The sequence below is a fragment of the Halomonas litopenaei genome (genome assembly GCF_017303055.1).
Lineage (GTDB): Bacteria > Pseudomonadota > Gammaproteobacteria > Pseudomonadales > Halomonadaceae > Halomonas > Halomonas litopenaei_A.
In genome coordinates, this window is record NZ_JAEKJT010000007.1 from 115,344 (window position 1) to 173,014 (window position 57,671).

At 61.7% G+C, this 57,671-nt stretch carries 49 protein-coding genes and 1 tRNA gene (1 of these 50 only partly in view); 23 read left to right on the forward strand and 27 right to left on the reverse strand.

Features of this window, described 5'->3' with window-relative positions:
* Positions 1-138: 138 nt before the first annotated feature.
* The 7 genes from tldD to JF545_RS14885 form a co-directional block, all read right to left on the reverse strand.
* The gene (gene tldD / locus JF545_RS14855) at positions 139-1,590 is read right to left on the reverse strand and encodes a metalloprotease TldD (protein ID WP_206943349.1); all 1,452 of its coding nucleotides are present in this window, start codon (positions 1,588-1,590) and stop codon (positions 139-141) included.
* Positions 1,587-5,516, reverse strand: coding sequence for a YhdP family phospholipid transporter (locus JF545_RS14860; RefSeq protein ID WP_206943350.1), 3,930 nt, complete (start codon positions 5,514-5,516; stop codon positions 1,587-1,589). Before JF545_RS14860 ends, tldD begins: the two co-directional genes overlap by 4 nt.
* A gap of 4 nt (positions 5,517-5,520) precedes the next feature.
* On the reverse strand, positions 5,521-6,984 hold the full coding sequence (gene rng, locus JF545_RS14865; protein ID WP_206943351.1) for a ribonuclease G: 1,464 nt from the start codon (positions 6,982-6,984) through the stop codon (positions 5,521-5,523).
* Between the two features lie 236 nt (positions 6,985-7,220).
* Positions 7,221-7,856, reverse strand: coding sequence for a Maf family protein (locus tag JF545_RS14870; RefSeq protein ID WP_206943352.1), 636 nt, complete (start codon positions 7,854-7,856; stop codon positions 7,221-7,223).
* A 19-nt stretch (positions 7,857-7,875) separates the two neighbouring features.
* Positions 7,876-8,364, reverse strand: a complete 489-nt coding sequence (mreD, locus tag JF545_RS14875) for a rod shape-determining protein MreD (protein ID WP_206943353.1) — start codon at positions 8,362-8,364, stop codon at positions 7,876-7,878.
* Complete coding sequence (gene mreC / locus JF545_RS14880; RefSeq protein WP_206943355.1) at positions 8,364-9,263, reverse strand: rod shape-determining protein MreC; 900 nt, start codon at positions 9,261-9,263, stop codon at positions 8,364-8,366. Before mreC ends, mreD begins: the two co-directional genes overlap by 1 nt.
* Positions 9,264-9,340: 77 nt before the next feature.
* A complete protein-coding gene (locus tag JF545_RS14885; protein ID WP_206943356.1) occupies positions 9,341-10,378 on the reverse strand; it encodes a rod shape-determining protein in 1,038 nt (345 codons plus the stop codon).
* 175 nt (positions 10,379-10,553) lie between these two features.
* Between JF545_RS14885 and gatC the strand changes: the two genes are divergently transcribed.
* The 4 genes from gatC (at position 10,554) to JF545_RS14905 (ending at position 14,437) form a co-directional block, all read left to right on the forward strand.
* A complete protein-coding gene (gatC, locus tag JF545_RS14890) occupies positions 10,554-10,841 on the forward strand; it encodes an Asp-tRNA(Asn)/Glu-tRNA(Gln) amidotransferase subunit GatC (protein WP_206943358.1) in 288 nt (95 codons plus the stop codon).
* A gap of 54 nt (positions 10,842-10,895) precedes the next feature.
* Positions 10,896-12,356 (forward strand): Asp-tRNA(Asn)/Glu-tRNA(Gln) amidotransferase subunit GatA, encoded by a 1,461-nt coding sequence (gatA, locus tag JF545_RS14895; RefSeq protein ID WP_206943360.1) that lies wholly within the window; start codon positions 10,896-10,898, stop codon positions 12,354-12,356.
* Positions 12,356-13,810, forward strand: coding sequence for an Asp-tRNA(Asn)/Glu-tRNA(Gln) amidotransferase subunit GatB (gatB, locus tag JF545_RS14900; protein WP_206943362.1), 1,455 nt, complete (start codon positions 12,356-12,358; stop codon positions 13,808-13,810). The genes gatA and gatB overlap by 1 nt, the downstream gene beginning before the upstream one ends.
* A 75-nt stretch (positions 13,811-13,885) precedes the next feature.
* The gene (locus tag JF545_RS14905; RefSeq protein WP_206943364.1) at positions 13,886-14,437 is read left to right on the forward strand and encodes a cupin domain-containing protein; all 552 of its coding nucleotides are present in this window, start codon (positions 13,886-13,888) and stop codon (positions 14,435-14,437) included.
* Between the two features lie 137 nt (positions 14,438-14,574).
* Here the strand turns inward: JF545_RS14905 and JF545_RS14910 are convergent, their stop codons facing one another.
* On the reverse strand, positions 14,575-15,990 hold the full coding sequence (locus tag JF545_RS14910; protein ID WP_206943366.1) for an aspartate aminotransferase family protein: 1,416 nt from the start codon (positions 15,988-15,990) through the stop codon (positions 14,575-14,577).
* 264 nt (positions 15,991-16,254) lie between these two features.
* Between JF545_RS14910 and JF545_RS14915 the strand changes: the two genes are divergently transcribed.
* Positions 16,255-18,234, forward strand: a complete 1,980-nt coding sequence (locus JF545_RS14915; protein ID WP_206943368.1) for a Na+/H+ antiporter NhaC family protein — start codon at positions 16,255-16,257, stop codon at positions 18,232-18,234.
* Between the two features lie 154 nt (positions 18,235-18,388).
* Here JF545_RS14915 and JF545_RS14920 read toward each other — a convergent pair whose 3' ends face one another.
* Both JF545_RS14920 and JF545_RS14925 read right to left on the reverse strand, forming a co-directional pair.
* The gene (locus tag JF545_RS14920; protein WP_206943369.1) at positions 18,389-18,751 is read right to left on the reverse strand and encodes a hypothetical protein; all 363 of its coding nucleotides are present in this window, start codon (positions 18,749-18,751) and stop codon (positions 18,389-18,391) included.
* A gap of 261 nt (positions 18,752-19,012) precedes the next feature.
* Complete coding sequence (locus tag JF545_RS14925; protein ID WP_206943370.1) at positions 19,013-19,756, reverse strand: gamma-glutamyl-gamma-aminobutyrate hydrolase family protein; 744 nt, start codon at positions 19,754-19,756, stop codon at positions 19,013-19,015.
* A gap of 246 nt (positions 19,757-20,002) precedes the next feature.
* Here JF545_RS14925 and JF545_RS14930 point away from each other — a divergent pair, with 246 nt between their 5' ends.
* From JF545_RS14930 to JF545_RS14970, 9 genes are all read left to right on the forward strand, one after another.
* A complete protein-coding gene (locus tag JF545_RS14930) occupies positions 20,003-21,379 on the forward strand; it encodes a glutamine synthetase family protein (protein ID WP_206943371.1) in 1,377 nt (458 codons plus the stop codon).
* A gap of 218 nt (positions 21,380-21,597) precedes the next feature.
* On the forward strand, positions 21,598-23,091 hold the full coding sequence (locus tag JF545_RS14935) for a Na+/H+ antiporter NhaC family protein (protein ID WP_206943372.1): 1,494 nt from the start codon (positions 21,598-21,600) through the stop codon (positions 23,089-23,091).
* 607 nt (positions 23,092-23,698) lie between these two features.
* The gene (locus JF545_RS14940; RefSeq protein ID WP_206943373.1) at positions 23,699-24,100 is read left to right on the forward strand and encodes a DUF2170 family protein; all 402 of its coding nucleotides are present in this window, start codon (positions 23,699-23,701) and stop codon (positions 24,098-24,100) included.
* The gene (locus tag JF545_RS14945) at positions 24,097-24,780 is read left to right on the forward strand and encodes a PspA/IM30 family protein (RefSeq protein ID WP_206943374.1); all 684 of its coding nucleotides are present in this window, start codon (positions 24,097-24,099) and stop codon (positions 24,778-24,780) included. Before JF545_RS14940 ends, JF545_RS14945 begins: the two co-directional genes overlap by 4 nt.
* A gap of 46 nt (positions 24,781-24,826) precedes the next feature.
* Positions 24,827-25,840: an ion channel gene (locus tag JF545_RS14950; protein ID WP_206943375.1), complete on the forward strand. Its 1,014-nt coding sequence runs from the start codon at positions 24,827-24,829 to the stop codon at positions 25,838-25,840.
* The gene (locus JF545_RS14955; protein WP_206943376.1) at positions 25,833-26,480 is read left to right on the forward strand and encodes a YjfK family protein; all 648 of its coding nucleotides are present in this window, start codon (positions 25,833-25,835) and stop codon (positions 26,478-26,480) included. Before JF545_RS14950 ends, JF545_RS14955 begins: the two co-directional genes overlap by 8 nt.
* 11 nt (positions 26,481-26,491) lie before the next feature.
* A complete protein-coding gene (locus tag JF545_RS14960; RefSeq protein WP_206943378.1) occupies positions 26,492-26,896 on the forward strand; it encodes a DUF350 domain-containing protein in 405 nt (134 codons plus the stop codon).
* A gap of 108 nt (positions 26,897-27,004) precedes the next feature.
* A complete protein-coding gene (locus tag JF545_RS14965) occupies positions 27,005-27,526 on the forward strand; it encodes a DUF1190 domain-containing protein (protein ID WP_206943379.1) in 522 nt (173 codons plus the stop codon).
* A 98-nt stretch (positions 27,527-27,624) separates the two neighbouring features.
* Positions 27,625-28,791 (forward strand): glutathionylspermidine synthase family protein, encoded by a 1,167-nt coding sequence (locus JF545_RS14970; protein WP_206943380.1) that lies wholly within the window; start codon positions 27,625-27,627, stop codon positions 28,789-28,791.
* 162 nt (positions 28,792-28,953) lie between these two features.
* Here JF545_RS14970 and nhaB read toward each other — a convergent pair whose 3' ends face one another.
* Entirely contained in the window at positions 28,954-30,495 is a 1,542-nt protein-coding gene (gene nhaB / locus JF545_RS14975; RefSeq protein WP_206943381.1) for a sodium/proton antiporter NhaB, read from the reverse strand.
* Positions 30,496-30,660: 165 nt separating this feature from the next.
* On the opposite strand from nhaB, the gene JF545_RS14980 reads away from it, so the two are divergent.
* Positions 30,661-31,131: a phosphate-starvation-inducible protein PsiE gene (locus JF545_RS14980; RefSeq protein WP_222486148.1), complete on the forward strand. Its 471-nt coding sequence runs from the start codon at positions 30,661-30,663 to the stop codon at positions 31,129-31,131.
* 174 nt (positions 31,132-31,305) lie between these two features.
* Here JF545_RS14980 and JF545_RS14985 read toward each other — a convergent pair whose 3' ends face one another.
* From JF545_RS14985 to hemA, 14 genes are all read right to left on the reverse strand, one after another.
* On the reverse strand, positions 31,306-31,866 hold the full coding sequence (locus tag JF545_RS14985) for a glycine zipper 2TM domain-containing protein (protein WP_206943382.1): 561 nt from the start codon (positions 31,864-31,866) through the stop codon (positions 31,306-31,308).
* A gap of 202 nt (positions 31,867-32,068) precedes the next feature.
* Positions 32,069-33,391: an NAD(P)/FAD-dependent oxidoreductase gene (locus tag JF545_RS14990; protein WP_206943383.1), complete on the reverse strand. Its 1,323-nt coding sequence runs from the start codon at positions 33,389-33,391 to the stop codon at positions 32,069-32,071.
* Positions 33,392-33,560: 169 nt separating this feature from the next.
* Positions 33,561-34,928: a glutamine synthetase family protein gene (locus JF545_RS14995; RefSeq protein WP_206943384.1), complete on the reverse strand. Its 1,368-nt coding sequence runs from the start codon at positions 34,926-34,928 to the stop codon at positions 33,561-33,563.
* Between the two features lie 105 nt (positions 34,929-35,033).
* Positions 35,034-36,101 (reverse strand): ABC transporter substrate-binding protein, encoded by a 1,068-nt coding sequence (locus JF545_RS15000; protein ID WP_206943385.1) that lies wholly within the window; start codon positions 36,099-36,101, stop codon positions 35,034-35,036.
* A 55-nt stretch (positions 36,102-36,156) separates the two neighbouring features.
* Complete coding sequence (locus JF545_RS15005) at positions 36,157-36,951, reverse strand: ABC transporter permease (protein WP_206943386.1); 795 nt, start codon at positions 36,949-36,951, stop codon at positions 36,157-36,159.
* The gene (locus tag JF545_RS15010; RefSeq protein WP_206943388.1) at positions 36,948-37,865 is read right to left on the reverse strand and encodes an ABC transporter permease; all 918 of its coding nucleotides are present in this window, start codon (positions 37,863-37,865) and stop codon (positions 36,948-36,950) included. Before JF545_RS15010 ends, JF545_RS15005 begins: the two co-directional genes overlap by 4 nt.
* 11 nt (positions 37,866-37,876) lie before the next feature.
* Positions 37,877-39,103: an ABC transporter ATP-binding protein gene (locus JF545_RS15015; protein ID WP_206943389.1), complete on the reverse strand. Its 1,227-nt coding sequence runs from the start codon at positions 39,101-39,103 to the stop codon at positions 37,877-37,879.
* A gap of 68 nt (positions 39,104-39,171) precedes the next feature.
* Positions 39,172-40,461 (reverse strand): NAD(P)/FAD-dependent oxidoreductase, encoded by a 1,290-nt coding sequence (locus tag JF545_RS15020; RefSeq protein WP_206943391.1) that lies wholly within the window; start codon positions 40,459-40,461, stop codon positions 39,172-39,174.
* A gap of 416 nt (positions 40,462-40,877) precedes the next feature.
* On the reverse strand, positions 40,878-41,795 hold the full coding sequence (locus JF545_RS15025) for a LysR family transcriptional regulator (protein ID WP_315901005.1): 918 nt from the start codon (positions 41,793-41,795) through the stop codon (positions 40,878-40,880).
* Positions 41,792-42,574 (reverse strand): HesA/MoeB/ThiF family protein, encoded by a 783-nt coding sequence (locus JF545_RS15030; protein ID WP_206943395.1) that lies wholly within the window; start codon positions 42,572-42,574, stop codon positions 41,792-41,794. The genes JF545_RS15025 and JF545_RS15030 overlap by 4 nt, the downstream gene beginning before the upstream one ends.
* A 7-nt stretch (positions 42,575-42,581) precedes the next feature.
* On the reverse strand, positions 42,582-43,082 hold the full coding sequence (locus JF545_RS15035) for an Lrp/AsnC ligand binding domain-containing protein (protein ID WP_206943397.1): 501 nt from the start codon (positions 43,080-43,082) through the stop codon (positions 42,582-42,584).
* Between the two features lie 259 nt (positions 43,083-43,341).
* Positions 43,342-44,178, reverse strand: coding sequence for a peptide chain release factor N(5)-glutamine methyltransferase (gene prmC, locus JF545_RS15040; protein ID WP_206943399.1), 837 nt, complete (start codon positions 44,176-44,178; stop codon positions 43,342-43,344).
* Positions 44,178-45,269, reverse strand: a complete 1,092-nt coding sequence (gene prfA, locus JF545_RS15045; RefSeq protein ID WP_206943402.1) for a peptide chain release factor 1 — start codon at positions 45,267-45,269, stop codon at positions 44,178-44,180. The genes prmC and prfA overlap by 1 nt, the downstream gene beginning before the upstream one ends.
* Positions 45,270-45,336: 67 nt before the next feature.
* Entirely contained in the window at positions 45,337-46,602 is a 1,266-nt protein-coding gene (gene hemA / locus JF545_RS15050) for a glutamyl-tRNA reductase (RefSeq protein WP_206943404.1), read from the reverse strand.
* A gap of 181 nt (positions 46,603-46,783) precedes the next feature.
* Between hemA and JF545_RS15055 the strand changes: the two genes are divergently transcribed.
* The 8 genes from JF545_RS15055 (at position 46,784) to ychF (ending at position 54,136) form a co-directional block, all read left to right on the forward strand.
* Positions 46,784-48,541, forward strand: coding sequence for a tetratricopeptide repeat protein (locus JF545_RS15055; protein ID WP_242520890.1), 1,758 nt, complete (start codon positions 46,784-46,786; stop codon positions 48,539-48,541).
* A gap of 98 nt (positions 48,542-48,639) precedes the next feature.
* Positions 48,640-49,254, forward strand: coding sequence for a lipoprotein insertase outer membrane protein LolB (gene lolB / locus JF545_RS15060; protein ID WP_242520891.1), 615 nt, complete (start codon positions 48,640-48,642; stop codon positions 49,252-49,254).
* Positions 49,255-49,413: 159 nt separating this feature from the next.
* On the forward strand, positions 49,414-50,295 hold the full coding sequence (ispE, locus tag JF545_RS15065) for a 4-(cytidine 5'-diphospho)-2-C-methyl-D-erythritol kinase (RefSeq protein WP_206943408.1): 882 nt from the start codon (positions 49,414-49,416) through the stop codon (positions 50,293-50,295).
* 16 nt (positions 50,296-50,311) lie between these two features.
* Positions 50,312-50,386 (forward strand) — tRNA-Gln (locus tag JF545_RS15070).
* Between the two features lie 72 nt (positions 50,387-50,458).
* Entirely contained in the window at positions 50,459-51,400 is a 942-nt protein-coding gene (locus tag JF545_RS15075; RefSeq protein WP_206943411.1) for a ribose-phosphate pyrophosphokinase, read from the forward strand.
* 119 nt (positions 51,401-51,519) lie between these two features.
* Positions 51,520-52,209: a 50S ribosomal protein L25/general stress protein Ctc gene (locus JF545_RS15080; protein WP_206943413.1), complete on the forward strand. Its 690-nt coding sequence runs from the start codon at positions 51,520-51,522 to the stop codon at positions 52,207-52,209.
* A 127-nt stretch (positions 52,210-52,336) separates the two neighbouring features.
* On the forward strand, positions 52,337-52,921 hold the full coding sequence (gene pth / locus JF545_RS15085; RefSeq protein WP_206943628.1) for an aminoacyl-tRNA hydrolase: 585 nt from the start codon (positions 52,337-52,339) through the stop codon (positions 52,919-52,921).
* 123 nt (positions 52,922-53,044) lie between these two features.
* Positions 53,045-54,136, forward strand: coding sequence for a redox-regulated ATPase YchF (ychF, locus tag JF545_RS15090; RefSeq protein WP_206943415.1), 1,092 nt, complete (start codon positions 53,045-53,047; stop codon positions 54,134-54,136).
* A gap of 174 nt (positions 54,137-54,310) precedes the next feature.
* Here the strand turns inward: ychF and JF545_RS15095 are convergent, their stop codons facing one another.
* Complete coding sequence (locus tag JF545_RS15095) at positions 54,311-57,658, reverse strand: error-prone DNA polymerase (protein WP_206943417.1); 3,348 nt, start codon at positions 57,656-57,658, stop codon at positions 54,311-54,313.
* Positions 57,642-57,671 carry the 3' portion of a Y-family DNA polymerase gene (locus tag JF545_RS15100; RefSeq protein WP_206943419.1) on the reverse strand. The gene runs 1,500 nt beyond the window's last position, so 30 of the gene's 1,530 nt are visible here — the last part of the coding sequence; its start codon lies off the right edge, out of view; it ends in the stop codon at positions 57,642-57,644. Before JF545_RS15100 ends, JF545_RS15095 begins: the two co-directional genes overlap by 17 nt.

Genomic DNA, 57,671 nt, shown 5'->3' on the forward strand with positions numbered 1-57,671 from the left:
TTCGGGTCGGCTTACACAGCACGACCTGAAAACTCAGTCCTGAAAACTCAGAACTGAAAAAACCGCGACCTGAGACATCCATACCTGCACCACCCAAGGCGCTGAACCTCGCGCCCATGGGTAGGTGTCAGGCGGCGCTCACGACTGGGTGCCGCCAACCGTCAGCTCATCCAGCTTCAAGGTGGGCTGACCCACGCCGACAGGAACGCCTTGCCCCTCCTTGCCGCAGACGCCAATACCGGTGTCCAGCGCCATGTCGTGTCCAATCATCGACACTCGGCCCATGGCTTCGGGCCCGTTACCGATCAGGGTAGCCCCCTTCACCGGCGCGGTAATGCGCCCGTCCTCGATCAGATACGCCTCGCTGGCAGAGAACACAAACTTGCCGGACGTGATATCGACCTGACCGCCACCGAAACTCACCGCGTAAAGACCGCGAGAGACGCTCTTGATGATGTCTTCCGGGTCGTCCTGACCGGCCCGCATGTAGGTGTTGGTCATGCGAGGCATCGGCATGTGCGCGAACGACTCGCGGCGAGCATTGCCAGTCGGTGCCATGCCCATCAGGCGGGCATTCAACTTGTCCTGCATGTAGCCCTTGAGGATGCCGTCCTCGATCAGAGTGGTGCACTGACTCGGCGTTCCTTCATCGTCCACCGACAGCGAACCACGCCGATCGATCAGCGTCCCGTCATCGACCACGGTGACCCCTGGCGCCGCCACCCGTTCACCGATACGGCCGGCGAACGCGGAACTGCCCTTGCGATTGAAGTCACCTTCAAGCCCGTGTCCCACCGCTTCATGAAGCAGAATTCCAGGCCACCCGGCCCCCAGCACGACGGGCATCTGCCCGGCCGGCGCATCCGCGGCTTCCAGGTTGACCAGCGCCTGGCGCACGGCCTCCTTGGCATAAGTTTCGGCGACACCCTCGTCACGCAGGCGCGCCATCGGGTAACGACCACCGCCTCCCGCGCTGCCCCGCTCCCGACGCCCATTGCGAGACGCAATCACGCTCACGTTGAAGCGCACCAGCGGACGCACATCGGTCGCCAGAGTGCCGTCACTGGCCGTGACCAGGACCACTTCATAGACGCCGGACAGCGAGGCACTGACCTGGGTAACGCTGGGGTCGGCTGCTCTGGCCACCCGGTCGGCCAGCTTCAGCATCGCGACCTTGTCCTCGGCCGACAGCCCCGACAAGGGGTCGATGCCCGCATAGCGGGGCTCCGCACTGACCACGATGCGGGGCGCCTGGTTGAGGCTGGCGCCGCTTCGCACGATGCCCGAGGCAGTTCGTCCGGTCTCCGCCAGCGCATCCGCAGTAATCTGGTTGGAATAGGCAAAGCCGGTCTTTTCACCGGCCATCGCACGCACCCCGACACCACCGTCGATGTTGTAGCTGGCTTCCTTGACCTCGCCATCCTCCAGCACCCAGCCTTCGTGCCAGGCGCGCTGGAAATACAGGTCGGCATAGTCGATGCCCGGCCCGAGGGCATGCCGCAGACCGGCATCAAGTCCGCCAAGGTCAAGCCCGCCGGGGGTCAACAGAGTGGCAACCGCCTCTTCGAGGCTCGCAGGATGTGATGTCATTGGGCACTTTCCAGAGTGATCTGGGGCGACGTCCATGGACCTTGCACCAGATAGTGAATTCGCGTCACCCGATCGATGACGTCACCGAACAGCTTGTCGGCCACGAACAGCGCCCCACCGACGATGGGAGCGCCCGCGACCACAGCGGCCAGTGGCAGGTTGTTGCTGACGGGCACCGTGACGCCGAGCATCAGGTCCAGCTGACGCCTGGCAAGGTCGGCGGAGCCGTCCAGCGTGAAGTCGGTCGCCGGTCCGTCGATGCGGATCGGCCCATCGGTTTCCAGCACTCCACCATACAGGGTTGCGTTACCGCTGACACGGTCAAAGGCGGTTCCTGAACCGGTGACGTCGGTGAAGTCCAGGCGCAGTCGACGCAGCAGGTTATCGACATTAAGAAGCCCCACCACCTTGGCCGATGGCGAACTGATGTTGGCGAAGGCACCGTCCAGCATGCTCACCTCAAGGCTACCCCTCGAACGGGCCAGGGCGAACTGCCAGGGCGCGCCGGGCCAGGCCAGTTGACTGTCCACGTCCAGACGCTCGGCACGCACCGAGACCTCCTGGCCCAGCGCAGCCAGGGCGCTACCAGGATCCCCCCCGGTCAACGCCAGCCGGGACCTGGTGAGGCTGTGGCTGCTGCCAGAGGCTTCCCAGATCAGTGATCCATTGGCACTGACTTCGCCGAGGGTCAAGGCGACAGGGTCTACCGACAGACGATCATCCTGGGTCCGCCACTCGCCGCTGAAAGGGCCCATCCGATTGCCCTTGTACTGGATGGTACGGATGTCGAGCCGCCCGTCAGGCAGATCTCGCACGCGGGCAGGAAACTCGGCGGGTTCCTCGGCCACCTCAAGCTCACCAAACAGTGAACCGGCTTCGGCCCCGGCGACCGCTTGCCCTGAAGACGCCGGAATCAGGTCATCCAAGGTCAGTCGGTCGAGATCCAGCACCAGTGGCTGAAGGGTGCCGGGCCGATAGCGCATCTGTCCACTGAGCAGGCTACCGTCCAGCGAGGCGTTCCAGCGCTGGCCGCCGCCCTGCTCGGGACTGGCATTGATGACCAGGGAACCCAGGCAGCGGTCGCCGTCGCTGAGGCAGTCGCTGCGGGCCTCGACCCTGGCCAGACCCACGCTGCCACTGCCGGAACCACCACCCGGCATGCTGCCGGCCAGGGGCTTGAGGGCATCCGCCCAGGCCGTGAGATCCAGCCTTGGAAGATGCGCCAACACCGCCACGCCCCGCTCCCTGGGCCAGGCGGCAGGCGCCGACCGACCGATCCACAGCTGGCCTTGGCCACCACCGGCATCGCGCCACCTGGCGCCGACACTGTTGCCGTACTCGGCACTCAGGCTCATGGCTTCACCCAGGCGTAGATCCAGCGCAAGCGGTACACGCTCCGCGGCACGCTTGCCCAGGGGGGCCGGCAGCTCGATCGTCAGGCCCTCCAGTGTACTGTCGAGCTGCAAGCGCTGAGCCTCCAGGTTCAAGCGCCCGCGCCATGGAAAGGCACCGGACAGCAACGCCCCCGAAGGCAGTCCCGCCCAGTCCAGCAGCGCAGGCGCCTCGGCACGCCCCGACAGGGCAACGCTGTCGTTGCTGCCTTCCAGCTCTGCGGTCACGTCACCGCCCAGCACGCGACCATCCAGTCGCCCCGACAGGCCGCCATCGTCGCCCTGCTGCTGCCACGTCAGCGGCCCGCGAACATTCTCGAAGGAAAGCCCGGTGCTCTGGTGGGTGACCGATGACGCTTCGGCATTGGCCTCGACGCTAAGAGACAGTCCGTCAGGGTCGTCCATCGGCATACGCAAGGCCAGCTCACCCTGGACTTGCCCCTCGCCTTGCCAGTCACTGGCGGCGTCGACGCCATCCACCGGCATCTCGCCCAGGAACCGCAGTAGATCAGTCAACGACGCAGTCAGCGGTCCATCTACGCTCAGCACCTGGTCCTGCAAGCTGACGCGAGCATCATTTGTGACCACTCCCAGGCTTTCAGCATGATCGACGCGGGCTTCCAGGCTATCGTCCTCGACGGACAGATGTCCGCGCACCTGCTCCAGCGCTGGCCAGCCATCGGCGTAGGGCACGCGCCCATCGACAATGTCGAGCTCAAGCCCAAGCGTGGTGTCCAACCTGTCACCACCCTCGGCATCGCTGTCGAGGCTGTCCTGCTCACGCAGGGGCACGTGCAACCTCAGCTGTCCCTGGGGCACCCGCCCCGCCAGGCCGCTGGCGAGCCATTCGGCCAGCTCAGGGTCGACATCGTTTCGCAGCAGCGGCATCGGCAGCCACTCACTGAGCGCGGTATCGCGGGCGTTGACGTCACGCATATCGAGTGACAGGCCGAAGCCCCCGCGCCGGTCTCCGGCAATCGCCAGGCCAAATTCCCCGTCGACCTTGGCACCGCGCCAGCCTACCCTGAGATCTCGCCCACTGACGTAGCTGCGCGGCCCATCGTAGGACCACTGCACCTGGCCGGTGGCGTAGTCCAGTGCCATCGGTGCCGAGAACAGGTTAGGGAAGTGCATGGACGCTGCACCGGTATCGACAAAGTCGACTTTTCCTCGAGTGCCGTCGGCCTCGACCCATACATCGAGGGGGCCCCCACCTGGCGCATCCTCCCAGGGATCCACCTCGACGCCCTCGGCGCTGACGCGGGCCCGCCACTCGCCTTCGCGCTTGCCAAAACCTAGCCCGGTGACGCGTCCTCTTGGCTGCAACGCCGATACCGCACGCGACAGCCCTTCGGGCAGGCGCACCCTCTCCCGCCACTGGGCCAGCGCCCCAAGCTCGAAGTCACTGGCGTTGGCCCACCAGCCATCCTCTCGACTGGCCACATGCCAGAAACGCGGCAGCGCGCTGCCCTCAGGGGCCTGTTCACCGTCGTTGCCCGTCCACAGCACGTCTTCAGTGTCGCCTTCGAACCAGGCTTCCCAGTCATCGACCCCACGCCGCAGCCACTGCCCTCTCAGCTCGGCCCCCGTCATCACGATGCCGCCATGCTCTGCCGCGGGTGCCTCAGGGGCTACCGACGATGGGCCATGATCATCCTGGTTCAGCGCGATACGCGGCGCCCGTACATCCAGGCGCACATCCGCCAGCCGTCCGTTATCCCAACGGGCCCATACCGTGGCATCACCGCTGGCCTCATCCAGCCTGAGCACGTCTTCGATGCCGATCAAGCGTGACAGTCCGGTCAGGCTGTCGAGCTGCATGGTGCCCTGCAGCGCCGCACTGAAATTGCCGGCATCCCGAGTGCCCGGGGTCAGCGCCATCACCACTTCCATGGCTTCCATGGAGCGGTCTTCGATGAAAATCTCGCCTTCGATGTGGGTGCGTGTTTCGTTCCCGGTCATCAACAGCCGGGGCGCATGCAGGGTGGTCACTTCCCGCCGCCCGTGGAGCACCACGCGTAGATCATCGACCCAGGCCCGCTGACGCAGCATTACGCCGACCCAGAAGTCCAGGCGCTGCAGGTTGAATTCGCCATCAGGCATGAGTTCGGGGGGAATCCGGGCAGGCTTGGGCCACAACCAGCGACGCTCACGGTCCTGGTAAAGATGCAGAGTCACGCCCTGAAAATGCGCCTTGTCGGCGACGGGAATACCCTGCTGAAGACTGGCCAGGGTGTCCAGGCGCACCTCCCCCTGCTCGACTTCCAGCAGCGGATAGCTGCCCAGGGCGTCGCGCGCTTCCAGGCGCAGGCCATCCAGGGACAGCTCGGGGTCAAGCCCCCGCAGCGCCCCGTTAATTTCGACCAGGTGGGCCTCGGCCTCGAAGCGAGACTCGACCATGTCGATCAGCGTGCTTTCCAGCCGATCCACCTGGCCCAGGGAGAGACGCAGGACCACCGACAGCAGTGCGGCGAGGGCCAGCACCACCGCCACCAGCGTCAGTAACCAGCGAGTCAGCAGGCGAATCGGCCTCATCACATCACATCAGCACGATGTCGTACTGCTCCTGGGAATAGTGAGTCTCGACCTGGAAGCGGATCGTCTTGCCGATGAACTCTTCCAGATCAGCCACTGCCGCCGACTCTTCATCGAGCAGACGATCGACCACGGCTTGGGAGGCCAGCACTGCGTAGGTCTCCGCGTTGTAGGCTCGCTCCTCGCGCAGGATCTCCCGGAAGATTTCGTAGCATACGGATTCCGGCGTCTTCAGCGTGCCGCGTCCCTGGCAGGATGGGCAGGGCTCGCACAGCGTCTGCTCGAGACTCTCACGGGTCCGCTTGCGGGTCAGTTGCACCAGCCCAAGCTCGGTGACGCCGGTACACTTGGTCTTGGCGTGGTCTCGCTCGAGAGACTTCTCGAGCATTCTCAGCACCTGCCGCTGATGTTCGGGGTCCACCATGTCGATGAAATCGATAATGATGATGCCACCCAGGTTGCGCAGGCGCAGCTGCCGGGCAATGGCGGTAGCGGCCTCGAGATTGGTCTTGAAGATCGTCTCTTCCAGATTGCGATGGCCCACGTAGCCGCCGGTATTGACGTCGATGGTGGTCATCGCCTCGGTGGGGTCGATCACCAGATAGCCACCGGATTTCAGCTGCACCTTGCGTGCCAGCGCTTTCTGGATTTCATCTTCCACGCTGTACAGATCGAAGATGGGGCGCTCGCCGGCATAGTGCTCGATCCGCCCGACCGCGGTCGGCATGAACTCTTCAGCGAATTCGACCAGCTTGACGAAGTTCTCGCGAGAATCGATGCGCACCTTCTCGATGTCATCACGCATGACATCGCGCAGGGTTCGCATGAACAGGGGCAGGTCGTCATAGATGACGCTGGGGGCCGGGGCCGTGATCTTGCGCTCGCTGACCTTGCGCCATAGCCGCAGCAGAAAGTGCATGTCCGCCGCCATTTCCTCGAGGGTCACACCCTCTGCAGCGGTGCGCACGATAAAACCGCCGGTGATGTCGATCTGCTGCTCGGCTTGGGCCGCCTCGACCAGCTCTCGCAGACGTTCTCGCTCGGTCTCGTCCTCGATACGCTGAGACACCCCGTTATGGGGCGAATCTGGCATGTACACCAGGTAGCGGGAGGGTACCGACAGGTGGGTGGTCAGGCGAGCCCCCTTGGATCCGATGGGGTCCTTGGTCACCTGGACGACCAGTGACTGGCCTTCGTGCAGGAGATGCGAAATGGACGGCTGCTCTTCGCCACTGGCGGCGTGATCACCGACGTCGTGGGCGTGAATGAAGGCCGCCCGTGACAGACCAATATCGACGAAGGCGGCCTGCATGCCGGGCAACACTCGAACGACCTTGCCCTGATAGATATTGCCGACAATACCGCGCCGCCTGGCCCGCTCGATGAAGGCTTCCTGGAGCACGCCATTTTCCACCACGGCTACGCGGGTTTCCATCGGCGTCAGGTTGATGAGTACTTCACCACTCATGCGGCTGTCCTTGTCCTTTGATGTCTGGCGCCATTATGACATAGCCACCCACCGTTGCGACGATGCCTGTCTCGGCCATCCTGGCCATACGGATTGATGCAGCATACGCGCTTTCGACCCGCTTGCCATCGCGCAGCGACAGATGACGCCAGATGGGCCGGCCTCAACGCTGCGCCATCCATGTCGACGACGCCTGTCACCCTCCCGTGCACAGCGATTCACCGCAACGCAGTGCTCTAGGGAAGGGCCCCACACCACAGCGCCATGCCCTGCTGTCGAAGCAAGGCGGCCGTCTCGAACAAGGGCAGTCCCACCACCGCCGAATGGCTGCCGGCAATGCGCTCGACGAACACCGCGGCAAGCCCCTGGATGGCATATCCCCCGGCCTTGTCCTGGGGTTCACCGCTGCGCCAATACGCATGAATCTCGGCGTCTTCGATCATCCGCATGGTGACGTCAGTGACGACCGTGACCTCCAGCAGACCCGCTGGCCCGGTCACTGCCACAGCCGTCATCACCTGATGATCACGCCCGGAGAGCGAGCGCAGCATGGCAAACCCCTCTGCGGCATCCGCTGGCTTGCCAAGAATCTGCCCATCGCGGACCACCGCGGTATCAGATCCCAGCGTGACCCGGTCCTCACTCGCCGCCCCCGGCTGGGCCAGTCCTGCACGCTGACCGACGGTCGCCTTGGTCCGGGCAAGGCGCGCGACATAGTCCACGGCCTGCTCACCCGGATGCGGCGTTTCATCGATGTCCACGGGGCAGACCTCGACCTCGACACCGATACTCGCCAGCAAGTCCCGTCGACGCGGCGAGGCCGACGCCAGAAGCAGCGTGTTCGACAAGGGAAGGTCGCTAGCGGAAGGCATGCACAGACTCCTGACCAGGTTACTCGCGGACCGCACGCCGGCCCAGGGCCTTGAACAGCGTGACCAGCCACGGCCACAGGGCGGCCCCGATCAGCGAGGGCATGAGAAACGACAGATGCATCGAAAAAGGCCCGAACAACGTGCGCAGCCATTGTTCTACCAGCTGCACCAGTCCCAGCAGCACGAAGATCAGTACCGCCTGCTGAACCAGGGAGTACGTGCGAAATCTGGGATAGACCAGCGCGCCAAGAAAGGCCAGCAGCGACAAGGTCAAGGCACTCTGCCCCAGCGGCGCCCCTTCGATCAGGTCGAGCAACAGCCCCAGCGCAAAGCCGTGGAACACGCCCACGCGATCAGGCTGCGTCATGCACCAGTACAGCAGCATCAGTCCCAGCCAGTCAGGTCGCCAAACCTGCCAACCATCGGCCATGGGCATGACCTGGAGACACAGCGACAAGGCCAGTGTCAGCCACACCAGCAACAGACTGGCCCGTGGAGTGGCAGCCATCAGTTGTCCTCCTCGGTGTCGTCCTCGGGTGGCAGCAGTAGCTCGCCAAGACGGCGAGCCGACTCGATGGCAACCGGATCCAGGTCAGGGTGCCAGCGGCCGCGAGACACCTCTAGCGCCGGCTCCGGTGGGAACAGCAGCAGGAAATGCCGCGAGCGCTGAAGCTGTGCCACCGGCGCCGCGCTGACCGTCGCGAACGGCTCGCCGGGATCATGACCCACGTCGCTGACCCTGGCCACCGGGTAGCCTGCGGGAAAACGTCCCGCCAGGCCGGAGCTGACCAGCAGGTCGCCGACCCGAATATCTGCGGTATCCGGTACATGCAGGACCTTCAGGGCATCGTAGTTGCCCGTTCCCTGAATGATGAAGCGCAGACCGTTGCGATTGACCTGGATGGGCAGCGCGTGACTGGCGTCGGTCAGCATCAGGACGCGACTGGAATAGGCGGACAATTCGCTGACCTGCCCGGCGATACCCGACGAGTCCATCACCGGCTGGCCCACATAGACGCCATCGCGACGGCCACGGTCAATCACCATCTGATGGGTGAAGGGGTCTGGATCGAGGGACAGCAGCTCGGCAGTCAGGTAGGGAACTTCATGGTCTCGGGCGGCATCGAGCAGCTCGCGCAGGCGGACGTTTTCCGCGGTCAGGCTGGCCATCCGCTGGACCCGATGGGAGAGCGTCAGCAGCTGTTCACGTAGACGCGCGTTCTCCTCGACCAGAGAACGCTGCTCGGACAATGCCAAAGCCCCCCAATTCAGCACATCACTGGGCAGGCTCACGACCCACTGGATAGGGGCAACCAGCGTCGACAGCTGGGCACGCACCGACTCCATGCGGGTGAAATGCGTATCGACAAACATCAGCCCACCCGCGAGCACCGCACACAACAACATGCGATACCCGGGGACGGAGCCATGCGAGAACAGCGGTTTGATAGGCCGACTCCCTGGAGATCCTGGGCCACACCTTGTCAGTCGCTGGAGAGCAGCTCGAAGGTATGCTGATCAATCATTTCCAGGGCCTTGCCGCCGCCACGGGCGACGCAGGTCAGCGGATCGTCCGCGACCACCACAGGCAGGCCGGTCTCTTCGGCGATCAACTTGTCGAGATCGCGCAGCAGTGCACCACCACCGGTCAACACCAGGCCACGCTCGGCGATGTCAGAGGCCAGTTCGGGGGGAGACTGCTCAAGGGCGCTCTTGACCGCTGATACGATCGAGCCGAGCGGCTCCTGCAGCGCATCCAGAATCTCGTGAGAATTCAGCGTAAAGCTGCGCGGAATGCCTTCCGCCAGGTTACGGCCACGCACGTCGATTTCGCGCAGCTCGCCACCCGGATAGGCACAGCCAATCTCTTCCTTGATGCGCTCGGCGGTCGCCTCACCGATCAGGCTGCCATAGTGGCGACGCACGTAGGAGCTGATCGCCTCGTCGAAGCGATCGCCGCCGATACGAATCGACTCGGAGTAGACCACGCCGTTGAGCGAGATGATGGCGATCTCTGTGGTACCACCACCGATATCGACGACCATCGAACCCTGGGCTTCCTCCACCGGCAGCCCGGCGCCGATAGCAGCCGCCATCGGCTCCTCGATCAGGAAGACTTCACGGGCACCAGCCCCCTCGGCGGATTCCTTGATGGCACGGCGCTCGACCTGGGTAGACATGCAGGGAACGCACACCAGAACCCGGGGGCTAGGCGTCAGGAAGGTGCTCTGATGCACCTTGCGGATGAAATACTGGAGCATCTGCTCGGTCACGGTGAAGTCGGCGATGACGCCGTCCTTCATCGGACGAATGGCAGTGATGTTTCCCGGGGTGCGGCCCAGCATGCGCTTGGCATCGGCACCCACCGCCGCCACGCTGCGCATGTTGCCAGACTGTCGGATCGCAACCACGGAGGGTTCATCCAGGACGATCCCGCGATGACGCACGTAGATGAGCGTATTGGCCGTCCCCAGATCGATCGACAGATCGCTGGAAAACACACCTCGTAAACGTTTGAACATGGAAAAGATACCTAGTGCAGACCGGAAACCCTGTGCGGACGCAAACGGTATCACTGACCCCCCCTAGCGGCAAGCGTGTTGCGCGTCTCACTTGACCGGGCAGACCTGCCCGAGCGCCCCGGAATGTGGTACCTTCTGCGGTCATTTCATGGACCCTTCCGTCGAGGAATTGATCATGGCGCTTGAACACGCCGAGGTACTCCGTGCCGCTCACCTGGCCCGGATCGACCTTTCAGAGAATGACGCTGCCCACTACCACGATGATCTCGGCCGGATCCTGGAGATGGTTGACCAGCTCCAGGCAGTCGATACCGAGGGCGTCGCCCCCTTGGCCCATCCCCTCGATGCCACCCAGCGCCTGCGCGCCGACGAGGTCACCGAAACTGACCAACGCGACGACTTTCAACGCTGCGCACCTCAGGTCGAAAACGGCCTCTATCTGGTGCCGCGCGTCGTCGAATGACGCCTCGCCCCTTTTTTCTCGACACTGGATTCACGCACACAGGGAGCCAGGCCCATGCATGACAAGACGCTGACAGAGATCAGCCAGGCACTTGCTGCCGGCACCATCTCCAGCCGCGAGCTGACCCAGGATCTGCTCGGACGTATTGATCGCCACGACAAGACGATCAACAGCTTTATCACCGTGACCGCCGACCAGGCGCTGAGCGCCGCCGACGCCGCAGATCAGGCGCGGGCCAACGGCCAGGCAGGACCGCTGACCGGCGTACCGCTGGCGCTGAAGGATATTTTCTGTACCAAGGACGTGCGCACCAGCTGCGGCTCCAGAATGCTCGACAACTTCGTCGCGCCCTATGACGCCAGCGTGGTCGAGAAGCTCAAGGCCGCGGGCAGCGTGAGCCTTGGCAAGACCAATATGGACGAGTTCGCCATGGGCTCCTCCAACGAGTCGAGCTTCTACGGGGCGGTCAAGAACCCTTGGGATCTGAACGCTGTCCCCGGCGGCTCATCCGGCGGCAGCGCCGCTGCCATCGCCGCCGGCTTTGTGCCTGCAGCGCTGGGCACTGACACCGGCGGATCGATTCGCCAGCCGGCGGCCTTTTGCGGCATCACCGGCCTGAAGCCCACCTACGGCCGTGTGTCGCGCTACGGCATGATCGCCTACGCCTCCAGCCTGGATCAGGGCGGCCCCATGGCCCGCAGCGCCGAGGACTGCGCCCATCTATTGAATGCCATCGCCGGCCATGACGTGCGCGACTCCACCAGTGTGGCTCGCGGCGTCCCCGACTACACCGAGGAACTGACAGCACCGCTGTCCGGCCTCAAGATCGGCCTGCCCCGCGAGTACTTTGGTGACGGCCTGGACAGTGGTGTTCGTCAGGCCATCGACGAGGCCATCAAGGTCTATGAGTCGCTGGGAGCCAGCGTGCGCGAGGTCAGCCTTCCGCACACTCAGTACGCCATTCCGGCCTACTACGTGATCGCGCCGGCAGAGGCCTCGTCCAACCTGTCACGCTACGACGGCGTGCGCTTTGGCCACCGTTGCGACAATCCGCTGGACCTGATCGATCTGTACAAGCGCTCTCGTGCAGAAGGCTTTGGCGAAGAGGTCAAGCGTCGCATCCTTATCGGCACCCACACCCTGTCGGAAGGCTTCTTCGATGCCTATTACAAGAAGGCGCAGCAAGTGCGCCGACTGATCCGTCAGGACTTCCTCGACGCCTTCGAAGAGGTCGACGTGCTGATGGGGCCGGCCGCGCCGACACCCGCCTTTGACCTGGGTGCCCAGAAAGACCCGGTTTCCATGTACCTGCAGGATATCTACACCATCGCGGTGAACCTGGCCGGCATTCCCGGCATCAGCGTTCCGGCAGGCTTCTCCGGCCAGCGTCCGGTTGGCCTGCAGATTCTCGGCACACACTTTGCCGAGACCCGCCTGCTCAATGTGGCACACCAGTTCCAGCAGGCCACCGACTGGCATACCAAGCGTCCCGCGATGACCGAGGAGAACCGCTGATGGAATGGGAAACCGTGATCGGTCTCGAGGTGCACGTACAGCTCGCGACCCGCTCCAAGATCTTCTCCGGCTCGTCCACCGCCTTCGGTGCCGAGCCCAACACCCAGGCCAACGCTGTCGACCTGGGGCTGCCCGGCGTGCTTCCCGTATTGAACGAGCAAGCCGTGGCCATGGCGCTCAAGTTCGGCCTGGGCATTCATGCCGACATTCCCGAAGTGTCGGTGTTTGACCGCAAGAACTACTTCTACGCCGACCTGCCCAAGGGCTACCAGACCAGCCAGATGTACCACCCCATCGTCGGCGCTGGTGAAGTGGAGATCCTGCTGGACGACGGCACCAGCAAGATCATTCGGGTTCACCATGCTCATCTGGAAGAGGATGCCGGCAAGTCGCTGCACGAAGACTTTCACGGCATGACCGGGATCGACCTGAACCGCGCGGGCACGCCCCTTCTGGAAATCGTCTCCGAGCCGGACATGCGCTCGGCCAAGGAGGCCGCGGCCTATCTCAAGGCCATCCACTCCATCGTCACCTACCTTGGCATCTCCGACGGCAACATGGCCGAAGGCTCCATGCGCTGCGACGTCAACGTCTCTGTACGTCCGAAGGGTCAGGAAGCGTTCGGCACCCGTGCCGAGATCAAGAACGTCAACTCGTTCCGCTTCGTCGAGCGCGCCATTGCCTATGAAGTCGAGCGCCAGGTCGAGCTGATCGAGGACGGCGGCAAGGTGGTGCAGGAAACCCGCCTGTACGACCCGGAGGCCGACGAGACACGCAGCATGCGGACCAAGGAAGAAGCCAACGACTACCGCTACTTCCCCTGCCCCGACCTGCTGCCCGTGGTGCTCGACTGCGCCTACGTCGACCACCTGCGCGAGAGCCTGCCCGAGCTGCCTGCGGAGAAGCGCGCGCGCTTCCAGGACGAACTGGGCCTGTCCGCCTACGACGCCGGAGTGCTGTCGGCCAGCCGTGAAATGGCGGAATACTTCGAGCAGGTCAAGGACCTCTGCGGCGACGCCAAGCAGGCGGCCAACTGGGTGCAAGGAGAACTGTCCGGGGCGCTCAACCGCGACGGGCTCGACATTTCCGACAGCCCCGTCAGCGCCGAACAGCTTGGCGGCCTGATCAAGCGCGTCATCGACTCGACCATCAACGGCAAGGCGGCCAAGCAGGTCTTCCAGGCCCTGTGGAATGGGGAAGGTGACAGCGCCGACCAGATCATCGAGACCAAGGGACTCAAGCAGGTCACCGACACCGGGGCGATTGAGGCCATGGTGGATCAGGTCATCAGCGAAAGTCCCGCCCAGGTCGCCCAGTACCGGGATGCAGAGCCTGATAAGCGCGGCAAGATGATCGGCTACTTTGTCGGCCAGGTGATGAAAGCGTCTCGCGGTACCGCCAACCCTCAGCAGGTTAACGGCTTGCTCAAGGAAAAACTCGACGCTCTGTGCTGAAACTGACGCACGCCTTCCCGGGACAGCGAGGGCTGTCCCGGGGCCTCTCGTCCACTAGCGGCCTAGGAAGTCACCATGTCTGACGATGTCGGAGCCCGACTACGGGCCTTGAGAACCCTGCGCGGCATCTCTCAACGGGAATTGGCCAAGCGCTGCGGCGTCACCCATTCCAGCCTGTCGTTGATCGAACAAGGCAAGGTCAGTCCCTCCGTCAGCTCCTTGAAGAAGATCCTGGACGCCATTCCGATGAGCGTCGGCGACTTCTTCACCATGGACCTCGAGAGCAAGAATCAGGTCTTCTACAGTGCCGATGAGCTGACGGACGTGGGTAGTGGCGACGTCATCTTCAAGCTGGTTGGCGCCAATCGTGATAGCCGGGCCCTGTCGTTCATGATCGAGACCTATCCCCCAGGCAGTGATACAGGGCGCGAGATGATTACCCATCAGGGAGAGGAAGCGGGCGTCATCCTCGAGGGCGCCATCGAAATCACCATTGGCGCTGAAACCCGTATGCTCGCTGCCGGCGAAGCCTACTACTTCGACACCAATGTGCCTCATCGCTTCCGCAATCCCGGCAAAGAGGCCTGCCGACTGGTCAGCTGCGCCACCCCTGCCCGCACGTTCTAGCAGCCGTCGTCTCCTCTCGCCCACCCCTCCCTTGATACAACAAGAGGCCACGCCAGGCGTGACCTCTTCCCCTGCCCCTTATCCAGGGCAAGGCGCTTTCACTGGACGTTACGCGCTCATCACAGGCTGGAGACGCGTCATGACTCCACCTGCTCGCAGGACGCAATACTGACACCCTGCGCTTCGAGCCGCCGCAAGGTCTCGTCCAGCGCACGCTCGGCGAGACGCACCAGCTCATCGATCTCGTCACGGCTGATCACCAAGGGGGGTGAGATGACCATGGTGTCACCCACCGAGCGCATCACCAGCCCCGTTTCAAAGCAGATGTCACGACACAGATTGCCCACGGCCAGGGCCTTGTCAAAGCGCTGCCCGCTGGCCTTGTCAGCGACAATCTCCAGGGCGCCGATCAACCCCAGCGAGCGTGCCTCGCCGATCAATGGATGGGCCTCCAGCGCCTTCCAGCGTGACGCCAGGTACGGCCCCAGCTCGTTGCGGACCTTGTCGACGATCCCCTCGGCCTGCATCAGCTCCAGGTTTTTCAGCGCCACAGCGGCGCAGGCGGGATGCCCTGAGTAGGTGAAGCCGTGATAGAACTCGCCCCCCTCCTCGATCAGGGTCTCGGCAACACGGTCACCGACCAGCACGCCTCCAATAGGCAGATAACCTGACGACAGCCCCTTGGCGATCGGCATCAGGTCGGGTGTCAGATCGTAGTGAACACTGCCGAACCACTCTCCCAGGCGACCAAACCCACAGATCACCTCATCCACCACCAGCAGGATATCGTACCGATCCAGCACCTCCTTGATGGCCGGCCAGTAGCTGTCTGGCGGGATGATGGCGCCACCGGCACCCTGTACCGGCTCGGCGATAAATGCCGCCACCTGATCGGCGCCCAGCTCCTGAATGCGCGCCTCAAGCGCCTCGGCGCAGCGACGACCGAAGCTCTCGGGGTCCTCACAGCTGGCATCAGGCAGGCCCTCGCCATACCAGTAGGGCTGACGAACATGGGTAATCCCCGGTACGCAGGGCCCACCCTGCTCATGCATGGGTGCCATGCCCCCAAGGCTCATCCCCGCCACCGTGGAACCGTGATAGCCGTTCTCGCGACCAATGATCCAGTGCTTTTGCGGACGCCCCTTCAATGCCCAGTAGCGCCGCACCATACGCACGACGGTGTCATTGGCTTCGGAGCCTGAACCGGTGAAGAACACCCGGTTCATGTGCTGCGGGGCGAGACGGCAGAGGGTCGCGGCCAGCTCCACCGCCGGTGGGTGCGAAGTCTTGAAGAAGTTGTTGTAGTACGGCAGCTGAGTCAGCTGCTGGGTGGCGGCGTCGACCAGCTCCTTACGACCGTACCCCAGGTTGACGCACCACAGCCCCGCCATGGCATCCAGTATTCGGTTGCCGTCGGCATCACGTATGTACACGCCTTGGGCATCGACGATGATGCGACTGCCCTCCTCCCCAAGCGCCTTGAAATCGGTAAAGGGATGCAGGTGGTGAGCACTGTCCAGCTGCTTGAGGGTGGTGCTGTCCTTCAGGGTCATGGCCGATTCTCCCAAAACGGCAGAGGATAAACGTTATGTTTTATTCAACATAACCACCATACGCTTTCTTGCCAAGAGATCGATCATCCTTTCGCCCAACACGAAGCTAACCCTTTGTTATATGGTTAATGACCGTAAGAAAATGTCGACATTAGATGTAAATCTTAATTTTTTTGTTTGACGACCCAATCAACATAGACCAATTTTCATTGACACAACTCTCCCCAGACCAACAACCATTCCAATCACTTGCCGGGAGTCCCTATGCATCACCTTACCCCGTTGTTGCGCCAGTGCTTTGGGCGCGCCTGCTGCTGGGCCATCTGCCTGGCCTTTGCCGCCATCCTGGCGTCACCCGCACACGCACAGCCTGACCTTTCCACTGCCGAACTCATCCTTGCAGAGGTCCCGACTCACATCGAGGCCAGTGGTCTGGAACCGGGCGCCTCCTACCGTATCGAGACACGCCACACTCCCCCTTCCGGCAGCGAGAGACGGCTCCCTGAGCGTCAGTTGATTGCCGACGACGCCGGCCAGGCCAGCCTGGAGCTGGTGCTCGGCCAGGAGACATACACCGTCTCGCTCGTGGACGCAGCCAACGTCAGCCTGGCCACTGCTGTGCTTGACCCGATTCCTGCATGGCTATCGCTGCTGCCAGCACTCAGCGCCATTACGCTGGCGCTGGCCTTTCGCCAGGTCATCGTGGCGCTGTTCACTGGCCTGCTGCTGGGCGGCTGGGTGTTGCATGGCATGCATCCAACCGCGCTGCTCAACGCCTTCGGTGACTCGGTGAATGTGCACGTGTTGAACGCCGCCAGCGACAGCGATCACATGTCCATCGTACTGTTCTGCCTGTTGATTGGCGGCATGGTGGGGATCATCTCCCGCAACGGCGGGACCCGCGGCATTGCCGAGCGCATTTCCCGGGTGGTGCGCGGACGTCGCCAAGCCCAAAGCTCCTCCGCACTGCTGGGGCTCGCCATCTTTTTCGACGACTACGCCAATGCTCTGATCGTCGGCAACACCATGCGACATATCACCGATCGGCTATGCGTCTCTCGCGCCAAGCTGGCCTACCTTGTCGACAGCACTGCGGCGCCGGTGTCCGCCATCATGCTGGTCACGACCTGGATCGGGTTTCAGGTGGGCCTGATCAGCGAGGCGATGGCGGGTATCGATGGCTGGGATGCCTCGGCCTACTCGGTATTCGTCAACGCCATTCCCTACAACGCCTACCCCATTCTCGCGCTGGTCTTCGTTTTTCTGGTGGCCTGGACCGGCCGCGACTTTGGCCCGATGCTGAAAGCCGAGCGACGCGCCTTGGCATCCCCAGGGGAGCGCCAAGGCCTCAGCAGCCGAGAGGCGATCGTCGAGGAAGCAGACATCGCCACCAAGGAAGGTATCCCCCATCGCGCACTGAACGCCGTTGTGCCCATGCTGGTCCTGGTCGGGGTCACCCTCGGCGGGATTTACACCACCGGACTGGCGTCGCTGGGCGAGGGACCACATCTGCTGCGCGACGTCTTCGGGGAAGGCGACTCGTTCAGCGCCATGATGTGGGGTTCCCTTGCGGCCTGCCTATGCGCCGTCGTGCTGACCCTGGCCCAGGGGCTGATGCGCATGACGGAGACGCTTCATTACTGGTTCGAGGGCGTGAAGTCGATGCTGCTGCCGATCACCATCCTGATGATGGCCTGGGCCTTGGCAGGGGTGAATGACGCGCTGCATACCAGTGACTACCTGGTGTCTGTCCTGGGCGAGAGCCTGTCGCCACAGTGGCTGCCGGCGGTGATCTTCTGTCTTGCCGGTTTCACCGCCTTTGCTACCGGCTCGTCATGGGGTGTCATGGGCATCATGATGCCTCTGGTGGTGCCGCTGGCCTGGGCGGTTCTTGACCACCACGACATGGCCGGTAGTGCGGAAGGCATGCCACTGCTCTACGCGTCCGTGGCGGGCGTGCTGGCCGGAGCAGTGTGGGGCGACCACTGCTCTCCACTGGCCGAAACCACCCTGCTGGCGGCGATGGCCAGCGGCTGTGAGTTGATCGAACACGTCACCACACAGCTGCCCTACGCGCTGCTGGTAGGGCTGGTGGCACTGATTTTCGGTGCCGGCATGACCGGGCTGGGACTCCCCTGGTGGCTGGGGCTCGGGGCAGGCGCGCTTACGCTGACCGCCTGCCTCTACCTGCTGGGCCAACGCGCGACGGTTCCCTCAAGCACACCGACGCTCTCCCTCGGCTGACCGTGCATGCCAGGCGGCTGCCTGGCTGCACTCGACTCGCTACGAACGCTATCCACCAACGACAGCGGCACCGTCCTGAGACGGTGCCGCTGATCGTCTACCTACGAAAAGACATGGCGATAAAAGACCGGCGAAAACGCCGAGCCGATATGGCTTAGCCTTCTTCGTTCATCATCGCCTGACGTTTTTCGTTGGCCGCCTCGCTACCCTCGAGCATGTCACTGTTGTAGCCGTCCATGGCGCCTTCAGTGCTCCCAGGATCAGCGTGCTCGAGCATCTCCTGCCGCTTTTCGGTGGCAGCAGCGCTGCCTTCCAGCATGGTGGCATTATCTTGCTCCATCATGCCTTCGCCCGGCTGAGATTCCGCGTGGCTTTCCTCCAACGCCTGGCGCAGCTCCTCTTCTGCCGTAGACTGCTCCCCGGACATTGACGACGATTCAGCCACGGCCAGACCTGCCCCGAACAGCAGCATTGAGCCCGCCAGCATACCCATCGCAGACACACGCTTAAGCACCATCGCTCTCTCCTTGCGAATTCTCAAAAGAATTCTCCCGGGCAGCCCTGGAACTGCAATGGGGAAGGGCCACTTCCCCGGGAGCATGACCACGATGTCAGCTTAATGTAGTTTCTATGCCTGTCGAGGCATCAACATCGACTCCGCCGCCCCCAGCACTCACCGTTGTCCTGGCGAAAACCCGCGTCAGCTCAGCGTCACCGCCTTTGATGTAATCCATGTCTTACATCAAAACGAGTCAATAACATCCATCTAACGACGATATTACCGACGACTTGCGCAAGCCTTGGCAAACCCTCGGAAGATGGCGTCGTAAAGCGGATGGGAAGCAGACTCCCACTCAGGGTGCCACTGGACAGCCAGGGTAAAGCCCGGTGCCTGCGCTACAGAAACTGCCTCCACCAGGCCATCAGGGGCCAGGGCTTCCACACGCAAGCCTTCACCCAGGCGATCGACGCCCTGTTGATGCAGTGAATTGACCTTGGCTACAGGTTCGTCGAACAGCGCCGCCAACTGGCCTCCCGGTTCGATCGTCACGTCGTGCACGGGAGCATACTGCTGCTGCTTGTGTCCCTCGGGCTCCCGGTGATCCAGCATCCCCGGGACACGCTGCACGGCCTGATGCAGGCTGCCACCGAAGGCCACATTGATTTCCTGAAAGCCCCGACAGATCCCCAGCAGCGGCAGTGAGCGCTCCAGCGCCAGGGGAATCCAGCTCATGGCAGCAGCATCCCGTGCCACGTCATCGCGAGTGTTTTCCGGGGCCCGCTGCGCACCGTAGCGCTCGGGCAAGACATTGGTGTAGCTGCCGGTGAGCAAAAGACCATCAAGGCGTGCCAGCAAGGCACTCACGTCCTCGTCGCGTTGCTCTTCCCAGACGGGAAGCACGACCGGCTCGAGACCGTAGTCACGCAGCGTTCTTACGTACTTGTCCGTGACCATGTGCGCCGGATGACCTTCGACGTCACGGCGACACGCGATGACTCCTACCAGGGGACGGATATTCATGCTCTCCCTCTTGAACGTTCACTTGTTATGGTTTGCTCAACATACATTGGTCGCATTTTCTTGCCAACCCTGGCTGAATCAAACCACAGACAACAATCTATAAACACCTGTTTATGAAACAAAACAACGCAAACAGCCGGACTTCACTCTGTGCGATGCAGTGATGGCCGCGCGTAAATAATTTGACACCACCGCTTGCCCAGCGAAACACTATGCCGATCACAACGAACCAACAAAGGTGACCGCATGAGCACCCCCGGCGTCGATGAAGCCCGCGACTTTCTCCAGCGCCATCCCGAGATCGACAGCGTGGACCTGCTGATCAGTGACCTCAATGGCGTCCTGCGCGGCAAGCGAATTCCGACGGACAACCTGGAAAAGGCCTTTGTCAGCGGCATTGCGCTACCGGGCTCTGTGTTCGCCCTCGATATCACCGGAAACACTGTGGAAGAGACAGGGCTAGGGCTCGACATCGGGGATCGTGACCAGATCTGTCGTCCCGTTCCTGGCAGCCTGATGGTGGCCCCCTGGCAGCGAGACGGCCGTCATGCCCAGCTGCTCATGAGCATGCGCGACGACGACGATGGTCCTTTCTTTGCCGACCCACGCAATGTCCTGGCGGCCCAAGTTCAGCGCCTGGCGGATCGCGGTTTCAAGGCGGTCGTGGCACTGGAGCTGGAATTCTATCTGGTCGATCGTGCCCGCGATGAACTCGGCATGGCGCAGCCCTGCAAGTCCCCCACCAGCGGCGAACGAGCCAAGGAGAGCCAGCTCTATTCCATCAGTGAACTCGATGAATACGCCGACTTTCTCGAGGAAGTTCACGCCGCGGCCAAGACACAGCAGCTGCCTCTCGATACGGCACTGAAAGAGTGCGCCCCGGGGCAGTTCGAGATCAACCTGATTCACGGCGATGATGTGCTCAAGGCATGTGACAGCGCCGTGCTGCTCAAGCGCCTGATCAAAGGGGTCGCGCTGCGCCACGGTTTTGAAGCCACCTTCATGGCCAAGCCTTACGGCGGGGAAGCGGGCAATGGCATGCACGTGCACATGAGCCTGGTCGACCAGAATGGCGACAATGTGTTCGCAGACCCCGACGAAAATCCCCATGGCAGCCGCCTGCTGGGCAACGCCATCGCTGGCCTGATGGAGCTGATGCCCGCGTCGATGGCGCTGTTCGCGCCGAACCTCAACTCGTTCCGCCGCTTTCAACCAGGGCTCTACGTGCCCATGACCCCCTGCTGGGGATACGACAACCGCTCGGTGGCCCTGCGCATCCCTTCCGGTGCCAACGCCGCGCGCCGAGTCGAGCATCGTGTCGCGGGGGCCGACGCCAACCCTTACCTGCTGCTGGCCACGCTGCTGGCGTCTGTGCTGCATGGGCTGGCGTCAGACCTCACGCCTCCTGAGGCCACCACCGGCAACGCCTACCGCCAGCTCACGCCCACGCTGACCAATAGCTGGAGCCAGGCGCTGGATCTGCTGGAAGACTCAGCGGTCCTTGCCGAGGCCCTGGGCCGCGACTTTCTCAAGGTTTTCGTGGCCAACCGTCGAGCGGAGCGCGAGCTCGCCATGCAAAGCGTCAGTCGCCTTGAGTATGACTGGTATCTGCGCCACGTCTAAGGGCGCCTGACCCTCTCAGCATCACAGATATTCCTGCTACGCAGCGGCCCCATGGGGCCGTCGCGTTGCCCTGTCCCGACGTCAACCCGAACACAACACACCAACACGGGTCCCCTTATGACACGCACAACTCCTAAAAGCCCCAAGCGCCCGTCGTGCCTGCAGGACGTTTTCGTCAACCTGGCCACTCACCAGCCTCATCTGCAGGAGGTGATCGCATGACCACGCCCTCTTCCACCTCCTCGCATCCCTTTGCTCCTGGCAAACCTGCACAGAAAGGCAAGGGCCGAGTCTTCCTTCTGGTCGCAGGATTGGTCGCCCTGGTGGCTGGTCTCACCCTCTACCATGAAGCGGGAACGCCATTTGGCTGGATAAGTCTGGTCCCTTCGCTGATCGTACTGGTCGTGGCCATCGCCACCCACCGCACCCTTGAAGCATTGGCCATCGGCTCCCTGTCAGGCCTCATCCTGATCGAGCCGGCCGATTACATCGGGACCCTGGCCGACATTTCCCTCGACGTCATGATGAACGAGACCATCGCCTGGCTGATTCTGGTCTGCGGTCTGATGGGCGGCTTTATCGCGATGCTGGAAAAGTCCGGCTGCACCCTGAGCTTCAGCCACTTCATGAGCCGCCTGGTCAAGACTCGTCGGCAATCGTTGATCAGTACCGCCGTTCTCGGCCTGCTGATCTTTATCGATGACTACCTCAACGCTCTCGCCACATCTGCTGCCATGAAGCGACTTACCGACCGCTTCGGGGTATCACGCGAAAAGCTGGCGTACATCGTCGACTCCACGGCCGCTCCAATATGTGTGCTCGTGCCGATCTCCACCTGGGCGGTGTATTTTGCCGAATTGCTGGAGACCAATGGCGCGACCGACGGGCCTGGCATGTGGCTCTATATCCAATCGATCCCGTACATGCTGTATGGCTGGGTGGCCATGGGCCTGGTCTTTCTGGTCGCGATCGGGTTGATGCCCGATCTCGGACCGATGAAGGCCGCTGAGCGTCGCGCCAAGGCCGGCCAACCCATTCCCGATGGCGCCCCCGACGAACCGCTCAGTGACGACACCCCTCGCGGCAACCCCTGGCTTGGCCTGTTCAATTTCATTGCTCCCATGGCGGTATTGATCGGCGCCAGTGCCTACTTCGAGATCGACCTGCTCAAGGGCGTCATCGCCGCCACCCTGTTCACTATCGTGCTGTTCCTGGTGCAGCGCTTGTCGACCTTCTCGAGCTTGATGGATTCGATCATGGACGGCTTCCGTACCATGATGCTGCCCCTGGCCATTGTTGCCGTCGGCTTCATGCTCAAGGAAGTCAACGATCAACTGGGCATGACCCAGTTCATGATCGATACGCTGGCTCCTTACATCACCCCCGCACTGCTGCCTGCCATCGTGTTTGCTTCCATGGCCGTCGTGGTCTTTGCCACCGGCTCCTCCTGGGGTGTCTTTGTCATCTCGATCCCGATTGTGGTGCCCATGGCCGCCCATATGGGAGTGTCGATGCCATTGGTAGTCGGCGCCCTGCTGTCCGCCTCGAGCTTCGGCAGCCATGCCTGCTTCTTCTCCGACTCGTCGGTACTGTCCTCCCAGGGCAGCGGAGTACTGCCCATGCAGCACGCCCTGACGCAGCTGCCCTACACCCTGATCGGTGCCAGCGTCACCACCCTCGGCTTTATCGTGCTGGGATATAGCCTGGCGTAACGTCACGCTTCAACGCGCTGTCCTCCCTGCGACACATGCGCCTGCCAGGGAGGACAGGCGTTCTCATTGCAAATCCCGCTCGCCCCTCCTCTACTACTCAGCCTCCAGGGAAGAACTGCATAAACTCTCTGACAGGCGAGACGCTACATTGTGTACTGCTCGAACGCCCTCCCCTATCGCCAAACACCATAGGGCATCTTCACGCATGTCGGTCTGCGCCCTATCTGGCCATCGCCCCTTTTACCTCTCGCCCTTTCGAACACTACCGCTAGATCGCGCCTTCTATTCTGGAAAGCAAGAACGCTTGCGAGGAAAAAACATGCCCCGCAGATATTTTTCCTATATCTGACGTATTACCTCGCTACGCGCACTGAGCGGCATTTCCTCTGCAAAAGGGGGTGACGTCACCGGCCATGAATTTATAGAGTTGCCAAGCATAAGCCACCCAAGAGTGAAATCAGCGCAGCAAATACTGATGACAAAGTTATTTAATCGCTCCCGGACGATTAAGGGGGCTCGTAACATTTGTCGACCAGACCCTGCGTCACTCTCAGTGGCCACTGCACCAAGCATGCACCTCAGTCACCTTCACCAACGCAGGCAGTGTATGACGTCTATTACCAGCATCAAAAATGACATCGCGGAACACGTTATGTGGAACCTCGATCTACAGCACGACTGCATCCGCATCACCAATGATGATGACATCGATGTTTACCTGGCCCATCATGGCAACCAGATCATTATCGAGAGTTTGCTATTCGAAATCGATGCCGTTATTGATTCAGCATCTCTGAACGATCATATACTGCGAACCCATCAACTACTCCCTCTCTCTTCTGTAGGCATCAAGAACATTGGAGGAGTGGATTATTACATTGCGTTCGGCGCGCTCTCCTCAACATCGTCATCACAAGACATTATTCATGAAATTGATGTATTGATGAGCAATATCCCGAAGTTTGTCAGTGCCTATAGTGATCATATTCGCGTCGGAGAGCCCGCATGAGCAACTGGAAAAAACTCTTTACCGCTTTACGTGGTGGTGTCAATGAAGCGACAGAAACTGTCGTCGACAGTCAGGCGATTCGGATTCTCGATCAGGAAATACGAGATGCAAAAATTGAGCTCAGAAAATCTGAACAGGCAATCACCAGCGTCGTCGCCAAGCGCAAGATTGCACAGCAGAAAGCAGCAGACCTCGCTACCTCTATCGAAGAGTACGAACGCTATGCCAAGGAGGCCAATGCCTCTGGCAACCAGAGCCTTGCCCTGGACTGCGCGAGACGGGTCTCCGACATCAGGGACCAGCGAGAACAGGAAGAAGCGCAAGTCACGTTCTTTATCGACTCGGAGCAGAAGCTAAAACAACATCTCTATAAGGCCAAAGAGAATCTTCGCAGCCTTGAGCAACAGGTGGATGTTGTGAAAGCAACGGCCTCCGTGCAGAAAGCCCAGGAGGCCGTATCAAGTCACCGCCTCGGTAGCAACAATCGCATGAAGACGGCTACCGAATCCCTGGTCCGTCTTCAGGAAAAACAGAAGCAGCGACAGGCCGAAATTGAGGCCGCATATGAACTTGGCGCTGAAGAGAACGATCACGATCTTGAAATCAAACTACGAGAGGCGGGCATCAAGAAAGGGGGAGGTTCAGCAGAGGACGAACTGGCGAGAATACTGAAGGGATAGTGCGTTGATTCAGGGAATGACGCTATTCACACGAGCAAGAGAATGGGTGCTTATCCTCGCCAGGCTAATTCGTTGGAAGGGGCTTCTGATTGCCAGTGTTGCCTATCTCTGCATCAGCTGGCTGCTGCTGTGGGTCTGCCAGGAACCACAGCTGACCAAGCCCGATACCTTTTTCTATTGGCTCATGGTGACGGCATCTACCGTGGGGTATGGGGACTACTCTCCTGAGACCGCCGCTGGCAGATGGGTCGTGACGCTATTCATCATCCCCATTGGCCTTATGGGGTTCGGCGTACTTGTGGGTCGAATCATCGGTGGCCTGGTGGCTCACTGGAGAAGGAGCATCATGGGTCTGCGTCCTATCAAGACAGAAAATCACATCCTGGTCATGGGCTGGAATCAGGAGAGAACAGAGAGTCTTCTCAAGTTGCTGATTAGAGAGCGTCCACACCAGGAAGACCATGCTGATATCGTCCTGTGCGTCAAGGAGGAGATAGAGAACCCACTACCCGATCACGTTCATCTCGTCCGGGTAAGCAGTTTCAGTCATCACGAGGATATGGCGAGAGCCTCCGCAAAGGATGCGGCGTGTATCATCATCGATGGACACGATGATGATGCCACCTCCGCAGCTGCCCTCTATATCACCAGCATCAACCCAGATGCCCATGTGATTGCACACTTTAACAACAAGGTGATGGGAAAGCTGATGAAAAGCCACTTCCCTCGCCTAGAGACCATGCCCTCTGTCGTCACGGAGATGTTCGCCAAGTCAGCGGTAGACCCTGGGTCCAGCCGGCTAATTTATGAGCTATTGAATGTCGATCAGGGTATGACTCAGTACTCATGCATCTATGATCAAGATATCGCTATACCGGTACACACGGCCTTTCGTTGGCTGAAACAAGTCCATGACGCGACGTTGATTGCCATCGAAGGAGACGATGGGGATATTCATATCAATCCCTCCTTCGACAATAAGGTGCTGAAGGGCAATCGCATCTATTACATCGCAGATGAGCGGATTTCCGGCGTTGATTGGAGCATCGCGCATGATTAGCAAACTCTTTAAGAGAAGAGGAGATTCGACCAAGCCCCACCCCCATGAAATCATGGGGATCTATATGGGTTCCTCCCTCCACTTTGATGCCACCTTCTTTCGTTTGATCGAGCCATCTCTTATCGTCGAGGGCATGTCGCCCACTCAGATAGTCGAGGCCACCGGCAAGGTGAAACTGGACGAATCATCAGCACTGTACCGCTTCTATACCGACGACGATGGTTTTCTCGAAGTGCTGGGAGACCTGAGCGCCAACACCAACAGTCATAGTGCGGCACTCAGGCTTTGGTATTTCTATCAGACGATGGCTATTGCTAACGACGATGAGTGGAACCAGCTACTCGACCATAACATCAGCTGCACTGAAGCAGAGCTTGACGGGTACCGTTTTACCCCCTCCTGGGCAGGTACAAGCGGCATTAGTCCCCCCGTCGCCATGACAGAGGAGACCTATCACAAGAGCGGCAGCACCACCCACACAGACCAGTTTGCCATGATGTACGAACGAGAGGCCACGGCAGGACGCCAGGAATACCTCTTGAAAATAGCCGAGGAAAAGGTAGTGGATAGACAGCTATCGCGATGCTTCGTCATTGCAACGGGCTTTGACCTTACCGCTGCCCACTTACAGATCAACTAACAGGACGTAACATGAACAGTTTGACGGCAATCCTTCAGTTCACCTTGTACTTTTCCGCATCACTTATCTTTCTGGTCGGCTTCAAGTATGCCTATACCTACATCACTCCTCACGATGAATGGAAGCTCGTGAAGGATAATAAAAACGCGGCTGCCGCTCTTGGCCTTGTCGGCGCCATTATTGGCTTTGCCATTGCCCTGGGTGGTGCTGCAGCCAATTCCATTTCACTGGTGGATTTTCTCTGCTGGGCGATTATTGCGCTCGTTGCTCAGGTGATCGCCTTTACGCTTCTTCGCGTCCTGTTCATGCCCAAGATCGTTCAGCGAATCATCGACAACGAGATTTCTGCTGGCATCGTGCTCTGCGGCGTTTCCATATCGGTCGGCATCGTCAATGCAGCCTGCATGACCTACTAGGAGACCAGCGACATGAAGCGATCACTACGTATTAATCTTGAGCGCATGAGGAAGACAGGCGCCACCCTCCCGCCAAAGCTTACGCTTGCAGCAGCAATCTCTATCACCATGAGCGGCTGTAGCGGTTCTCGTGAATCCGCCTTCTATCAGGATGTTGCAAGCTGCATCAAGCACAATCCCGCTCATGCAGCCCAATGCTCGTCAGCGTATGAGGACGCACTGGATGAAGTCAGTCGCAGTGGTCCTCGGTATCGTCAGATGGCCGACTGCACTGCCGAATTTGGCGTCAATCAGTGTATAGCATCGGATTCTACCCCCCCTTACTACATGCCCAGGGTGGGTGGCTTTCTTTTGCAGGACCCTGACGACGATGACCACTACAACAGTTACTACCATCCTTCTACCGCGGTGCTGGTCTCCCACTCGACAACGTCACCCCTCTACGGACGCTACACCACCGTCGATGGTAGCGACCTGGGACGGCCTAGCGGCGGGCGCTTCAGCACTCCCAAGTCGGTGTTCTCTTCCAAGCCTGCCGTGACGCGCACTATATCACGCGGCGGCTTTGGCTCGTCCGTTGTCGCCAAATCACGCTCAAGCTCTAGTTCTAGCTGGAGCTTTGGCAGCTAGCCCTGGTAGAGCTTATGTATGGGGTATAGGTGTTGGCCAAGGCCTCACGCTGCTGGCGCCACCGTCCTCGAACATCATCACGAATGAAGAGATCAAGCATGTTTCGGGTCAGCATAGAGGAGCGCCCACGTTGGCGGGCGCGCGCACAGGAGTTCGGCTTCGAATTTCACACCATCGATGGTGCTTCCTACTGGGACGAGACGGCCTACTACCAGTTCAGCCTTGAGCAGGTCGAGTCTGATATCGAAGCCCCTACCGAGGAGCTTCACCAGATGTGTTTGGAAGCAGTTGACCGAGTCATCGACAGCGAACGCTGGCTCGATGTGTTCAGGATTCCCACATACGCCAGGGACTGGATCAGAGCATCATGGACGCAACGGGACAAGAGCCTCTACTCCAGGCTGGATCTCTGCTATGACGGCATCAACCCGGCCAAACTGTATGAGAACAACGCCGACACCCCTACCAGCCTATACGAGACAGGCTTTTGGCAGTGGCTATGGCTCGAAGACCAGGTCAACAATGGACACCTCTCTCGCCAGGTCGATCAGTTCAACTCCGTTCAGGAGAAACTCGTCAACCGGTTCCGGGAGCTCTCCTTTGAGCGCCCGGGAGAGGCGCTACATGTGAGCTGCTGCCGGGACAGCAAGGAAGACCGAGGCACGGTTCAGTATTTGCAGGATTGCGCCGAAGAAGCCGGTATTCGCACTCGGTTTGTCTACGTCGACGACATCGGTCTTGGTGAAAAGGGAGACTTCACTGACAGCAAGAGCCAGTGCATTCGCTGGATGTTCAAGTTGTATCCCTGGGAATTCATGTTACGAGAGGAGTATGGCGCTCATCTTCCTCAAGGCAGGACCCAGTGGCTGGAGCCTCCCTGGAAGGCCATTCTCTCGAACAAGGCCCTGCTGCCGATGTTATGGAAACTCTTTCCTGGCCATCCCAATCTATTGCCCGCCTACTTCGAGGGCGACAGCAACGCCAAGGCACTGGGAAGGTTCGTCCGCAAACCTCTCCTTTCCAGAGAAGGAGCCAACATTCAGATCTACGTCGACGGTCAACTGCTGGACCAGACCGAGGGGCCCTATAACGATGAGGGCTTTATCTACCAGCAGTATTGCCCTCTTCCCCGCTTTGGAGACAACCATGTTCTGGTGGGCTCCTGGCTGATCGATGACCAGCCTGCTGGGCTCTCCATTCGCGAAGACGACACGGCTATCACCCAGGATACGTCAAGGTACCTGCCCCATGTCATCACCCCCTGATGCGACCGGTCCTGGCTCTTTCTGTACCCATCAGGGAGTCACGCTTTAACACGTCATGACGAGACATCAGTGCTGTACGTGGCAGGGTACTCCTCAGTCATCAGGATAGAGAGGTATCGCTCCAGGGGCCTGAGTCGCCCTGGAGCCGCCTGCAACTGCCTTCTACAACCACCCCAGGGTCTGCATGGCCTGACTGGCGGGCTCAAGCCCGTAGCGGACACACAAAAATCCGCCGAGACTAAGCGCCAGGGTATAGGGGGCGGCCATCCACACCATCCGTCGGTACGACAAGCGCACCAGCGGCGCCACCGCGGACGTGAGCAGGAAGAGGAATGCGGCCTGCCCGTTGGGCATGGCCACCGAGGGTAGGTTGGTGCCTGTGGCGACGGCGACCGACAGCAGATCAAACTGTTCAGCGCTGATCAGTGCCTGCTGGAACGCGGCCCGAATCTCGCTGATGTAGACCGTGCCAACGAACACGTTATCCGACACCATCGACAGCAGTCCGTTGCTGAGATAGACCCATCCCAACTGCTCTCCCCCGGTATGTTCGAGTACCATGTCGATGACCGGCGCAAACAGGTGCTGCTCGACGATCACCGCGACAATGGCAAAGAACACCACCAGCAGAGCAGTGAACGGCAGCGCCTCTTCAAAGGCATGCCCGAGGGCATGCTCCTCGGTAATACCCAACAGCGAGCTTGCCAGTACGATCACGGCCAGCCCGATCAACCCCACCGACGCCTGATGCTGTGCCAGCGCCACCATCAACCAGGTGAGCACCCCCAGCTGGACCCAGAGTCGAGCGCGTTCACTTACGCCACATCCAGCTCGGTCTTGCCGATCATGTTCGATCAGGATCTGGCGAATCGTGTCTGGGAGCCGCTGACCATAGCCACACAGATGGCGACTCTCCACCAACAGGCAGGTACCCAGCCCAGCCGCCAACACCGGGATGGTCACCGGCGCCAGTCTCAAGAAGAACTCGCCGAAGCCCCAGCCCGCCTGGTCCGCAATGATCAGGTTCTGGGGCTCCCCCACCATGGTCATGACTCCACCCAGGGCGGTACCCATGGAGGCGTGCAGCAGCAGGGAACGCAAGAACCGACGGTACTCCTGCAGCTCAGTGCGACTGATATCGGACAGCCACGTATCGTCAGCGTGATCGTGACTGTCGTGCTGGCCGCGGGCCGATGCGACGCGATGATAGATGGCATAGAAGCCAACGGATACGCTGATGACCACCGCCATGACGGTCAGCGCATCGAGAAACGCCGACAACGCAGCCGTCGTCAGGCAAAAGCACAGCGACAGTACACGCTTGGAGGGAATACCGACCAGAAGCCGGGTGAATAGCTTCAGCAGCAGCGGCTTCATGAAGGTGATACCCGCGACCATGAAGACCAGCAGCAGCAATACATCGAGATTGGCCGAGACCTCATCCATCACGTGGTGCGCATCGGTCATGCCCATGCCGACGGCCTCCAGGGCCAGCAGTCCACCAGGCTGCAGCGGATAGCACTTGAGCGCCATGGTCAGGGTAAAGATGAATTCCGCCAGCAATAGCCAGCCAGCCACGAAGCCACCCAGCAAGAAGAACACTAGCGGGTTGATCACCAGGCAGGCGAGAAGCGAGAGCTTGTACCAGTCAGGGGAAGTCCCCAGGAAATGTCGAAATAGTGCCTGCGGTAACGTCGTCACCATCTGCCGTCTCCTCGTCACACTCACCAGACAGGAGTATGCAAGTAGGCAGCGGCGAGAACTGCGCGTCTGGATCAAGACTTCAGCCTGAACCAAAGGGGTAGCGACTTGTCAGCGCTTAGCCATCGGGATAGCGTGAGATCAGACCCCGCCAATGAGGAATGGAATGTGAAATGGGCCCGCAGCAGCCGCGACAAGATGCACCACCACGCCGATGACGTTGGCAACCTGCTTGTGGAAGGTTTCCACTACCTGGGGCTGTTCGTGATTGGTGGAATGATCGCCTGGGCCTCGGTGGGGACGTTCATCACCATGATCAGCTCTGGGCATGCAAGCGTAGACGACATTCTGCTGCTGTTCATCTACCTGGAGCTAGGCGCCATGGTCGGCATCTACTTCAAGACCAACCACCTGCCGATTCGCTTTCTGCTCTACGTCGCCATTACTGCCCTGACCCGCTACCTGATAGGGGACATTTCCCACCATCCCAAGCCGGATATCAGTCTGCTCTACCTGTGCGGGGGCATCTTCCTGCTGGCATTGGCAGTGCTGGCCGTGCGCTACGCCTCGTACACCTTCCCGTCGAGTCGCCCCATTGATGCGTTGGGCAAGGAAGTGGACAGCCGCAAGTCGGAGTGAGCCCTCCCCCGTCACGCCGTTGACTGCGAACCTACCCTTTGCACATGAACATCGGCCCATGAATATCGGCCCATAAGCATCAGCCCATGAAAAGAAAAAAGACGCCGGAAGCCACTGACGGGCTCCGGCGTCCTTTGGAGATGCAGGGATCTCATCATCCCTTGGCGGCCATCCTCACGAGCGGTCGGTGGATTGCGTCACCACCTCCCACTGGGGCTGCCCCTGTTCCAGCAACACCCGGTCACCATCCGGCGCGCTCTCCAGGCGAGCAACCTGGCGTACACCGTCATACTCCCAGGCCACGTCATAGCCCAACGTCTTCTCGCTGGTATCGTTGACCGTGTGGCAGCGCTGCTCGGTAGTGGTCACCGTCTGCCCGGACTCGATGTGCCGCTGAACCTCTCGGCCGGCAAAGCCTCCGCCGATGGCGCCGGCCACCGTGGCGATCTTGCGCCCGCTACCGCCACCAATCTGGTTACCGACCAGGCCGCCTACGACGGCACCCGCGGCACTGCCCAGGATACTGTGAGGGTCACGGGTGGGTGCCTGACGCGACACCTGCACATTTTCGCAGACCTGGCGCGGTGTGCTGACGGTCTCGGTGACCGGCGTCACCGCGGTAATGTTGGCGAATTGAGGCCCCTGGGGCGCCTGCTGGACCTGCCAGGCACCAAAGGCCAAGCCACCGAGACCGAAGACCGCTAGGGTGGAACCGACAATGATCGACTTGCTCATGCTGTTCTCCTTGCTCCTTCACGAGCACTTATCCCCCGTGATGGGCGTCTTGGCGTAGGTTGATGACACCATCCTAGCCATTATCGAACAGCGTTCGAAGGCTTCTCGGTCAACTTGCAAGGTTTTTGTCGTACTGTCGTCCCGACGCGACAAGGGTGACCCCCACTGGCGACGCCGAGACGACAGCCCTAGAGGACGCCGACTATAGTCCCAGCTTGTCCCGGGTCTCGTAGTACCAGGCGCCGATAGCGGACAGTGGCACGCGCAGCATGCGTCCACCGGGAAACGGCAAATGAGGGAGACCGGCGAAGGCATCAAAGCGCTCATCGCGACCGGTCATCACCTCACTGATCAGCCGCCCCGCCAGATGGGTGCAGGTAACCCCGTGTCCTGAATAGCCCTGGGCGTAGTAGACATTGTCATTGATGACACCGAACTGAGGCAGTCGGTTCAACGTCATCAGGAAGGTCCCGCTCCAGGCAAAGTCCACCTTGGTGGACTTGAGCTGCGGAAAGGTTTTTTCCATCTTCGGACGAATGACAGCCTCGATGTCAGCGGGGTCCTCGCCGCCATAGTTGACGCCGCCACCGTAGATCAACCGGTTGTCGCGGGTCAGCCGGAAATAGTCCAGCAGGTAGTTGCAGTCTTCCACCGCCATGTTGTTCGGCAGCAGCGAGCGGGCCAGGTCATCGCTCAACGGCTCGGTGGTGATGATCTGAGTACCGCAGGGCATGGACTTGGCCTCGAGCTCGGGCATGACGCCGCTCATGTAGGCGTTGCCCGCCATGACTACCCTGTCAGCGTGGACTCGCCCATGGCGGGTCTTGAGCTGTACCGGCTGACCATGCACCAGAGCTTCCACCGGGCTCTGCTCGTAGATCACGCCACCCAGGGACTCAAGCGCCGCCGCTTGCCCCAGCACCAGATTCAAGGGATGCAGGTGACCGCCGGAATGATCGACCAGCGCCCCGCTGTAGCGGTCGCTGCCGACTTCACGGCGATAGCTATCGCCTTCCAGCAACTCCAGCTGATGGTGGCCGTAACGCTCCCACAAGGCCTTGTGTTCACGCAGCCCCTTGAGCTGCTTGTCGTTGCAGGCCGCAAACAGGTTGCCCTCACGCAGGTCGCAATCGATGCCGTACTGGGCAATACGCTCACGAATGATGCGGTTGCCTTCAAAGGCCATGTCTCCCAATGCCCGAGCCGTATCAGCCCCGTACTTGTCCTCGATGACATCCATGTCACGGCTATAGCTGTTGACGATCTGACCACCATTGCGACCAGAGGCACCATAACCGACACGTGCGGCTTCGAGTACGATGACCTTCAGCCCCTTCTCGGCCAGATGCAGGGCGGCGGAGATACCGGTGAATCCGGCACCTACCACACAGACATCACAACTCACGTCATCTGCCAACGCCGGACGCTGGGGACTCTCATTGGCCGAAGCGGCATACCAGGAGGCCGCGTGATGAACGCTGTTGGCTGATGCCGCCGCAGAGGACGTAGAAGCTGACCTGGCCATAAAAACCTCTCACATGGTTATTTTATTCAACATATGATCGCATTCTACGCGGTTAAAAGCGCCAAAACCAACCCCAGCGACATCAAATAATCACCACTCAAAGCTTCCTATATGCATCGAGCCAGGCAATCGCCTGGCTCGATGTCAACGCCGACACACCATCATCTACCTACACCCGAAGCAGTAGATGCTCACGCTCCCAGGAGGAGATCACCTGGAAGTACTCTCGGTGCTCGGCACGCTTGACCGCCAGATAGCTGTTGGTGAATCGCTCCCCCAGAATACCCGCCAGGGCCTCACAGCCATGCAGCAGGTCCAGCGCGGGGCCGATGTCGTCGGGCAGCTTGTTACCGCCCGACCAGGCAGACCCGACCATGGGCGGACGCGGTTCTACCTGGCCCAGCATTCCCAGGTAGCCGCAGGCCAGAGAGGCCGCCATCACCAGATAGGGGTTGGCGTCGGCTCCGGCCAACCGGTTCTCGACCCGGGTCGCCTCCGGCCCTGACACAGGGACACGCAGGCCTACCGTGCGGTTATCCATGCCCCACTCGACGTTGATGGGCGCCGAACCAGAGGTCTCGGTGCGCAGCAGACGCCGGTAGGAATTGACGTTGGGCGCCAGCAGCGGCATGGCAGCGGGCAGATAACGCTGCAGCCCGCCGATGAAATGGTGAAACAGGCGACTGGGCTGACCGTCGTCACCGGCAAACAGGTTTCGACCCGTTGCCGGATCTACCAGGCTCTGGTGAATATGCATGGAGCTGCCGGGCTCGTTGGCCATCGGCTTGGCCATGAAGGTGCCATACATGCCATGACGCAGCGCCGTCTCACGCAGTACGCGCTTGAACATTACGACCTGATCCGCCAGCACCAGCGGATCACCGTGCTGGAAGTTGACCTCCATCTGCCCGGCGCCTTCCTCATGGATCAGGGTATCCAGATCCAGATCCATCGCCTCGCAGTAGTCGTACATTTCCTCGAACAGAGGATCGAACTCGTTGACCGCATCGATGGAGAAGCTCTGTCGACTGCTCTCCTGTCGACCGGTGCGCCCTACCGGGGGCTCGAGGGGGTAGTCAGAGTCGGTATTGGTCTTGACCAGGAAGAACTCGACCTCCGGGGCCACGACGGGCGTCCAGCCTCGCGCTTGATAGAGCTCCAGCACGCGCTTGAGAACGTAGCGAGGCGCCAGCTCCACCGGCTCACCAGTGAGGTAGTGACAGTCGTGAATGATCTGGGCGGTGGGATCGTCAGCCCAGGGGACCAGAAACACCGCATTGGGGTCAGGGACCAGCTCCATGTCCCGCTCGGCGGGATTCCAGAAGCGGATATCCTCGTCGTCCGGGTAGCCGCCGGTCACGGTCTGAATGAAGATCGAGTCCGGCAGGCGCGGCCGACCACCGTTCAGGTACTTGCCCGCGGGCATGATCTTGCCCTTGAGGATGCCGGTGAGATCGGTGACCAGGCACTCGACCTCGGTAATACCATATTGTTTGAACCAGTCGCTAAGCGCTGGGCTTTCCTGGCGGTTACTCATGAGAGTGTTCCGTTGCGTGAGTGTCTCACTCGGTGGCCGAGCCCCGTCCCGGGGCCCGTGGCCGGGCCGACGCCGCGAGGCGCTGAACGCCTCGCGGCAGTGGCATCACCGAGCCTTTACCTCGGACCACAGCTGCTGGAAGGTCTGCAGCTGTTGGCCTGACAGGCTGGGGGTGAAGCGAAGGCGTTCCATATCGTCTTCGGTCGGCTGGGTCGGCGGCTGCGTCAGCACCTCATCGAGGTAAGGCCGCGCGGCCTCGTTGGGGCTTGCGTAATAGTTGTAATTGGACAGCTGAGCGCCAATTTCGGCGTCCAGAATGAAGTCGATGAACTTGTGCGCGAGTTCCGGGTTGGGGGCATCCACGGGAATGACCATGGAGTCCACCCACATCTCGGCACCCTCGTCGGGAATGATGAAGGCGAGATGCTCGAAGGTTTCCGGGTCTTCATCCTTGAAGTACAGATAGTCGCCATTGAAGGACATGCCGACGTGGGTAACGCCCCGCGCCAGCTGCTGCAGCGTCGGCGTGCCATCGGTAAAACCGGAGAAATTATCGCGGTTCTTGGTTTCGATCAGCAGTCTCGCGGCCTGCTTCAAATCATCCAGACTGCTGCACTGGAAGTTGCCTACCAGATAGGCGCAGGCGCTGCCGGTGGCCACCTGGCCGTCCTGGATCATCGAGAACGGATAGTCGCCATTGACCTCCGGATCAAACAGTAATGACCAGCTCTTCGGCGCCTCAGGGAAGGTCTCGGTGTTATACACGATACCGGTGGTGCCCCACTGATACGCCGCCGAGTACTCAGCACCCGGGTCGAAGCTGGGGTCCTTGAACTGGTCCATCAGGTTATCGAAATTCGGGATCAGTGCACGGTCAAGCTTCTGCACCAGACCCGTCTCGATCATCCGCGGAATGTAATAGTTCGACGGCACCACAATGTCGTACTGGGACGTGCCGCCAGCATTGAGCTTGGCGATCATTTCAGGGTTCGAGTTGAAGTAGTTGGTCACGACCTCAACATCGTACCTCTCCTCAAACGCCTCGATGATCTCGGGGTCCATGTACTCGGTCCAATTGAACAGGTACAGCTTGCCCTCTTCGGCCTGAGCGGCTCCCGTGAACAGGACGCTGGCCAAGGTGATGCCGGCGGCGATGCGGTTGCGATAGAGCATGGTGTGGGTCTCCCTGGTGCCCTGGGTCATGGAACAGGTATCGGTTATCGGTCCTTCACGCCTTGCGCCGATTGATGGCAAGGCTGGCGACAGCAGCCAGCGCCACGGCAGCGATCATCAAGGTGGCAATGGCGTTGATCTCTGGTGAGACCCCCTTCTTGATGGCCCCCCAGATATAGATCGGCAAGGTGGCGCTTTCCGGTCCCGAGGTGAAGAAGCTGATGACGAAATCATCCACCGACAGGGTAAAGGAAAGGAAGAAGGCAGATATCAACGCCGGTTTGATGGTCGGCAGCATGAAGTGCACCACCCGCTTGATCGGGGTCGCGTACAAGTCCTTGGCCGCCTCGAACAGGGTGGGGTCGAGCCCCACGAAACGGGAGTAGACAATCAGCGCCACAAACGGAATCTGAAAGGTTACGTGAGCGATGATCATCGTCCCGAGTCCAGGCTTGAACCAGCCGGTCAACTCGTGGAGCTTGACGAAAAAGGCCATCTCGGAGATGCCAAAGACGATATCCGGCAACACGATCGGCAGATAGATCAGCACGATCAACCAGCCCAGCTTGCGATGCCGGTGGCGATACATGCCGTACCCGATCAGACAGCCGATCGCCAGGGCGATCAGTGACGATGCCAGCGCCAGCACCAGGGTATTGCCGAAGGCACTCATGATCTGGTCATTGGCAAACAGCTGGTGATACCAGCGCAGGGAGAAGCCGGTCATGCTGGCGGCGCTATTGGCGGCGTTGAAGGAAAACATCACCACCACAGCCAGCGGCAGGTACAGGAAGACCAGGGTCAACCACCAGAAGCCCGTCAGTCCACGCTTGAGGGTGCGCTTTCTCATATCACCACCTCCTCTCCACCGCCCAGGCGTTTGCCAATACGCCGCATGGCATAAAGCCCAGCAAAGGTTGCCAGCAGCATCAAGATGGCGCCGGCGGCGCCGAGCGGCCAGTTGGAGCCACCCGAGAACTGGTTGGCGACCAGGTTGCCCAGCATCAACGCCTTGCCACCGCCCAGCAGCTCAGGGATCACATACATGCCAAAGGCCGGGATGGCCACCAGTACCACGCCCGCCAGCAGTCCCGGCAATGTCTGCGGAAACACCGCGTGCCAGAAGGCCTTGATGGGCGTGGCGTAGAGATCCTGGGCCGCCTCGACCTGCGCCGTATCCAGTTTTTCAAAGGCGGCGTACAGCGGCAGCACCATAAACGGCAGGAAGTTGTAGACCAGGCCCAGAGTGACGGCGAAGTTCGACGGATACAGGCCCATGTTCGGGGCAATCAGTCCCAACGTTTCGGCGGCAGCCGACAGCGGCGTCCCCGGTGCCAGCAGATTCATCCAGCCAAAGGTGCGGATGACCTGATTGGTCCAGGACGGCACGACCACCAGCAACAGCATGATCGGGCGCCAGCGAGCTCGACAGGTGGTGATGTAGTAGGCGATCGGATAGGCCACGACGACCACCAACCCTGTCGCCACCACGGTCTGCCACAGCGACCTCAACAGCGTATAGAGGTTGCCCGGGCTCCAGCCCAGAAAGCCGAATCCCGCCAGCTGGCGAAAGGACTCCAGCGACAATGGCATCTCGGGCAGTCCATAGGGCCCGTTGGTCATGAAGGCCACGCCCATCAGATAGGCACTGGGCAGCACCAGAAAAAGGATGATCCATGCAGCACCGGGACTGACGGTAAACAGCAGATGCCTGGTCTCGGTCACCATGGCTCGGCTACGGCCGAGCACAGCAGTATCGTTCATGCTCGGTCCCCTCATGCAGCAACGGTCACAAGATCTTCAGCGGCCACCACCAGGGTCACCTCGTCATCCACCTCGGGCAGCCGGTGTCCACGGTTGTTGATCGTGGCCTGGATCGTGGCCGCGCCGACCGCCAGGCGAAACTCGGCGTGACTGCCCCGATACAGGCGTTCCACCACCCTGCCATGCAGGTGATTGGCGCCCTGCTGCGTTCCCGGCAGCACGTCCAGGGTTTCAGGGCGAATCAACAGCAGCTCATCGCTGCCCGCCGTGCCCGGTTCGAGCACCAGTTCGCCCAGCTCGGTGGTCACCCGATCCCCCTCCCGGCGGCTGATGGGATAGAGGTTGTCATGTCCCATGAAGCGCGCCACAAACGCATTGACGGGCCGTTCGTAGACATCACGCGGAGGCCCCACCTGCTGGATCGTGCCTCCGTTGAGCACGGCGATACGATCGGACATGACCATTGCCTCGTCCTGATCGTGGGTCACGAACACAAAGGTCATGCCCAGCCGCTTCTGGACCCTCAGCAATTCCACCTGCAGCTGGCTGCGCAAGCCCGCATCAAGCGCCGACAGAGGCTCATCCAACAGCAGTACATCCGGCTCGCACACCAGCGCTCGAGCCAGGGCAATGCGCTGACGCTGGCCGCCCGACAGCTGATCGATACGCCGGTCGATGAGATCCCCCAGCTGGATAAACTGCGCAATACGCGCTACCCGCTCTTCCCGCTGCTGACGATCGACACCGCGCATCTTGAGGCCAAAGGCCAGGTTCTCGCGCACGGAAAGGTGCGGAAACAGGGCATAGGACTGGAACACCGTATTGACGCTGCGCTGGTGGGGCGGCACGTCGGTGACATCACGCTGGCCGATGGTCAACCGTCCATCATCGGCTTCTTCCAGGCCCGCGAGGATACGCAGCAGGGTTGTCTTGCCGCAGCCAGACGGCCCCAACAGAGTAAAGAATTCTCCCGCCTGAATAGTGAGATCAACGCCATCAAGGGCCACGGTGCTGTTGCCGAAGCGCTTGTGCAGTCCCTGCATATGGATCGACGAGGCGCTGCGCTCTGATCCGCCGTCTGCGGGCCGGTCGTGCTCTGAAGGACCATGCTCTGACAGCTCGTGCTGTGACGAACCGTGCGGTTGTGCAACATGCTCAGCCTCGCCGGAGTCCGCGGGCGTAGCGCTGGAATCACCCGCATGCTGGGTCGCACGCTGAGCGGAAGGTATCTCGGTCATAGGGGGATCCTCGTCATGGTCGGCACATCAGTGAAACGCTGCGGTCGATAAAGCATGACAGTGCGTTGCTACAGCCGATCGCGAAGCTTGTAGAAATGTGTGGCGAGCAACAACAGCGGCGTCCTCAAAAGACGACCGCCAGGGAAGCGGCGATGGGGCATGGCAGCAAAGACATCGAAGCGCTCGCTCTGGCCGGCAATGGTTTCCGCCATCAGCTTGCCGGCCAGGCCGGCCATGGCCATGCCATGTCCAGAGTATCCTTGCGCGTAGTAGACGTTGGCCGCTACACGCCCGAAGTCCGGCGCCCGATTGAAGGTGATGGCGACGTCGCCACCCCAACGGTAGTCGATCTGAACATCGTTGAGCACGGGAAACAGACGCCGAATCTTGCCATCAATGCGTGCCTCGAGCCCGCGTGGAGGGCGTCCATCGTAGCTGACCTCGCCGCCATAGATCAGGCGACGGTCCGCCGACAGCCGATAGTAATCCAGCACGAAGTTGGCATCGGACAGCGCATCGTTACGGGGCAGCACCAACGCGGCCTGCTCTTCACTCATGGGCGCGGTGGCAATCATGTAGTTGGCGCAGCGCATGACCCGCCCGCTCAGGCGGGGCAGCAATGCATCGCCGTAGGCATTGGTCGCGACCACCACGCTGTCTGCGGTGACCTGCCCCTGTGGCGTGAGCACCCGCGCTGGGGTGCCCTGCTCGATCGACGAGACCGGACTGAAACCGTGGAAGACGGCCCCGGCCTGCTGCGCTGCACGGGCGAGACCCAAGGTGTAGTTGAGGGGATGGAGATGGCCCGCTTCCGACTCCCACAGGGCGGCCGGATAGGCGTCGGTCACCACATGCTCCTTGAGTGCGGCACCCTCGCGCCATTCAAGCGCACGGTAATCGTACTTCCGTGCCATGGTGTCCTGGTGCTCGCGCAGCTCGCGAACGTGGCGCGGTTTCACCGCTGCATGCAGGTAACCCCAGGCAAGCTCGCAAGGAATGTCATGCTGCTTAATGAGGTCAGCGGTCAGACGAACCGCCTCGCGACTCATCTCCCAGATATCCCGTGCAGCCGATAGCCCAAGGGCCTGCTCCACGGTACTCATGTCGGTGCCAAGCCCCGGCAGGATTTGCCCACCACTGCGACCAGAGGCGCCGTAGCCGACCTCCTGAGCTTCCAGGACCACCACCTTGTAGCCACGCTCGGCCAGATGAAGTGCTGTCGAGCAGCCGGTAATACCCGCACCGACCACACAGACGTCCGCATGCACCTGGCCTTCTAGTGCCGGTGTCGGCGCCAGCTCCACCTTGATGGAGTCGCGGTACCAGGAGGCCGCCGCGGACGAGGAAGAATCTGTCATGGGAGAATCCGTGTTGGTTGCGTAAACGCTTGTTGTTATCGAATCTCACACCTTTTTAGCAAGGTGATGACGACAGTGTGCCATTTTTTCGCCACCAGGCGTCAAGTATCCAATAACACAAACCTACTAACCCTAAGGTCAGTAATTCCTAACGCATGGCCATCCTGATGGCCTTGACGAACATGTCTCCAGCTACGACACCTAGACTTTGCGCTTCTGGCTTCATATCGTCCCGGACGACCAAAAGACATCGTTAACGCGTCGGTCATACTGTTATGCAGCTGGCAGAACTTAGCACCATCAAGGTAAAAAAACTCGACACCTGGTCCAGGCCCAATACGCTCACATCGCCATCATCAACGATGAGCGACGAAGCAGACTAGCAGAAATACGCGAGCACACAACGCACGCCATCATCAGGGCTCTCGCGCTGATTGGGCTTCGTGCCCCAACGCCTCCAGAAAGACTTCCAGCACGCGATGCGGACGCCGATCACGGCGAGTGATGGCGACGAACGGCGTCTCGTAGGCGGCCTGTGCCGGGCAAAGCTCACGCAGCCGCCCCTGGGCCACCCAGATCTGGGCATGGTGGTCTGGCAAGTATCCCAGGTAGGCCCCGGTGAGGATAAGAAAGGCCGCACCCTCGCGGTCGGATGCGGTGGCGCTGGCCTTGAGCCCCTGATGGCGCTCGCGGCCGTCATCCGGGAGAGGATAGGAAGGCACCACTGCGTCCCAGTCGGTGAGTGCGTCCAGCGCCACGTCCTTTGCGTCGAACAAGGGGTGCCCTCGACCGCAGTAGAGCCCGGAACGCTCGCTGTAGAGCGCATGACTGTCGAGACTGGTGGGAAGATTGACCGCCGGAACCACCCCCACATGCAGGCGGCCATCCAGCACCCCCCTGGCAATCTCTCCCGGGGGATCCATATGCATATTGATGCGCACATCGGGGCCCTGGGTCTTGAGGCTGGCCAGGGCATGGGTAATGCGCATCTCAGGCGAGCTGACCAGCGTGTCCGTGATGCCGATATTCAGCTCACCACGAAGGCTGTGATGCAGCGCATTCACCTCGGTGCGAAAGGCTTCGAGCCCCGACAGCAGACGTCGTGCTCCTTCCAGAACCTCGCGGCCCTCCTCGGTCAGCGCAAAGCCGCCTCGGCCGCGGCGGCAGAGTTTAAGCCCAAGACGCTTTTCCAGATCCCCCATGTGCAGACTGATGGCCGACCGACTGATGCCAAGCTCGCTCTCGGCAGCGGAAAAGCCGCCGCACTCGGCCACGGCCTTGAACACCCGCAGCAGGCGGATATCAAAATCCGTGACTGGCCGCTGTCGGCTCACGGCGTCTGCTCTTGCGGCTGAGACTCGGTGGGACGCTGGCGGCACTCAGGACAGTGAGGGTCGCGGCTCAGCCGGTAATGACGCCATTCACCGGACAGGCCATCAAAGGTAGCAAGTCCCTGGTGCGCCTGCCCCGCTCCCGCCAGCAGCTTGACCGCCTCAAGGGCCTGAAAACAGCCGATCACCCCTACCAGGGGGGAAATCACGCCACTCTCGGCGCAGGACAGCGCCTCATCCTGCTGGTCGTCCTGGGGGTAGAGGCAGGCGTAGCAGGGACTCTGCTCCTGGCGCGGATCAAATACCGCCAGCTGGCCAGAGAACCGAATCGCCGCCCCGGACACCAGCGGGACGCCGGCCGCCACGCTGGCGGCATTGACCGCATAGCGACTGCTGAAACGATCGGTGCAGTCCACGATGACGTCGACCTTGCTGGCCAGGGCAGCGAGGGCGGCGGTATCGAGATGCTGCTCGACGATATGCACCTGACAGCCCTCGTTGAGCGCCGTGGCAGCCTCTGCGGCAGAGCTCGCCTTGTTGCGTCCCAGGTCTGCCTGACGATGGGCGATCTGGCGCTGCAGATTGGACAGCTCGACACTATCGGCATCGGCGATGGTCAGCTCGCCGACTCCGGCCGCGGCCAGGTACAGCGCCACCGGAGACCCCAGCCCTCCGGCCCCGACGACCAAGGCATGACTGCCGAGCAGGCGCTCCTGCCCTTCGATGTCGACCTGAGGCAGCATGATCTGGCGGCTGTAACGCAGCAGTTGCTGATCATTCATGGCGCGGTCACTTGTCCTCGAATTCTGCGATGTCCGGCACATGCAGGGCGAAGTCTTCCTTCACCTCCTCCATGACCACGTAGCTCTTGGATTCCTTTACTCCGGGCAGCGTCAGGACCACATCGCCCAGCAGCTGGCGATACGCCGACATTTCCGGAATCCGGCACTTGAGAATGTAGTCGAACTGACCGGAGACCAGGTGGCACTCCTGGATCTGCGGCAACTTTGAGACCGCCCGGCGAAACTCATCGAAGACGGCGGGAGACTGTGTCTCCAGACTGATCTCCACAAAGACCAGCAGGTTGGCCTTGAGCATGCGCGGATTGAGAATGGCCTTGTAGCCGCGGATAACGCCGGAGCGCTCCAGGCGCTTGACCCGCTCCAGGCACGGTGTGGTGGACAGCCCTACCTGAGCGGCGAGGTCCACATACGACACACGGGCATTGTCCTGGAGGCAGCGAAGGATCTTGAGATCAATACGATCAAGGGAACGGTTCTTGGTTTTCATTGTGGTCCTGATGATCTAGCGGCAGGGACAGTGAGCTGGAAAGATCGACCAAAAAAGACCTGACAAAGAGGCATTTCACAACAATCTCTCGCGCCCCGCCGCGCGGTGGCAACGTATTTTTCTGATTATCAGTATCACAGCCCTCTGACGGACTCCACCCCGAGGTTCAACGCAGCGGCCGCTTCAGCGCACCACTATCCCCGTGGGGACCGCCGTCATTCGCGCCTGTCCTGCCGCTGGGTCCAAGCACGGCGGAGCGCTACGGCAACCACTGCCCAAGCGTCACTCGCGAGTGTCCTGCCAGATCCCGAAGACTGCTGGCATTGGCATAGCCCAGTGCGATCAACTGGTCGCGCACCGCCGTCGCCTGGTCGAAGCCGTGCTCCATCATCAACCAGCCTCCAACCGTAAGGTGCTCTCGCGCCTGGTCGGCAATCGTAAAGAGGTCCGCTAATCCTCGGTCGGCGGCCACCAGCGCCGAAGCCGGTTCATAGCGCACGTCTCCCAGGTCCAGATGAGGGTCATCCGGGTCAATATAGGGAGGGTTGGAGGCAATCAGATCAAAGCGCTCGCCCGCGACAGCCGTAAACCAGTCGCTCTGCTGAACGCGGACCTGCAGTCCGTGACGACGCGCATTGCGCCGCGCCAGCCCCACGGCATCCACAGACAGGTCTACCGCGGTGACATGCCAGGCCGGGCGCTCGCTGGCAACCGCCAGGGCGATGGCCCCGGTACCGGTGCCCAGGTCGAGAAAACGGCCGACGTCAGCCTGCGCCTTTTCCAGCGCCGCCGTGACCAGGGTTTCGGTATCGGGACGGGGGATCAGCGTGCTTGGCGCCGTCTCCAGCGTCAGTCCCCAGAACTCTCGCTCGCCGGTCAGGTAGGCCACCGGGGTGCCCTGGGCGCGGGCAGCGACCAGAGCCTCGAAGCGCGCCCTTGCCAGCGGTTCCATGGGGCGGTCGCCCCAGGTGTAGAGCCAGGTGCGATCGACCCCGAGCACCTTCATCGCCAGCACTTCCGCATCCAGCCGCGCAGTGGGGCTGCCAGCGGAGGCTAGCCTCGCCCCCGCGCGGCCCAGCAACAGGTCGATGCGCATCAATGCTCCTGCTGCAGCGCTGCCAGCTGTTCTGCCTGATACTCATGGATCAGCGGCTGGATCACCTCATCCAGCCCTTCACCTGATACCACCTCACCGAGCTTGTAGAGCGTCAGGTTGATGCGGTGGTCGGTTACCCGCCCCTGGGGGAAGTTATAGGTGCGAATGCGCTCACTGCGATCCCCCGACCCGACCAGCGAACGGCGGGCATCGGCCTGCTCCTGCCGCTGACTGTCCTGGGCGGATTGCTTGAGCCTGGCGGCCAGCAGTGACATCGCCTTGGCGCGATTCTTGTGCTGACTGCGCTCTTCCTGACATTCCACGACCACGCCGGTGGGCAGGTGGGTGATACGGATGGCAGAGTCGGTGGTGTTGACGTGCTGACCGCCCGCACCGCTGGAACGAAAGGTATCGACGCGAAGATCGGCAGGGTTGATATCGATATCGGAGACCTCGTCCGCCTCCGGCATCACCGCGACGGTGCACGCCGAGGTATGGATACGCCCCTGGGACTCGGTGGCGGGAACTCGCTGTACGCGGTGGGCCCCGGACTCAAACTTGAGCCGTGCATAGACTCCCTCGCCCTTGACCCGCGAAATGATTTCCTTGTAACCGCCCTGCTCACCGTGGCTAGCGCTGACCACTTCGACCTTCCATCCCTGGTTTTCGGCGTAGCGGGAGTACATGCGAAACAGGTCACCGGCAAACAGCGCCGCTTCGTCACCGCCGGTGCCGGCACGCACCTCGAGAAAGACGTTACGTCCATCATCAGGGTCCTTGGGCACCAGCAGCTGCTTCAGCTCGACCTCGAGCGCCTCGAGTCGCTCAAGCCCTTCTTCGCGCTCCAGCTGAGCCAGCTCACGCATATCGGCGTCGGCGTCCTCGGCCATCTGCTCGGCAGTCGCCACGTCCTCTTCGATGCTGCGATAGCGCTGCCAGGCCTCGACCAGAGGCTCAAGCTCAGCGTATTCACGAGAGTAGTCACGAAAGCGAGCCTGGTCGCTGATCACATCGGGCTCTGCCAGCAGGGCAGAGAGTTCCTCGAAGCGGTCGACGAAGGCATCGAGGCGCTCACGCAGGGAAGCTTTCATCGGTTATTCCTTGAAATCATGTAAGAGGGAGCAGCACACCCGACAGCCGCAGGCCGTGCTGAGCGCATCAGCCCGGCGAATGGGACTCGCCCAGCAGCAGCTCCACAGCAGCATCCATCAGCTCCTGGCGCTCGTCGGCCGCCGCGCCTCGCAGCGCCAGGGTCGGCTGGTGCAACAGGCGATTGGTCAACTGGTGGGCCAGCCGCCGAACCACGGCCTCAGGGTCTTCCCCCTTGGCCAGCCGCTCCAGGGCCTGAGCCTGGGCCTCGTCGCGCAGCGCCTCGCCCTTGGCACGCACGTCACGAATCACTTCACCGGCGCCACGAACGCGGCGCTCCTTGTGCCAGTGGGTAACGCCATGCTCGATCAGCGATTCTGCCTGATCCGCGGCCACCTGGCGGTGGCGGCGATTTTCCTCGATGACCTCCTGCAGGTCATCGACGGTATAAAGGAAGATATCGGACAGGTCCCCCACCTCGGGCTCAATGTCCCTCGGCACCGCGATGTCCACCATGAACACGGGGCGATGACGGCGACGCTTCAGCGCCCGCTCCACCATCCCCTTGCCCAGTATCGGCAGCGGCGCCGCCGTAGAAGAGATCACGATGTCGGCATGTTCCAGCGCCTCGGGAATTTCATCGAGGCTGATGGCGGTGCCACCCAGGGCACCGGCCAGCACGCTGGCGCGCTCGCGGGTGCGATTGGCCACGGTCAACTGCTGCACCCCCGCCTCGTGCAGATGGCGGGCCACCAGCTCGATGGTCTCGCCCGCCCCGATCAGCAGCGCTCGGGCGCGACCGAAATCATCGAAAATGCGACTGGCCAGACTGACGGCGGCATACGCCACCGACACCGGGTTCTCACCGATGGCCGTCTCGGTACGCACCTGCTTGGCGACGGCAAAGGTATGTTGAAACAGTCGCTCGAGCTCTCCCCCCAGCCCCTGCGCCTCGCGCGCCGCCTGATAGGCGTCCTTGATCTGCCCCAGAATCTGAGGCTCACCCAGCACCATGGAATCGAGACCTACCGCCACACGCATCAGGTGTCGGGCGGCATCCCCATCCAGATAATGGTAGGCGCAGTGCAACAGCTCTTCTCGGGGTAGAGCGTGAAACCGGCTGAGCCAATCAAGTACATCCGACTCGCCGCGAGCATCGGTGACGCAGTACAGCTCGGTACGGTTACAGGTCGACAGCACCGCCGCTTCGTGCACACCAGGCAGCGCGCGCAGCTCGCTGAGCGCCAGCGTCAGCTGCGAGGGGCCAAAAGCCACCTTTTCGCGCACCTCGATGGCGGCGGTTCGATGATTGATGCCAAGGGCGAGCAGGGTCATGCGTTCGACGTCTTCATCAGCGGGTGTCTGGGGTGGTCCAGTGAACCACTCCTGCAAGGCGCCCTATCCTACCATAGGGTGTGGCGAGCTCGCTCCCTTGTCGCCGCCTTAAGGTATTGACCTTTGCCAAGAGACGCCAAGCCGTTATGCTGGGATTCCTGATGGAAAAGATGATGCCTCAATGCCTTCGAACGCGCGCCAAGGAATGCCAGCCCGCACCCTGCTTGCCCTGTCGCTGACAGCGTGGCTTGCCGGCTGCCAAAGCGTCTCCTATAGCCCCAGCGGCAGCGCCTATGACATGGCATCCGACGACCCGATGGCGGGCGCTCCCCCGATCACCCGGGGGCTCGACGCTGAAGGCCTGTCGACCCTGTTGATCGCGGAGATGGCTGGCCAGCGCGGCGACTATCGTCGAGCCACCGAAGGCTATCTGGCCGCCGCCGAACGCTATCGCTCGCCGGCCCTGGTCGAGCGCGCCACCCTGGCGGCACGCTTTACCGACGATACCGCCTTGATCGAACGCGCAGCGCGCCAGTGGCAGTCGGTCTCGCCAGAAGCTCCAGTGGCGGCTCAGATTCTCGGCAACCTGGCGGGCAGCCGCGGCAACTGGACAGAAGCGCTGCAGCAGCGACTGATCGCCCCCGGGGAAGACGACATTACCCGCTTCGTCGACACCGCTCTGTCCAGCGGCGCCGATCCTCAGGCGCTGGCGGCACAATTGAACGAGGCGTTGACCACCGGTCAGCGCGACGCGCGCCAACGGGACGACCTGCAGCTGGCCTTGGCCCTGACCGATTCCGCCTCGGGCAACCACGACGCGGCACAGCGGCGAATTGCCGCACTCGATGCCAGCAGCCGTAACAGCACCCAGGGACTGCTGGCGGAATCACGCATCGCTCTGGATGCAGGCCGCTACCAGCAGGCTCGCAGCACCGCACGCCGCGGCCTTGACCAATCACCGGAAGATCCTCGCTTCCTTCTTCTTATGGCGCGAGCCGACATCCGTCTGGGCAACCTGACCTCGGCCGAGGGGAACACCGACACGCTGCTGGATACCCGCGGCGACAATCCGCTGCTGCGGGTCGGCCTGGCCCAGCTCTACCTGGAAGAAGGCCATCGCGCGCCGGCCCGACGTCTGCTGCTGCCGCTGGTCGATGACCCCCAGGCGCCCAGCGCCCTCTATTTATTACTCGGCAGCATCGCCGAGCAGGAAGGCGACGTCGATAACGCCCTGCTGTACTACCGGCGAGTCCCCCCTGGGCCCGACTTCCTGCTGTCCCGTCAGCGGGCGGCCAGCATGCTGATCGAGGCCGATCGACTGCTGGATGCGCGCGCGTTCCTGCGGGTCGAACGCCTGCGCCACGATGAGGCCTATACCGGCCTGGTGGTCACCGAAGTCCAACTGCTCGACCAGCAGGGCATGAATGCCCAGGCCGAGACATTGCTCAATCGCGAACTGACCCGCACACCGGAAGACGGTGACCTGCGCTACTTCCGCGCCATGCGCGCCTGGACCGAGGGAGACATGGACACGTCGGAACAGGATCTACGCACTCTGGTCGAACAGCAGCCGGACAATGCGGTCGCCCTCAATGCCCTTGGCTATACCTTGGCAGATGCAGGCGACCCTGATGACTTCGCCGAGGCAAGGCGACTGATTCAGCGCGCCTACGAACTGTCGCCGGACAATCCGGCGATTCTCGACAGCCTGGGCTGGATCGCCTATCGCGAAGGCAAGCCTGAGGTCGCGCTACCCTGGATTGAACAGGCCTGGCGCCAGATTCCGGACCAGGAAGTGGCGGCCCACCTGATTGAGGTGCTGTGGGACCTTGGCGAGCGCGAACGCGCCCGCGACCTGCTCAAGCAGGCGCAGGAACGCTTCGAGGAACGCCCGCTGATTGTCGACCTGCTGGATCGACGGCCTGAAATTGCCCCCTGACAGTACCAGGCGTCTGCCGGGTAGGTGACCGCCCTCCCCCGCAACGCTCTACCTTTATTCTCATAGTGTGTCTCCCGATGACCCGCAAGGACCCCGCGATGATGCCTTCTCTACGACTTCCCACTATCGCCCTTAGCCTTTCTTTATTGGCTGGCTGCGCCACCTCCCAGAGCGTGACCGAGCCGCGCACCGAGCGCGAAGCCGGCGACTGGGAAGCGCAGCTGTCCCAGGTGGAAGCCTTTACCGCCTGGAACCTGACCGGCAAGGTGGGACTGCGCACCCCTGAAGACTCCACCAGCGCCAACCTGGACTGGCGCCAGACGCCCTACCACTACCGCCTGCTGGTGACGGGACCGATGGGCGCCGGTCGCAGCACCCTGGAAGGCCGTGACGGCCGCGTCTCGTTGACGACCAGCGAAGGGCGCTTCGAGGCCGACAGCCCCGAAGCCCTGATGGAACAGCGCCTGGGCTGGTCACTGCCGGTGTCCAGTCTGACCGACTGGGTAAGAGGACTGCCCGCCGACAACAGCGACCACCGCATGACAGAAGATGAGCTCGGCTTTCCTGCCACCCTGGAACAGGACGGCTGGGAGATCGACTATCGTGGTTGGGAAGATGTGTCTGGTACCTGGCTGCCGCGCCGGTTGGTCATGACCTACGACGATCTGCGAGCCACTCTGGTGGTCAATCAGTGGCAACCGCTCGAAGAATGACGCGCACCTTTGCTTAAGCCATGACGCAAACCATCACCCACGCCATCACCCACGCCATCGCTCGGCCTGTCACCAGGGCAGTCATGTGGGCAGTCATTCCAGCAGTCATTCGAGCAGCCGCGGCTGCTCGACGGCACGACCAGTAAAGGCAATATGGCCATGCCCCAGCCACCCACCACCGCCACGCGGCTGACCTTGCCCGCCCCGGCGAAGCTAAACCGCATGCTGCATATCGTCGGCCGTCGAGCCGACGGCTATCACGAGCTGCAGACGCTATTCCAGTTCCTCGACCATGGCGACGACATTACCATCGAGCTGCGCGAGGATGGCCAGCTGGTGCTGGACGCTGCCCTCGACGGCGTTGCTCCCCAGGACAACCTGGTGTGGCGCGCCGCCAGACACCTGCAACAGACCAGCGGCTGCCACCTCGGCGCTACGCTCTCGGTAACCAAGCGGCTGCCCATGGGGGGTGGCCTGGGCGGCGGAAGCAGCGATGCTGCCAGCGTGCTGGCAGGACTCAACCATCTATGGGGTCTGGGCATCCCTCGCCCGCAGCTGGCTGAGCTTGGGCTCAGCCTCGGCGCCGACGTTCCGGTCTTCGTCAACGCCCACGCCGCCTGGGCCGAGGGCATCGGTGAGCGCCTGACCCCGGTGGACCTCGATACCCCCTGGTTTGTGGTCGTGCACCCCGGTATCAGCGTATCGACCCCCGCGGTCTTCACTGCGCCAGAATTGACACGGAACACCCCCGCCATTACCATGGCGCGCGCACTCAAGGGGGGAGCGTCGAGCTGGCGCAACGATTGCGAAGACACTGTCAGGCAGCGCTATCCTGACGTGGCTCGTGCCTTGGACTGGCTGAACACCCGGGCGCCGTCGATGTTGACGGGTACCGGAGCATGTGTTTTTGCCCGTCTGACGTCGGAAGCCGACGCGGTGGCGCTGCTTGAAGCAATAGAGCAGCAGCAACCGGACTGGCACGCCTTCAAGGCCAAGGGCCTGAATCGATCGCCTCTCCTCGACGCCCTGCCCGATGATTGAGGCAGGACGTTATTGCTGGGGTATCGCCAAGCGGTAAGGCACCGGTTTTTGGTATCGGCATGCGGAGGTTCGAATCCTCCTACCCCAGCCAACTTCCTTCTGAGTCCTGGACTCACTCCCCCAGACTCACACTGAAGACCCAACACAGCAAAGGTGGCTGCGCGTGTCAAAATTGATGGTTTTCGCCGGGAATGCCAACCCCGAACTCGCCCGTAAGGTCGCCGAGAGCCTGGACAGCCGGCTTGGCAATGCCACGGTCGGTCAGTTCAGCGACGGAGAGGTCGCGGTCGAGATCAACGAGAACGTGCGCGGCAAGGATGTCTTTGTCCTGCAGTCCACCTGTGCACCGACCAACGACAACCTGATGGAACTGATCCTGATGGTTGACGCCCTGCGCCGGGCCTCCGCTACCCGTATCACGGCAGTGGTGCCCTACTTCGGCTATGCCCGCCAGGATCGCCGCGTGCGCTCTGCCCGTGTACCGATCTCGGCCAAGATCGTCGCCGACATGATGGTCAAGGCGGGCGTTGACCGGGTGATGACCATGGACCTGCACGCCGATCAGATCCAGGGCTTCTTCGATGTTCCGGTCGACAACGTCTACGGTTCACCGATCCTGCTCGACGACATCGAGCGCCAGAACTACGACGATCTGGTAGTGGTCTCCCCCGACGTTGGCGGCGTTGTCCGCGCACGTGCCATCGCCAAGCAGCTGAACGCTGATCTGGCGATCATCGACAAGCGTCGTCCCCAGGCCAACCAGGCTCAGGTGATGCATATCATCGGTGATATTCAGGACCGCACCTGTGTGGTCGTGGACGACATGATCGACACCGCTGGCACCCTGTGCAAGGCCGGTGAGGCCCTCAAGGATCACGGCGCGCGCCGTGTGGTGGCCTATGCCACCCACCCGATCCTGTCTGGCCCTGCGGTGGACAACATTTCCGAGTCGGTTCTGGACGAGGTCGTGGTGGCAGACACCATCCCGCTGTCCGAAACCGCTCGTCGCAGCGGGCGTATTCGCCAGCTGAGCGTGGCCGGCCTGATCGCGGAAGCGATTCGCCGTGTCAGCAATGAAGAATCCGTCAGCGCGATGTTCCACTGAGCCTGCGAAAGGCCAGCACATTGCGCGGGTAACGCGCCCCGGTCTCCGGGGCACCTGGAACCATCGAGGTCTGGTCGCGGGCTCGGTGGCTTCCTTACTTTTAGCCAAGAGGCAAATCCATGTCTGACTACAAACTTACCGCCAACGTTCGTAACGACCTGGGGAAAGGTGCGAGCCGCCGCCTGCGTCGTGCGAACCAGCAAGTGCCTGCCATCATCTACGGTGGAGAGAAGACGCCGCAGCCCATCGCTGTGGACAAGACCGCCTTCTACAAGGCCTTGGAAGAAGAAGCCTTCTTCTCCTCCGTCATCACCCTTGAGGTAGATGGCAAGGCCCAGCAGGTTGTCGTGCGTGACCTCCAGCGTCACCCGTACAAGCCGCTGGTGACCCACGCTGACTTCCTGCGTGTCGATGCGACTCACGAGATCACCATGCGCGTACCGCTGCACGTGGTCGGTCAGGACGAGTCCAAGGCGCTCAAGGAGCAGGACGGTGAACTGCACCAGCTGGCCAACGACGTTGAAATCAGCTGCCTGCCGAAAGATCTGCCCGACTACCTCGAAGTCGACATCGCCGGCCTGGAGCTGGGCAGCACTCTGCACCTGTCCGACCTCAAGGCGCCGGCTGGCGTCACCATCGTCGAGCTGACTTACGGCGAAGACCATGACCAGGCCATCGTCAACGTGACCAAGGCCAAGGCCATGCAGTCCGACGAAGAAGCTGCCGAGGACGAAGCTGCCGCCGCTGATGCCAGCGCCGACGCTGCCGAGGAAGCGAAGAACGAAGGCGAAGAAGGCGACAAGGAGTAATCCCTGTCCGCTTGATTCAAGGGCCACTGCGGTGGCCCTTTTCGTTTTCATCGATCGCTTTGCCCAGCGTCGCGCCGCCGAGGCCCTGAGCAAAGCGCTTGCCCGCACCGCGGCCGGAGACATGAGCATGACACGGATCAAGGCACTGATTGGCCTGGCCAATCCCGGCGCCCAGTATGAGGCGACCCGCCACAACGCTGGCGCATGGCTGGTAGAGGAAGTGGCCCGCCAGGCGTCTGCCGAGCTACGCCCGGAAAAGAAGTTTCTTGGGCTTTATGCCAAGGCCTTTGTGGAAGGACAAGACCTGCACCTGCTGGTACCGACGACCTACATGAATCGCTCCGGCGCCGCCGTGGCCGCCCTCGCCAATTTCTTCAAGCTGGCCCCTGACGAGATGCTCGTCGCCCATGATGAACTCGACCTGCCCCCTGGCAGCGCCCGCTACAAGCAGGGCGGCGGCCACGGTGGACACAACGGCCTGCGCGACATCATCAGCGCACTGGGCAATGACAAGTCGTTCCATCGTGCGCGCATCGGCATCGGCCATCCGGGCAGTGCCAATCTGGTCACCAACTACGTGCTTGGCCGTCCCGGCAAGAGCGAGCGAGAGGCGATCGACGGCGCGCTGATCGAGTGCCTGGCGACACTGCCCCAGGCCCTGGCGGGCGACTGGGCCAAGGCGATGAATCGCCTGCACAGCCATTCGGCCTGACGACAGACTCCCGCGGCAGCGCTCAGCGGGTCGAGACAGGCTGTCACTCTGCCACTCGACGTCATACACTGATGCGCTTTCTGCGATGACTCGACTTCCTTCACCTTATTTCAGGAATCACCCATGGGATTCAACTGCGGCATCGTTGGCCTGCCCAATGTCGGCAAGTCCACCCTCTTCAACGCCCTGACCAAGTCCGGCATCGACGCCGAGAACTTCCCGTTCTGCACCATCGAGCCCAATGTCGGCATCGTGCCGATGCCGGATCCGCGTCTCGATAAGCTGGCGGAGATCGTCAAGCCGGAGAAGGTCGTACCGACCACCATGGAATTCGTGGATATTGCCGGCCTGGTCGCCGGCGCGTCCAAGGGTGAAGGCCTCGGCAACCAGTTCCTCGCCAATATCCGGGAGACCCAGGCCATCGCCCACGTGGTCCGCTGCTTCGATAACGACAACGTCATCCACGTGGCCAACCAGGTCGATCCGGCGGCGGATATCGAGACCATCAACCTGGAACTGGCCCTGGCCGACCTGGATACCGTGGAAAAGGCCATCCAGCGCCTGGTTCGCGTGGTCAAGGGCGGCGACAAGGACGCCATCGCCACCAAGGCGGTGCTCGACCGCATCCAGCCTCACCTGGCAGAAGGCCAGCCGCTGCGCAGCTTCGATCTCTCTGACGACGAGAAGAAGCAGATCAAGAGCTTTGGTTTCCTGACGCTCAAGCCCACCATGTACATCGCCAACGTCAACGAGGATGGATTCGACAACAATCCTTACCTCGACGTGGTGAAGGGGATTGCCGAGGCGGAAGGCGCGGTAGTGGTGCCTGTGTGCAACCAGCTCGAGGCAGAGATCGCCGAACTCGACGACGAGGAACGTGAGATGTTCCTGGCCGAGATGGGCATGGAAGAGCCCGGCCTCGATCGCGTGATTCGCGCTGGCTACGCGCTGCTGGGTCTGCAGACCTACTTCACGGCGGGTGTGAAGGAAGTGCGTGCCTGGACCGTCAAGGTCGGCGCGACGGCCCCGGAAGGCGCTGGCGTCATTCATACCGATTTTCAGAAAGGCTTCATCCGTGCCGAAGTCGTGGCCTACGAAGACTTTGTCAGCCTCAACGGTGAGCAGGGTGCGAAGGACGCCGGCAAGTGGCGCCTGGAAGGCAAGGACTACGTGCTGAAAGACGGTGACGTGGTGCACTTCCGCTTCAACGTCTGATCCAGGCGCGACACGCTTGGGCCTGAGCTGAGCTGAGCTGAGCTGAGCTGAGCGGGGCCTGAGGCCTGCCACCACTCGCTGGTGTCGAAATGCAGGCCCGGCCAGCACGATGACCAGAACGGCACCGAGGTACGCCTCGGTGCCGTTTTTGGTAGCACCAGAGCGAAACAGCAACTAACGAAAATCCCGCGACGTCACGCTCAGCGCCTTCCACCAGGCGCCGATATCCTCCAGGCGGCCAGCGATCACATGCACCACACTCCCCTCTCGCTCCAGGTGGCCGGTCACTCTCAGTATCTGCGCATTGAGTAACGCCTGACGTTGAGCCTTGGCGGTGTCTCGCCACACCACCACATTGATATTGCCGCTGTCGTCCTCGAGGGTCACAAAGGTGACACCTGAGGCCGTACCGGGCCGCTGCCGCGTGGTCACGAGCCCTGCCACCTGAACCAGGCAGCCGTGATCCACGGTCAACAGCTGCTGGGCGGTCAGACAGCCATCGAGCCCCTGCCGCTGCCCCGCCGTGGACTCACGCAGCAGCGCCATGGGATGGCGCCCAAGACTGAGCCCGAGGTGGCGATAGTCCGCCTCGAGGTCATCTTGCTCAAGGGGCGGCATCAACGCCGTGCTGTCGTCATCGAGCAGCTCGGTGTCCCCCAGGGCCAGGCCTGGCTGAGGCGCCAGCAGATCCCAGCGGGCCTGATAGCGGTGTCCCGACAGACCAGCCAGGGCACCCGCTGAGGCCAGCGCCTCCCAGTCCTGTGAGCGAATCGATACACGCCGGCGCACATCGGCAAGACGGGTAAAGGGGGATCGGTCACGCTCCTCCAGAAGCGCCAGCACTGCCTCCCTGCTGAGCCCCTTCACCAGATGCAGCCCCAACCGCACCGCTGGCCCTGCGGGATGCCCTGGCGCGTCCGCTGCCTCAGGGGGAGCCTCATCATCGACCTCCAGCGTCGACTCCCAGCGGCTTCGCAGCAGGTCTACCGGCCTCACCTGAACCCCATGGCGCTGAGCGTCCTGCAACAGTTGAGACGGAGAATAGAAGCCCATGGGCTGACTATTGAGCAGTCCACAGCAGAAGGCCGCGGGGTGATGGCACTTGAGCCAGGCGGACACATAGACCAGGTGGGCGAAGCTGGCCGCGTGGGACTCGGGGAAACCGTACTGACCGAAGCCTTCTATCTGGCGACAGATGGCCGCCGCGAATTCGTCGGTGTAACCACGCTCGCGCAGGCCGGCGGTCAGCTTGTGCTGGTGCTCGGCGATGGTACCCGCCCGCCGCCAGGCCGCCATGGCGCGCCTGAGCTGGTCAGCCTCGCCACCGCTATAGCCCGCCGCCACCATGGCGAGCTTGATGACCTGCTCCTGGAAGATGGGGACTCCCAGGGTTCGCTCTAGCACCTTTCTGACATCCGCGCTGGGGTACTCGACCTGTTCCAACCCGTCCCGGCGGCGCAGATACGGGTGGACCATGTCGCCCTGGATGGGCCCCGGCCTGACGATGGCAATTTCGATCACCAGATCGTAGTAATTCTGGGGCTTTAGCCTGGGCAACATGTTCATCTGGGCACGACTCTCGACCTGGAAGACACCGATGCTGTCTCCACGGGACAGCATGCGATAGACCTCCGGATCTTCCCGAGGAATCGCCGCGAGCGCCTCGATGGGGGTAATGACCCGGTCACCGCCATGGTCAGATGGCGAGTCGCAGTTTTCCCGCCGGGCCTGTTGCTGGCTGTGTTTTGGTGGCTGGCCCAGTAGGCCAAGAGTCTTGCGTATCGCGGTCAACATGCCCAGCGCCAGCACATCGACCTTCAGCAAGCCCAGGCTCTCCAGATCGTCCTTGTTCCACTGAATCAGCGTGCGCTCCTGCATGACGGCATTTTCCACCGGGACCAATTCATGCAGCGGACCCCGAGAAATGACAAATCCACCTACGTGCTGTGACAGATGGCGTGGAAAGCCCAGCAGTTGCTCGACCAGCTCTACCAGGTGCTGACGAAGGCTGCGCGCGCCACCCTCGCTGCCCGGCTCGATCGATCCGGCCCCTGGGGAAGACGACGCCGTCACCGCGACGGACTGAGCGAGCTCCATGCGCAACCCGGTCAACCACGCCTGTTCGCCGTCACGTCGATCCAGTCGGCTGGCGAGCCAGCTCAGGTAGCTGGGCTGAAGGCCCAGCGCCCTACCCACGTCCTTCAGCGCGCTACGAGGACGATAGCTGATCACCGTGGCGGCCAGCCCGGCTCGCTCCCGTCCATAGCGACGATAGATGTACTGGATCACTTCCTCACGCCGCTCATGCTCGAAATCGACATCAATATCCGGCGGCTCGTCACGCTCTTCGGAAATGAAGCGCTCGAACAGCAACTGCACCTGGCGTGGATCCACCTCGGTAATGAACAGGCAATAGCACACCACCGAGTTGGCGGCGGATCCCCTGCCCTGACACAGGATGCCCTGTCCGCGGGCAAAGGCCACGATATCCTCGATGGTCAGGAAGAAGGGGGCATACTGCATCCGCTCGATCAGCGACAGCTCGTGCTGAATCTGCGCGGCAATCTCGACAGGCGTTCCATCCGGAAAGCGCTTGGCCTGTCCCTGCTCCACCTTGTGGACCAACCAACTCATGGGGGTATGGCCCTCGGGCACCAGCTCCTCGGGGTATTCATAGCGCAGCTGGCCAAGATCGAACTGGCAGCGCTCGGCAATGCGTACGCTCTCATCGAGCATGTCTCGGCTAAAGCACTCGGCCAGGCGTGACAGCGAACGCAGACAGCGCTCTGCATTAGGCTCGAGCAGGTAGCCCGCCTGCTGCACACTGGTGCCATGACGTAGCGCCGTCAGCACGTCCTGCAGACGCTTGCGCGCAGCCTGATGCATCAGCACCCCACCGGCAGCGACCAAGGGCAGCCCAAGACGTTTCGCCATGGTGACGGTGTGGTGATGACGCACCTCTTCACCGGCATCAAAGTGGCGCAGCAGCATGACCCAGCTACGCCCAGGATAATGCTGCTTCAGCCAGGCCATGCGATAGGCACAGCGATCATCACTGCCCGCTGGGTCATACAGCAGCAGGCAATCCTCAAGCCCTGCTAGCTCCTCCCAGTCCAACCGATAATGGCCCTTGGGGGCCCGCCGTCGGGCCAGGGTGATTATCCGGCAAAGTTGCGCATAGCCCTGGCGATTCTCGGCCAGCACCACCACCGCCTGATCCTCAAAACGAAATTCCGCGCCGACTATCAGAGTCATATCCAGATCGCGGGCGGCCTCCCAGGCGCGCACCACGCCGGACACGGAACATTCATCGGTGATAGCCAGCGCGCGATAGCCCAGGCAGGCCGCCTTCTCCACCAGCTCGTGGGGGTGAGAGGCCCCCTTGAGAAAGGTGAAATTCGTCAGGCAATAGAGCTCCGCATAGGCCAGCGGCGGCGCCCCAGAGGCTATATCGGCTGCAGGCGCTATCCGTGGGGCAGCGTGCTCCGATGAGGGCTCGCAGTGTTCAACCGAACCAGCCATGCAGCCACCATTG

Excerpts from the sequence above, each read along its gene's own strand:
- tldD (WP_206943349.1), bottom strand. The coding sequence starts at position 1,590 with ATGACATCACATCCTGCGAGCCTCGAAGAGGCGGTTGCCACTCTGTTG.
- JF545_RS14860 (WP_206943350.1), bottom strand. The coding sequence starts at position 5,516 with ATGAGGCCGATTCGCCTGCTGACTCGCTGGTTACTGACGCTGGTGGCG.
- rng (WP_206943351.1), bottom strand. The coding sequence starts at position 6,984 with ATGAGTGGTGAAGTACTCATCAACCTGACGCCGATGGAAACCCGCGTA.
- JF545_RS14870 (WP_206943352.1), bottom strand. The coding sequence starts at position 7,856 with ATGCCTTCCGCTAGCGACCTTCCCTTGTCGAACACGCTGCTTCTGGCG.
- mreD (WP_206943353.1), bottom strand. The coding sequence starts at position 8,364 with ATGGCTGCCACTCCACGGGCCAGTCTGTTGCTGGTGTGGCTGACACTG.
- mreC (WP_206943355.1), bottom strand. The coding sequence starts at position 9,263 with ATGTTGTTGTGTGCGGTGCTCGCGGGTGGGCTGATGTTTGTCGATACG.
- JF545_RS14885 (WP_206943356.1), bottom strand. The coding sequence starts at position 10,378 with ATGTTCAAACGTTTACGAGGTGTGTTTTCCAGCGATCTGTCGATCGAT.
- gatC (WP_206943358.1), top strand. The coding sequence starts at position 10,554 with ATGGCGCTTGAACACGCCGAGGTACTCCGTGCCGCTCACCTGGCCCGG.
- gatA (WP_206943360.1), top strand. The coding sequence starts at position 10,896 with ATGCATGACAAGACGCTGACAGAGATCAGCCAGGCACTTGCTGCCGGC.
- gatB (WP_206943362.1), top strand. The coding sequence starts at position 12,356 with ATGGAATGGGAAACCGTGATCGGTCTCGAGGTGCACGTACAGCTCGCG.
- JF545_RS14905 (WP_206943364.1), top strand. The coding sequence starts at position 13,886 with ATGTCTGACGATGTCGGAGCCCGACTACGGGCCTTGAGAACCCTGCGC.
- JF545_RS14910 (WP_206943366.1), bottom strand. The coding sequence starts at position 15,990 with ATGACCCTGAAGGACAGCACCACCCTCAAGCAGCTGGACAGTGCTCAC.
- JF545_RS14915 (WP_206943368.1), top strand. The coding sequence starts at position 16,255 with ATGCATCACCTTACCCCGTTGTTGCGCCAGTGCTTTGGGCGCGCCTGC.
- JF545_RS14920 (WP_206943369.1), bottom strand. The coding sequence starts at position 18,751 with ATGGTGCTTAAGCGTGTGTCTGCGATGGGTATGCTGGCGGGCTCAATG.
- JF545_RS14925 (WP_206943370.1), bottom strand. The coding sequence starts at position 19,756 with ATGAATATCCGTCCCCTGGTAGGAGTCATCGCGTGTCGCCGTGACGTC.
- JF545_RS14930 (WP_206943371.1), top strand. The coding sequence starts at position 20,003 with ATGAGCACCCCCGGCGTCGATGAAGCCCGCGACTTTCTCCAGCGCCAT.
- JF545_RS14935 (WP_206943372.1), top strand. The coding sequence starts at position 21,598 with ATGACCACGCCCTCTTCCACCTCCTCGCATCCCTTTGCTCCTGGCAAA.
- JF545_RS14940 (WP_206943373.1), top strand. The coding sequence starts at position 23,699 with ATGACGTCTATTACCAGCATCAAAAATGACATCGCGGAACACGTTATG.
- JF545_RS14945 (WP_206943374.1), top strand. The coding sequence starts at position 24,097 with ATGAGCAACTGGAAAAAACTCTTTACCGCTTTACGTGGTGGTGTCAAT.
- JF545_RS14955 (WP_206943376.1), top strand. The coding sequence starts at position 25,833 with ATGATTAGCAAACTCTTTAAGAGAAGAGGAGATTCGACCAAGCCCCAC.
- JF545_RS14960 (WP_206943378.1), top strand. The coding sequence starts at position 26,492 with ATGAACAGTTTGACGGCAATCCTTCAGTTCACCTTGTACTTTTCCGCA.
- JF545_RS14965 (WP_206943379.1), top strand. The coding sequence starts at position 27,005 with ATGAGCGGCTGTAGCGGTTCTCGTGAATCCGCCTTCTATCAGGATGTT.
- JF545_RS14970 (WP_206943380.1), top strand. The coding sequence starts at position 27,625 with ATGTTTCGGGTCAGCATAGAGGAGCGCCCACGTTGGCGGGCGCGCGCA.
- nhaB (WP_206943381.1), bottom strand. The coding sequence starts at position 30,495 with ATGGTGACGACGTTACCGCAGGCACTATTTCGACATTTCCTGGGGACT.
- JF545_RS14985 (WP_206943382.1), bottom strand. The coding sequence starts at position 31,866 with ATGAGCAAGTCGATCATTGTCGGTTCCACCCTAGCGGTCTTCGGTCTC.
- JF545_RS14990 (WP_206943383.1), bottom strand. The coding sequence starts at position 33,391 with ATGGCCAGGTCAGCTTCTACGTCCTCTGCGGCGGCATCAGCCAACAGC.
- JF545_RS14995 (WP_206943384.1), bottom strand. The coding sequence starts at position 34,928 with ATGAGTAACCGCCAGGAAAGCCCAGCGCTTAGCGACTGGTTCAAACAA.
- JF545_RS15000 (WP_206943385.1), bottom strand. The coding sequence starts at position 36,101 with ATGCTCTATCGCAACCGCATCGCCGCCGGCATCACCTTGGCCAGCGTC.
- JF545_RS15005 (WP_206943386.1), bottom strand. The coding sequence starts at position 36,951 with ATGAGAAAGCGCACCCTCAAGCGTGGACTGACGGGCTTCTGGTGGTTG.
- JF545_RS15010 (WP_206943388.1), bottom strand. The coding sequence starts at position 37,865 with ATGAACGATACTGCTGTGCTCGGCCGTAGCCGAGCCATGGTGACCGAG.
- JF545_RS15015 (WP_206943389.1), bottom strand. The coding sequence starts at position 39,103 with ATGACCGAGATACCTTCCGCTCAGCGTGCGACCCAGCATGCGGGTGAT.
- JF545_RS15020 (WP_206943391.1), bottom strand. The coding sequence starts at position 40,461 with ATGACAGATTCTTCCTCGTCCGCGGCGGCCTCCTGGTACCGCGACTCC.
- JF545_RS15030 (WP_206943395.1), bottom strand. The coding sequence starts at position 42,574 with ATGAATGATCAGCAACTGCTGCGTTACAGCCGCCAGATCATGCTGCCT.
- JF545_RS15035 (WP_206943397.1), bottom strand. The coding sequence starts at position 43,082 with ATGAAAACCAAGAACCGTTCCCTTGATCGTATTGATCTCAAGATCCTT.
- prmC (WP_206943399.1), bottom strand. The coding sequence starts at position 44,178 with ATGCGCATCGACCTGTTGCTGGGCCGCGCGGGGGCGAGGCTAGCCTCC.
- prfA (WP_206943402.1), bottom strand. The coding sequence starts at position 45,269 with ATGAAAGCTTCCCTGCGTGAGCGCCTCGATGCCTTCGTCGACCGCTTC.
- hemA (WP_206943404.1), bottom strand. The coding sequence starts at position 46,602 with ATGACCCTGCTCGCCCTTGGCATCAATCATCGAACCGCCGCCATCGAG.
- JF545_RS15055 (WP_242520890.1), top strand. The coding sequence starts at position 46,784 with ATGCCTTCGAACGCGCGCCAAGGAATGCCAGCCCGCACCCTGCTTGCC.
- lolB (WP_242520891.1), top strand. The coding sequence starts at position 48,640 with ATGATGCCTTCTCTACGACTTCCCACTATCGCCCTTAGCCTTTCTTTA.
- ispE (WP_206943408.1), top strand. The coding sequence starts at position 49,414 with ATGCCCCAGCCACCCACCACCGCCACGCGGCTGACCTTGCCCGCCCCG.
- JF545_RS15080 (WP_206943413.1), top strand. The coding sequence starts at position 51,520 with ATGTCTGACTACAAACTTACCGCCAACGTTCGTAACGACCTGGGGAAA.
- pth (WP_206943628.1), top strand. The coding sequence starts at position 52,337 with ATGACACGGATCAAGGCACTGATTGGCCTGGCCAATCCCGGCGCCCAG.
- ychF (WP_206943415.1), top strand. The coding sequence starts at position 53,045 with ATGGGATTCAACTGCGGCATCGTTGGCCTGCCCAATGTCGGCAAGTCC.
- JF545_RS15095 (WP_206943417.1), bottom strand. The coding sequence starts at position 57,658 with ATGGCTGGTTCGGTTGAACACTGCGAGCCCTCATCGGAGCACGCTGCC.